This window comes from Dysgonomonas hofstadii (assembly GCF_014196915.1).
Lineage (GTDB): Bacteria > Bacteroidota > Bacteroidia > Bacteroidales > Dysgonomonadaceae > Dysgonomonas > Dysgonomonas hofstadii.
On sequence record NZ_JACIEP010000004.1, the window covers coordinates 230,686 to 288,356 of the forward strand.

Below are 57,671 nucleotides of genomic sequence, written 5' to 3' on the forward strand. Positions count from 1 at the left end.
TTTATCAGGCAGGATATTAGACAAAAACAAATAAAAATGGAATGTTTGATAACCTTTTTCATGATTTACATATAAAGTTTTTACAATACAAAGGAACTATTTTGGGAGGTAACCACCTTTCTTTTGAACAGTAAACAGTGTGAAAAAGTTTGCAAACGATTGCAGGGATAAAAAAGAAAAAGCCATCCCAAAAGGGATAGCTTTTTCAATATCTTAGTCTTAGTACATTATTTTTATTTATTGAGGTAATTTCTCTCTTAAAATAATTACATAATGTCCGGTCAAATCGTTAAGGGCTACCAGATAATTTCCTGCTTTAGTTATTTCAAGATCGCTTCCACCTTGACTACCTTTACCAAATGGCATGTTTACGGATTCTCCTCCCCAGTTGATATCCCAGCCTTTGTCTGCTCTGAATTTAAGTTTTCCAGGAATCAGGTCCGCAGAGGTTGCTACCCATATATGAGGCGAAACTTGAGTCAGTTCGGTATCAGTATCCCATCCTCCGGCTGTTGCATCTCCAACAATTCCTATAAATGTATGAGATGTTGTAGCTCCGGTATAAGCCGCGAAAGAATAAGTTTCAGCATCCAGATCGATAGAAAGAGTGTATACACCTGCTGTTGAAGGTCCTGTTACATTAGCGGAATTATTCTCCAGCACAAGCGAACCAGCGGCAGTACCCTTGCCCCAGCATGGATCCCATTTACCGGCAGCTATTGGCATTTTAAATTCCGCATTGGCTTTAAAACTACCTGTATATGTATATTTTTTATTGTCGATCTTGCTGTCATCAGCAAACAATATTTGCAGACCCTTTCCTATTCCGTTGGCATCGTTGTTCCATTCATCAACGCCTGATATAAGCGATCCTGTCAGATATATAACGTCTTTGAACGGTACTTCTGCAACGTATGGCAATACCATAAAGGAAACTGTATTCGAATAAAGTGTATCGGGTTTATTCACAACAGTACTGCTTTCCAGTCTGGGTGTAGCTAAAATACGCATATTCAGGAACGTTTCAAATACTTCGTTGGTTTCACTGTCGTAACCGCCAAAACCCATAGCCCAGGTATTAAGTTCACTTGTGGAGAGGGCTCTCGAAAATACAGTATTACCCAACGATGTAGATTTGGCTGTTGCAAAAGATTCGGTTGTATCCATTTCTAAGATATATTCCACAACGATATCTTTCCCAAAATTGGCTCTCGACCAATTTAATATGGCCGGGAACGTGTTCATTATTTCTTCCGAAACTACAATATTCGATGCTCCTTCGACATTTACTGTAGGAGCCGTCGCGTTTTCGGCAGTCAACAGGTATACTTTATCTTCATCTTTGCTGCATGCCGAGAACATGAAGAGTGCGGATAAGAAGAAAAGTAATATATTAATCTTTTTCATAATGCTTCTTATTTACAGATTGATTAATAATTTGGATTTTGTCTTAAATTTGGATTTGCCATAATATCCGATGATGGTATAGGATATATATTATAATGACTGCTTACCGAACGTCCATCTGCAATACCACCTTTCCAAGGCCATATATATCTGGCTGTGGTAAACATTCCGAAACGAACCAGGTCGGTACGACGATGACATTCCCAATACAATTCACGTGAACGTTCGTTAAGTATTTCATCCAAAGTAACAGCTCCAAAAGATCCATAATTTTCGGAAGTGTCGCCAAAGGCTCTCTGTCTCAAAAGATTCATGTAAGTAAGGGCATTTGCTTCAGAGCCACCTGTGCCACCTCTTTTGATAGCTTCGGCATATATTAGGTACATCTCAGCCAGACGAAACAAAGGGAAATCGGTATCGGCATATCTAACATGTGAGCCGACAGTTCCGCTTTTTGTGATATTACGATATTTATACGTAGCGAGTCCCTGGCGGAAGTTAGTCAGATCAGCCATCTCAGGTTCATCACCAACAAAAAGGAAACGTTTATCATTGTTATCGAATCTGTCTGTTAAGCCTTTTGTTGCACGGTTTCCTGCCCATCCGGCATTGTCGGTAAGTCCGTAATTCAAACCATAATCGTTTGCCAATACGGTGTTAAAGCTACAATTGATAAGGAAAGTAGTACCTCCATAATTCTGAGTTCTTACGCCATCGTAGTTGATAGACAATATTATTTCATTATTATCCAGATTGTTATCAGCCAGGAACAGATGCTCATAATTATCTTTCAATGAAAATCCGGCATCTATTACTTTTTTACTGTACGTAATCGCCTCAGTATAACGTGCCTGTCCGGTATAAACTTCTGCATTCAGATAAAGACGGGCAAGCAAAGCCCATACAGCAGCCTGGTCTGCACGGCCATATTCATTTTGGCGAGGTTCCGGCAATTGATTTTCTATATCCAACAGCTCTGTTTCAATATATTTGAACAGGTCACTACGACTGATTTGCGGAGGTGCGACATCCAGCTCACTATTTTCGTCTACAAAAGGAGGATTGCCAAATACATCCATCAGTACCCAATACTGAAATGCACGCAGGAAACGAGATTCGGCACGGAAATGTTTCACCTCGGTTATCTCTTCGGCACTAAAACCGTTACTTGCAGCCCGTTCTTCGGTCGCCAGTCTTAAAAAAGCGTTAGCAAACATGACGTGAACAACACAACGGTTATAAAATCCCGAAACAAAAGGATTATCAGAAGAGAAATTGATGGCATTGAGCCCAGGAATACCTGTGTCTTGAAGCCAGATACATTTTGCTTCATCGGTAGGCACTTCCTGTACGTTGAAGAATCCACGTATAAAATCGGCATAAGTACCTTCGTCTAATCCTGAAATATCGGGAGAACCGGCCGGCCCCTGGTTCCCGGTGAGTGTATATCCGGCATAAACTTTAGCCAGAGAACCCTTATACCCGTCGAATGTACTGTAGACTTCCTCATCTGTACTGTCGTTTATCGGGAATCTGTTTAAATCGTCTGTACACGACCCCAGCATCAATACAGCGAGGGATACACAAACAAATTTTATATATAAGTTAATTTTTTTCATAATTACTCAATTTAACTCGATTTAGAAATTAAGATTTAAGCCTAAAACAAATGTACGTGGGCTAGGATAGTAATTGTTATCTATACCTCCTCCGATTTCAGGGTCTACTCCATCGTATTTTGTGATCGTAAATACGTTTTGCACAGTAAAGTTGGCACGAAGACCTATTTTAGGATTATTCAGTATTTTCTTAAAGTCATATCCCAATGTTATATAATCCATTTTCAGGAACGAGGCGTTCTGTACATAATAGTCGGAGAACAGGTTCTGATTATAGAAATTGGTATTGTAGATATCTTTTACCGTATTTTGTATATAATCGTTCGGATTTAAGACTTGTGAATAATTTCCGGCATTGGAATTTATGTTGTTGTACATATAATTACCCAGACTGGTTCTCAAAGATGTACCCAATGACCATTCTTTATATCTGAAATTTGTATTGAATCCCATATATACATCCGGTTCGGCTTTCTTATATCTGTAGAGGTCTTCTTCATTGATGGTACCATCTCCGTTCAGGTCTACATAGGCACCTTCAATAGGTTTGCCTGTTTCTTCATCATATATTTGTTTGTACACATAGAATGCAAATGGAGCGTAGCCTACCGAATGTATCTGTATATTACTACCGGTACCTCCCGAAATGCCACCGACACGTGCACCAATATAAGTGGAATTTGCTCCATCATTCAATGACATTTTTGTAATCTTGGTTTTATTGTATGTTACATTGAATCCCAGATCCCATTGGATATCTTTGGTGTCTATGGCAACAACGTTCACATTCGCTTCCAAACCACGGTTATTTAATTCCCCGATATTTTTAACAATAGCATTTGTATAATTGCTACCAATCGGTAATGGAATGTAATTCAGCAGGTCTTTTGTTTTCTTGTAATAATAATCGATGGCTCCAGATACTCTGTTGTCGAAAAATCCGTAATCTATACCAATATTATATGTCTGAGTTTGTTCCCATTTACGGTCTTTGTCATATCCGTCGGGACGCCATGTGTGATAGAAACTATCGCCAAATTGAATTTGTCCTGTAGTTTGTCCGTAGCTATACTTAGGCAGATATTCATAATTCCCTATTTCCTGCTGGCCTGTGACACCATAGCCTAAACGAAGTTTAAGGTTGCTGAGTTTGCTAAAGCCTTGCATAAAGCTTTCTTCACTTATACGCCATGCTAATGCTACAGAAGGGAATGTTCCCCAACGGTTGTCTTTGTTGAAACGGGATGAACCGTCACGACGAACAGTCGCAGTTACCAGATAGCGGTTCATGAATGTATAATTAAGACGTCCGTAATAAGATATCAATGTGTTTTGATTTTCAGATGTAGGGAAAGTTACTTCTTCCAAAATTACATCACCTGCATAATTTGTCCTTGCAAAATTCTTATCGGTTGTTTTCCAGTCCTGATAGGTATAACCTCCCATAATATCAATACGACTGTTTATCTCTTTCAAATCTTTTGCATAATTGAGATAAAACTCCATCAATAGATTTCTCTTTTTCTGGTCATATTTTGTGCGCTCACCGCCATCACCACCTTCATCAGAAACTGTATTATAAGCTTGTGGCGCCCACGCCTCAACAGCAACGTTACCTTTGCCCTGTGCTACATCATAACCTAAATTCAGATTAGCTCTCAACTCTGGCAAAAAATGCATTTTGTAATCGAACTGAATGTTTCCGATGCTGCGATAAACATCCGACTCATCGTGACGGCTTTCCAGCAGGGCTACCGGATTTTTTGTAGCCAATGGATCTGGTTTTGTTGAACTTCCCCATGTCCAATATCCACCAAAATTTTCAAAACCTTCGGCCTTTACAGGTTTGGTAGGATCCATACGAAGGGCTGCGCCTATCGCATCACCGTTACCGAATCTTTGGCTGGAATATGTTCCTTTTAAGTTCAGGTTCACACTCAGATGATCTTCAAGAAATTTAGGTGATAAACTGATAGAAGCTGTTGTACGCTTCATATTGTCAGTTTTAAGAATACCATCCTGACTAAGGAATGCAACTGAAGCCCTGTATGGCATATTATTAAATGATCCTGATATGCTCACATTATTGTCGGTAGTAAATGCCGTACGGAATATTTCGTCTTGCCAGTCAGTATTGGCATCGCCCAGTAAACTTGTATATCTGTCTGATGAATAAGGATTGTTCAAAACGATTTCACGAAGTTCATCTCCAGTCAATACATCCACTTTTTTAGCTACAGTAGATATCGAGTTTTGGCTCGAGATATTTACATTTAACTTTTGGCCAAGGCTTCCTTTTTTTGTAGTGATAATTATAACCCCATTGGATGCCCTGGAACCATAAATAGCAGTTGCAGATGCATCTTTCAATACGTTCATCGATTCTATGTCATTCGGATTCAGAGTAGATAATACATCTGTAGATCCTGACAAGCCACCTACATCCATAGGCACATTGTCAATAACGATAAGAGGATCGTTTGTTGCACTAAGAGAGGCTCCCCCTCTGATTCGGATGCGTGCTCCCGACCCGGCTCTACCTCCATTAGAAGTGATTTGTACACCAGCGACTTTACCTGTGATTAACTCGCTGGGTGAAGTCACAACTCCTTTTTGGAAGTCTTTTTCACCTATTGGAGTAATTGCACCTGTCAAATCATCTTTCCTAACGCTACCATAACCGATTATCACCACATCCTGAAGCATTTCCACATCTTCTGCCAGTGATACATTAATCGTAGTTTTGCCGGCAACAAGTACTTCCTGGGTTTTGAACCCTACATATGAAAATACCAATGTAGCATCGGCTGGCACATTGTTCAACACATAGTTACCATCCATGTCTGTTACAGTTCCGGTTGTAGTTCCTTTCACGACAACACTACCACTGATAATAGGCTCGTTGAGGTTGTCCTTTACATTACCTCTCACTGTAATTGTTCCGCCTTGGGCGTACATTGCTGATGATAACGTAAATATCCCTAACATAAGTATCAGGAATATTTTTACACATCTGTTCTTAACCTTTCTTTCCATTTGAATAATATTAAGATTAACGTTAATATTGATTTGATTGATTACTTTTTATTCACGGTTTTATGAAAACGTTATGATTGAATATAGAAAAAGACCCCTGCTTTAAATAGAGTTTTAGCTATTTAAAGTAAGGGTCTTTTGTATGTCTGTTATAAATGTTACTCTCTCTCTCTCTCTCTCTCTCTCTCTCTCTCTCTAACAAAATAGAGCTAACTGCCAAATTTTCAAAAGAAAAAATGGTAGAAAGCAATAATATATTTTGTGATTTTATTTGCATATTTTTTAATTATGTCCTATTTTGCCAAATTGTTTAAATATATAAGTACACAATTAAATCTCTGGGTATTTTCTTTCATGGTACTTATGGATTGTAACACAAATATCATAACAACTATTTTCATTTTGAGTATAAGATTTTACAAATATTGAGTTTTTGTTATGCAAACGATTGCGAAGTTTAAAATCAAAATGATGTTATTATCTGCTAATTTTCAATAGTTTACTATAATATTTCATTTTATTTGCATAATCTTATACCACAGATGAATTAGTATTTTATAAATTTGTACATTCTTTCAAAATTGACGTTAAAACAAATTTATATAGACAATTGTTAAATATTTGTCATTTGACTATTGATCCGCTGAATGCCCAATGCTATAGATAAGAAACAATAAATGATGGCAGATAGTTTAAAAAATATATAAAACAATCTATCTTTTATATGAGTAGTAAGAAAATAAAGGTGGTGTTAACAGTATTTTGTTTCATTCTGTTAACCGGATGTAAGAAGACCGAAGTTGATTATCCTATTGTCGAGGTCGAACCTGTAGCTGTAGACAATATTGAGATATATGGAGACTATGTAGGACTTATCAGAGCATCCCGTAGTGTAGAGATACATGCCCGGGTAGAAGGTTTCCTGGAGCGGATGACATTTAACGAAGGTAAAGAAGTCAGAGCTGGGGAAGCGTTATTTTATATAAATAACAAGCCTTATAAGGCCCGGGTAGAAAAAGCAAAAGCACAGCTGAAACGGGATGAAGCTCAAGAACTTAAAGCTGAAAGCGACCTTGCCCGTATCGAACCCCTTTATAATCAGAACGCCGCCAGCCGATTGGATCTTGATAATGCTGTTGCCGCGCTGAATATGTCGAAAGCGGATGTCGCTATGAGCAAAGCCGATCTGGAACAGGCAGAACTCGAACTCAGCTACACAGTGGTCAGGTCCCCGTTGTCGGGATATATAAGTGAGCGCTATGTAGATATCGGTACGCTGGTGGGAAATTCGAAATCTTTATTAGCCACAGTTGTTAAAAGGGATACCGTATTAGTGGATTTCAAGCTCACATCTCTCGATTATCTGCGTAGCCAGCGCAGGAATGTACATCTGGGAGAACAGGATTCTACCCGTTCATGGCAGCCAACGGTAGTAGTTACTTTGGCTGATAATACAATATATAATGAAAAAGGGATTGTGGACTTTGCTTCACCGCAAGTCGATCCCAAAACCGGAACTTTCGGGGTGCGTGCTGTCTTGCCTAATCCAAATCAGGTACTTCTTCCCGGACAATTTACCCGGGTAAAACTCTTATTAGATGTATTAGAGAATGCCGTAGTGGTTCCCCGTAAAGCTATCTCGATAGAAAAAGGAGGTGCATTTATCTTTGTGGTCCGTCCCGATAGTATAGTTGAAAAGAGATATATTGAAACAGGTCCCGAGCAAAACAATAAAATTGTGGTAACCAGAGGTCTGACTACCGATGAAAAAATAGTAGTTGAAGGTTATCAGAAACTGGCACATGGACAAAAGGTAATAGCCCGAAGCGAGGAAGAAGAAAAAAATATAGAAGAACAGGAAATAGCTAACGAACAAAAAGAGGAGGCTAAAAAATGAAGCCTGGATTTTTTATAGAAAGGCCTGTTTTATCTACGGTATTGTCTATACTGATAGTTATTATAGGTATCATTGGCTTATTCCTATTGCCAATAGAGCAATATCCGCAAATAACACCTCCTGTGGTAAAGATTAGCGCCTCATATCCGGGTGCGAATGCCACTACTGTGTCACAGGCCGTAGCCACTCCCATCGAACAGGAACTGAATGGTACACCGGGTATGATTTATATGGAATCGAGCAGTTCCAATTCCGGAGGATTGTCCATTACAGTTACATTCGATGTAAGTACTAACGCCGATCTGGCTGCTGTAGAAATACAGAATAGGGTAAAACTTGCAGAATCCCGCCTGCCTGCCGAGGTTTTGCAGAGTGGTATCTCTGTAGAAAAACAAGCTCCGGGACAGCTGATGACTATTGCCCTGACTTCGGATGATCCAAAATATGATGAAATATACCTAAGTAACTATGCTACTATAAACATACTGGATGTGATTCGCCGTATACCGGGCGTTGGACGGGTATCTAATGTCGGTAGTCGCTACTATGGTATGCAGATATGGGTATATCCCGACAGGCTTGCCAGTTTTGGTCTTACAGTTAAAGACCTGCAAGATGCACTGAAGGATCAAAATCGTGAATCAGCAGCCGGAGAGCTGGGAAAACAACCTATTGTAAATGTAGATGTGGCTATGCCGATCACTGCGCAGGGGCGTTTGTCTACAGTGGGTGAATTTGAAGATATTGTTGTAAAAGCAGACAGCGACGGTTCATTTATTCGTATGCGTGATGTCGCACGGGTTTCACTCGAAGCGTCATCCTATAATACAGAAAGCGGGCTGAATGGCAAATATGCCACTATGCTTAGTATCTATCTGCTCCCGGGAGCAAATGCGATGGAGGTTGCCGGGGAAGTAAAAGCTGCTATGGTGACCATTAAACAGGATTTCCCGGAAGGATTGGATTATTTGATTCCGTTCGATATGACTGAATATATCGGAGAGTCTATTCACGAGGTCTATAAGACACTTTTCGAAGCATTATTTCTCGTAATTGTGGTCGTATTCCTCTCTTTACAGAACTGGAGGGCGTCACTTATCCCGATAGTCGCCGTTCCGATATCACTGATAGGTACATTCGGATTTATGCTGGCGATGGGATTTTCACTGAATATGCTGACATTGCTAGGTCTTGTTCTATCTATCGGTATCGTTGTGGATGACGCCATTGTCGTCGTCGAAAACGTGGAGCGGATAATGGATGAGAAAAAGATCGGTGCACGTGAAGCGACCCATTTGGCGATGAACCAACTGGCGGGAGCATTGATTGCTACATCCCTAGTGTTAGCCGCAGTCTTTGTCCCTGTAAGTTTTCTCGATGGTATCACCGGATCGTTATACAGACAGTTTTCGGTAACGATTGTAGTTTCGGTTTTGATTTCAGCGGTTGTGGCGTTAACACTGAGTCCGGCCATGTGTGCGATAATTCTTCGTCCGTCAAAAGAAGAGAGTCAGAAGAATGCTGTCTTTCGTAAAATAAATGAATGGCTGAGCAAAGGAAATACTAAATATGCAAATATACTGATGAAAGTTATCAACAATCCACGCCGGATAATGGCAGGATTTGGTATGGTGCTCATCTTTATATTTGTTTTGAACAGGGTAGTGCCAAGTAGTTTTCTTCCGCAGGAAGATCAGGGCTATTTTACAGTGGAACTGGAAATGCCCGAGGGAACAACCCTGGAGCGTATGCGTACTGTTACCGGGAGGGCGATTGCCTATCTTGACAGCCATGATGCTGTACAATATGTACAGAATGTAACGGGTTCGAGTCCTCGTGTAGGGACGAATCAGGGACGTACTACCTTAACCGTTATCCTGAAATCATGGAAAGAAAGAAGTGTAGGTGTGGACGAAGTAATGCGCGACGTTCAAAAGGAATATTATAATTACCCTGAAATAAGAGCTTTTGTAAGCCGTCCGCCGGCCATTCCGGGATTAGGTTCGGCCGGAGGTGTGGAAATGAAATTACAGGCTCGTTCAGACGCTACATGGGACGATCTGGTGGTTGCAACTGATACATTTATGTATTATGCCAATAAATCGAAAGTGTTATCGAATGTGTCCTCGTCGCTTCAGCCGGAAATACCTCAGCTTTATTTCGATGTAGACCGTGATCAGGCCATGTTGCTGGGTGTTCCTATGTCTGATATATTCTCTACAATGAAAGCTTATCTGGGATCGGTATATGTCAACGATTTCAATATGTTTAACCGTATATACAAAGTCTATATACAGGCCGACCAGTCGTACAGAGCGACAGCTGACGATATAAACCTGTTTTATGTAAAGGCCGCTAATGGGAGCATGGTTCCACTCTCCGCTTTGGGTAAAACCAGTTATACAACAGGACCTGGTAATATTACCAGGTTCAATATGTACACTTCTGCTTCGATGTCGGTAACTCCATCTTCTGGTTACAGTTCGGGGCAGGCTATGGAGGAAATAGAAAAAATAACAAAAGAACACTTACCCGAAAATATAGGTGTTGCATGGAGTGGCTTGTCGTTTCAGGAACAAAAAGCCAGCGGGCAAACCGGAATTGTACTGGGGCTTGTATTCATGTTCGTATTTCTGTTTCTTGCAGCATTGTATGAGAGTTGGACAGTTCCTATATCTGTTATATTGTCGTTGCCGGTTGCTGCGTTAGGTGCATTTCTGGGAATCTGGATTCTGGGACTTGAGAGTGATGTTTATTTCCAGATTGGTCTGGTCACACTCATTGGGCTTGCGGCGAAGAATGCCATATTGATTGTCGAATTTGCTAAAATACAAGTAGATTCGGGTATGCAGCCCGTATTTGCAGCTATGCAGGCCGCCAAGCTCCGTTTCCGTCCCATCCTGATGACATCTCTGGCTTTTGTGTTGGGTATGTTGCCTATGGTAATCGCCTCAGGGCCAGGTTCAGCAAGCAGGCATTCAATTGGTACAGGTGTATTCTTTGGTATGATTGTTGCCGTTACAATAGGAATCATACTGGTTCCGTTCTTCTTTGTCATGGTTTATAAAGTGAAGAACCGGTTTAGAATACCGGAACTAAGGTTTCCGAAGGCATTAAGATTGAAAAGGATAATAAAAAGACGCTAAAAATGGCTAAGCTTAAATATATACTTGTATTGCTTGTCTTATTTTCTTCTTGTAAAATAGGGCAGAAATACAAACAGCCGGAAATGGATATACCCCGGGCTTTCGATTCTAGAGGTACTCTCGAAGGTGATGCTTCGGATATCGGATGGAGTACGTTATATACCGACACAGTACTGCAAGGTATGATAACAAATGCATTGGAATACAATAAGGATATGCTCGTTGCTGTTGCCCGTATAAAAGAGATGGCCGCTAAAAAACGGATAAGTTTCGCCAACCTGTTTCCCGAAATAGGCGGTGAAGTTGCAGGACAAAGAGAATACCTGAACTATAACGGAGATAAAAAGACATACGATCCGGAAGTAAGAGCAAATTTGAATGTAGGCTGGGAACTCGATATCTGGGGAAAACTGCGGTGGGCAAACGATGCTGCTATAGCAGCATATTTGCAGACTATTGAGGCTCAGCGGGCTTTACACCTGACAATTGTGGCGCAGGTTGCCCAGTCGTATTTTGAACTGAAAGCTCTCGACCGTGAATTGGAAATTGTTAAGCAAACACTGGAAGCCCGGCGTGAGGGGGTACGTTTCGCAAAATTGCGTTACGAAGGAGGTCTGACATCCGAAATACCTTATCGTCAGAGTCTAGTGGAGCTGGCCCGTACCGAGACGCTGATCCCTGCGCTTGAGAATGAAATGAAACTGAAAGAGAATGACTTATTTATTCTTGTCGGTGAATTTCCTATTGGCTCTATCCCCAGAGGGGAAGATATAGATCACCAGGAAGTACCTCAGAGTTTACCTGTAGATCTACCGTCCTCATTACTAAAACGTCGCCCAGATATGATTCAGGCAGAACAGAAGCTGATACAGGCAAACGCAGAAGTCGGTATAGCGCATACCGAAATGTTCCCGTCGTTGAGTTTGACTGGCCGGTTAGGTTTTGAAAATGAAGAGCTGACAGATTTCCTGAAAAGCCCTACATGGTTTATATCGGGGATACTGACAGGCCCGATATTCAATATGGGAAAGAACAAGGCAAAGCATAACGCAGCAAAAGCTGCGTATGAGCAGGAAGTTTATCGTTACGAAAAAGCGGTGCTTGAGGCGTTTAAGGAAGTAAATAATTCAATCAATACTTTTAATAAAATGAAGGAGGTATATCGCTCACAAGAAGCACTTTACAAATCGGCCAAATCGTATCACGAACTGGCAACGATACAATATGTGAATGGGGCGATCCGCTATATCGACCTGCTGGATGCCCAGCGCCAGTTGTTCGACGCAGAAATTGCATTGAATAACGCGACATTGAATGAACTGGTTTCGGTGGTAGCTTTATATAAAGCTCTCGGCGGCGGACTAACGAAATGAAAATATTATTGTTATATGTAATCAAAGGCATTCCGTTATGGATGCCTTTTTTATTGTAATTGTAGAAGTTTATCTATAAGTGGAGTAGTCAGGGGTGTTAAAGGAGTTAAATAGAAAGGAGGAGCGATCTTTGATAAAAATGCCATTTTTGTCATCTTTTAGTTAAAACTGTATGATACTGCCTTCCGAAAATTTATCATTCATTACTCATAACTTATAACTAATATCTATATTTGCATCATTAATTTTTTAAGGAATGAAGATATTGATACTTGGAGCCGGAAAAATGGGTTCCTTTTTTGCAGATGTACTTAGCTTCGAACACGAAGTAGCGGTTTTCGACATCGATCCCAAACGGTTGAGATTTGTTTACAATGTGGTAAGGATGAGCAAACCGGAAGAAATAAAGGATTTCGATCCGGAAATTGTGATCAATGCTGCCACACTGAAATATACAATTCAGGCTTTCGATGCAGTTCTGCCTTATCTGGGCAAGGAATGTATCCTGTCAGACATAGCATCGGTAAAAACAGGATTGAAAGAATATTACGAAAAATCAGGACATCCGTATGCATCCACTCACCCGATGTTTGGCCCTACATTCGCCAGTTTGAATGATTTGAGCAGAGAGAGTGCTATCGTTATCTCTGAATCGAACCACTGGGGAAAGATATTCTTCAAAGATTTGTATAATAGTCTGAAATTAAATGTATTCGAATATACTTTCGAAGAGCATGATGAAACGATTGCTTACTCGCTGTCCATTCCGTTTGCGTCCACGCTTGTTTTTGCATCGGTGATGAAGCATCAGGAAGCTCCGGGAACAACTTTCAAAAGGCATATGAATATCGCACGTGGACTATTATCGGAGGATGATTTCCTTCTGACTGAAATTCTCTTCAATCCATACACCCCGGGACAGGTGGAAAGTATCCGTAAAGAGCTTAAAAATCTGCTGGAAATAATAGAGAAAAAGGATAGTGCCGCAATGAAACAATTCCTTACCAAAGTAAGAGGAAATATAGCCGAAAAAAGCTAGACAGTATTATAATTGATTGATAGAAGAGCTGCATAGTGTCACTGTGTGGCCTTTTTCTTTCTGTACATTATCAGATTTAATACTACCGAGATTAGAATCAGGCTTTCGAAAGGAAAGCTAAAACGGGAGTTTGTTCCATAAGTAACAAAGGCTTGCAATAAGGAGGCAGTTAAAACAACCAGAGAAATAATAAACGGTGGCTCTACCTTCCTCTTTCGTATTCCTCTTATGATATTATATGGAATAAGCAGGACAAAGAGTATTTTTATCAACTGGAACAAAATCCGCTCTGCATAAGTAATATAAAGTACAGGCTGACCGGCTTCCGGTACAGCAAAATTATGAGGCTCCCAATAGAGTGAAGTCTTCCAGAAATCGCACCATGAGATAAAGACCTGTCCCAGGTAGCTCCCAGGATTTTTCTTTATTGTGGCTATGCTATAATCATAGAGCTTCTTTGACAAATCGGGAAATGATAATCCTGTATTTTCAGTCAGTTCAGGATAAGCCTCCCATATTGCCATGGATTCTTCTTTATCGGTCGTCCTGTTATCCCTGTATTTGGCATAAATATCTCCTATCTGCTGAAATTCGGGTGTTGTATTTTCGGCAAACGATACACAATTCTGAGCCAGATTGAATCCATAGAAAGTCGTTGATACAAAATATCCTGTATTTATTTTATTGACATACGACCAACCCAGAAAAGCTAAAAGAGGAAAAATGAAGATCAGAATGTATTTCAGCGATCTCTTTTTGAGCAAGAAAATGGCTAACAAAACAAAAGGTAAGAATATATAGAAAGGCTTTATCAGTACCAGGTAACTACAAAGTATAACCAGCCACACAAGCCGGTTCCTATCTCCTGCTATTTCCTGAAAAAAGAAGTAAAATATCAGGCTTATCACAAACAAAGACAGCGTTTCTGTAAGGACTGCCATTTCGAAAAAGACAGCGGGAATATAGGCGGTAAATATAAGTGTGACAGCTAAAGCCAATCCTTTTTCTTTTCCCAGAAGTAAGCATATCTTATACAATAGTACAAGGGCAACAATTCCCATAATCAGTTGCGGCAGAAGTATTCCCAAAGGAATAATCCCATGGCTCGATATAAAGGGTAAACTGCATAGCGCCAACAGAAAAGGATAACCGGGAGAGCGTTCACCTTCATAGCCTGACAAATCCAAATTGAGAAACCGCAAACCTAAAGACATATAGCCTTCACTGTCGGGATATGGAGTCATCTGTCCATACACCATGACTATTGTTATTCGGATAAAAACAGCCGTTATGACAATCGTTTTTACCGGATTGCCAACCATAGCCTGCCATATTTTATCTAAGGATCTCAATGTAAATTTATTTATTCAAAGGTAATGCTTTATAGTCCTATTTATATATAATTTACTTAATTTTGCCGTTAAATATAGGAACTTTATCTGTCATCAAAGATCACTGACTTTATCTATATTCAAAAAACAGTTTAGTCATTGAACTTTTTGTGATCTGTATGTTTATATGTATTATGATCCTTAACTTAAAACATAAGCACAATGTTTGATAACGAAAAAAGAGCATTTATTGCGATAAACGAAAATACAGAAGTTTGCCTGATATCTAAGATGGCAAACAGACACGGACTTATAACCGGTGCTACGGGTACAGGTAAGACCGTTACTTTACAAACTATGGCTGAAACATTCAGCGAAATGGGTATTCCTGTATTTGCCGCCGATATTAAAGGCGACCTTTCGGGTGTAGCTACCATTGGTGGAAATAAAGAGAGTGTAACTCAAAGGGTAGAATCCTATCATCTGGCAGATAAAGGATTCAAATTTCAGGCATTTCCTGTACAATTCTGGGATGTTTTCGGCGAGCAGGGTGTACCTGTCAGGGCTACTGTAGCCGATATGGGGCCGTTACTGCTAAGCCGCCTCTTATCTCTGAATGACACACAATCGGCCGTATTGACTATCATTTTCAAAATAGCGAAAGATCAGGAATTGGAAATTATAGACTTAAAAGACCTGCAAAAACTTCTGGAATATATTGGCAACAATTCCAACCAGTTCACAACCCAATATGGGAATATATCCACAGCGAGTATCGGGGCTATTCAACGTGGATTGATAACACTGGAACATGACGGAGCCGATCAGTTCTTTGGAGAACCAAACCTGAATATTAATGACCTGATGCAGACCGTAGGAGACAAAGGCGTTATAAATATTCTTGCGGCTGATAAGCTGATGAATTCCCCAAAGGTTTATACCACATTCCTTATGTGGCTGATGACAAAGTTGTTTGACGTAATGCCCGAAATCGGTGATCCCGATAAACCGAAAATGGTGTTTTTCTTTGATGAAGCTCATTTGTTATTTACTGACGCACCAAAAGCCTTATTGGAAAAAATAGAGCAGGTCGTTCGTCTTATACGTTCCAAAGGAATCGGCATTTACTTTATATCTCAAACTCCGGCTGATATACCTGATTCTGTACTCGGTCAGTTGGGTAACCGTGTGCAACATGCCCTACGGGCTTATACACCAAAAGACCAGAAGGCTGTGAAGGTCGCCGCACAGACATTCCGTGCCAATCCGGCATTCGATACGGAAACCGCAATATCTGAACTGGGAACAGGCGAAGCTCTTGTTTCTTTCCTTGATGAGAAGGGTAGGCCAAACCAGGTGGAGAGAGCATATATACTCCCTCCCGAAGGACAAATAGGCCCTTTAGATGCGGAGACAAGGAATAAAATGACTCAAAGTTCACTCCTATACCGTCATTATTCTCAGTTACAGGATCGTGAATCTGCCTATGAAAAGCTAAATGAGCGAATCCAAAACACTCCGAATGAAAAAGATCTGAAAGAACAGGCAAAAGCTGAAGCCCAAGCGAAAAAAGAGCAGGAGCGTATCCAAAAAGAACAAGATAGAGCCAGACGGGAACAGGAAAAACTGGATCAGAAAAAATCAACGGAAAATAAGCGTTTCTGGGGTAAGGTAATGTCTTCGGTTGTCGCTCCTCTTGCCAAACAGCTGATGAATTCATTTTTGAAAAAGAAGTAGAGTAATGAAAAGTGAAAAATGTAAGGTTTGTCAGTTTTTAGTTAAAAAACGAATGGCTATAAACAGGAAGCTAAAAGCTGATAAACTTGTAACATTTGCCTCGCCTTCGCTTCGGCGATCGCTGATTGTAACTTTTTAGTTAAAACTAATAGCTATCGGCTAATGACTAACAGCTAACAGCTAAAAAAAACAGATAAATACAGCATGCAACTATTAGAACCCCAACACTGGACTGATTACGAACTTATTGACTCGGGCGAATACGAAAAACTAGAACGGTTTGGCAGATATATACTCTGTCGTCCCGAACCTCAGGCCGTATGGAAGAAAACCCTGTCGGAAAAAGAGTGGGAAGATAAAGCCGATGCAACGTTTAAACGGGCTAAAGGGAAAAATAAACAGGACGATAATGATAAAGGGGAATGGACGTTAAAGAAAGGCATGCCCGACCAATGGTTTATCTCTTATCAATATAAGAAAATGAACCTAAAATTCCGTCTGGGTCTGACTGCTTTCAAACATGTGGGTATCTTCCCCGAGCAAGCCGAAAACTGGAATTATATATACGATACCATAACTGGATTTATGGTTGAAGATCCTAAGGTTCTGAATCTTTTTGCATACACGGGAGGAGCATCCATCGCTGCCAAAAGTGCAGGAGCAGACGTTACCCATGTGGATTCGGTGAAGCAGGTTATCACTTGGTCGCGCGAAAATATGGAAGCATCGGAGCTTGACAATATCCGCTGGATAGTAGAAGATGCTCTGAAATTCTGCCGCCGTGAAGTGAAAAGAGGTAAGAAATACAACGGGATTATCCTCGATCCTCCTGCTTACGGACGGGGCCCAGACGGGGAAAAATGGATTCTTGAAGAAAATATCGCGGAGATAATGGAGCTTTGTCACGATCTGCTTGAAGTCGAAGATGCTTTTCTTATCCTTAACCTGTATTCTATGGGATTTTCAGCCATTATAGCCGAAAATCTTATCAAAAGCTATTTTCCTGATAACAAAAACTGCGAATATGGAGAATTATTAATATCCGAACAATCCGGGAAACGCTTACCTCTCAGTATCTATGCCAGATTTAAAAGATAAAGATTTGGCGTTAAATTAACATAATAAAAATGAAGAGCTTCCCGAAAAAATACTAACTTTCACCCGAATTTGTAAATAAGTAACAGAAAATATTCAGTGATATATTTCATATTATAATCGACTTTAACTATTATACTACAAATGTAATAAAAGGGTTTACGACCTTAAATCATAACAAAAGCATAAACAACCCGTTATAATTACAATAGACATTTACAAAACAAAATAAACTAATTAAGCACATAATTATTATGAAAAAAGGACTAACCATTGTCGGAGTTATATTGCTGGTTATCATTGTAGCTATGCTGGCAATTCCATTTTTGTTTAAGGATAAGATAAAGACTGCGGTACTTGATGTAGCCAACGAACAACTGAATGCCAAAGTAGACATCGGGGACTTTGGTCTGAGTCTTTTCTCTAATTTTCCAAATGCTACATTATCACTTGAAAATACGACAGTTATAGGTATCGGGGATTTTGAGAATGATACGCTGGTACAGGCAAAATCGGGGAGTGTAACGATCGACCTGTTCAGCCTGTTTGGAGACAATTATAAAATATCGAAGATTAGTCTCGATAAGGCATCAGTATTCGCTCACGCTTTGGCAGACGGCAGGGTGAACTGGGATATTATGAAAGCTGACTCCACCTCAACAGTAACGACAGAAGAAAGTCCTTCGGCGTTTAACCTGAACCTGAAGAAAATATCCATAAATGATTGTAATGTTATCTATCAGGACGATTCGACTAAGATGAAGGTCATTCTGAATAAACTCAACGGAGAAGTATCAGGCGATTTTTCCGCCAGCGGAACAACTCTGAATATTGGTTCTACTATAGACGAGGTGTCATTCATAATGAGCGGTGTACCGTACCTGAATAAGGTAAAAGCTAAAGCTGATGCCAAATTGAACGCTAACTTCGATAATATGAAGTTCACCTTTACTGAAAGCAATTTGCAGATAAACGATCTGAAAGCTTCTATCGACGGTTGGTTTGCAATGATCGGCGAAGACTATGAAGGTATGGATTTCGATCTGAAGCTGAATGCTCCGGATACTCAGTTTAAAGATATATTGTCACTTGTGCCTGCAATGTATACTGCAGACTTCAAAGATGTGAAAACATCAGGAACTGCTTCTCTTGATGCTTATATCAAAGGATTAATGCAAGATGAAACATATCCCGCTTTTGATGTGAAAATAGCAGTGAAAGATGCTATGTTCCAGTATCCGTCATTACCCAAATCGGTGAATGATATAAACGTCGATGTCGCAATCAATAGTAAAGGTGGTGATCTGGATAATATGATCGTTGATATCAGTAAATTCGCGTTCAACCTGGGAGGTAATCCGTTTAGCGGAAATGTGAATATATCCACTCCGATGAGTGATATGAATGTGAAAGCATCTGCAAACGGGACTATCGACCTGGGAATGATAAAAGATGTTTATCCGTTGGAAAAAGGGACTGAGCTAAATGGAAAACTCACAGCTAACATGAGTATTGCCACCCGTATATCGGCTATTGAAAAAGAACAATACGAAAGTATTTCGGCTTCGGGGACGCTCAATCTGAGCAATATGGTATATAAAGCAGAGGATATGCCCGAAGTGTTGATAAATAATGCATCTATGGAATTCACACCGCGTTATGTAAACCTGCCTGCTCTGGATGTGAAGATCGGCAAGAACGATATTTCTGCCAGCGGACGACTGGAAAATTTCATAGCTTATGCGCTGAAAGACCAGACATTGAAGGGGCAGTTGAGCATCAAGTCAAATTATCTGAATGCGAATGACTTCATCAGTGAAGAGACCAGTACCGGATCTGAGGAAACAGCATCGTCTTCTACCGAAGACATTATCATTCCTAAAAACATAGATTTCGCCCTGAATGCAGCATTAAATCAGGTTGTTTACAGCAAGATCAATATAACCAATATGGCCGGGAATATGACTGTAAAAAACGGAATACTTACCCTGAATAATGTAAGCGCAAACGCACTGGGCGGCTCATGTAAAGTGACAGGGTCATACGATACATCAGATCCGGTAAAACCAAAAGTAGATTTCAATCTGGCGTTGTCGAACGTGTCTTTTGCCGAAACATTCAAGTCGGTGGAATCTGTTCAAAAGTTTGCTCCTATCTTCGAAAACTTGGTGGGTACATATTCTATGAATCTGAACTTCAATACATCATTGGGACAAACAATTATGCAAACATTGGCCGGACTGGTTGCTAACGGAAGCCTCCAAACAAGTAATATTAAGATAGAAAATGTAGCTGCATTATCAGCACTGTCTTCTGCATTGAAGACAGATGCCTTGAACTCAATTTCACCGAAAGACATCAATCTGCCGTTCTCTATCAATAACGGACAAATAACCACCAAGCCGTTCAGCCTGAATCTGGGAGATGGTGGTGTTATGAAGCTTGAAGGATCGACGGGACTGGACCAGTCTATCAACTACACAGGGAATGTAACACTTCCTAAATCTCTATCGAACAGTATTATCAACAATGTGCCTATCACTATTACGGGAACATTTACCAGTCCTAAGATCGGTGTAGATACAAAAGCACTTGTATCTGGTGCTGCGTCTTCTGCTATTAGTGATTTACTAGGCGGTGAAAAAGGTACAGATTTATCATCCACTATATCGGCCGAAAAGACCAAACAGATAGAGAAGATAAGGACAGAAGCTGATAATACAGCTAAGAAATTAGTGGAAGAAGCTGAAAAACAATCACAGTCTTTGGTTGAAAAGGCTGGAAGTAATACTTTGAAAAAGGTTGCCGCAGAAGCTGCCGGTAAGAAACTTGTTCAGGAAGCAGAAAAGCAAGCTCAGAATTTGAGGGATAAAGCAGAAGAACAAATAAAGAAGTTAGAGGCTGAATAAGAATTATATAGCAAGTATAGAAAAGTGTTCCAATATCAGATTGGAACACTTTTTTTTGTCCTTTATCTGATTTTCCGGATATACATTTATGGAATCTTCAAGTACAATACATCTATTTAACAAACGTAAGATTATTAACTTAATACAGATGGATCATGAAAACATACAGATTAGGAGTACTCATAACGATTGCAGCGATATTGCTGTCTTGTGGAACAAACAAGCAGCCGAAAGACGAACGTACAGATGGCATCTTGAGCGAAACCAGAATACCAGAGACAGAATCCGTCGCAGAGAATGTGCCTCCTCCACCTCCTCTTAAAATGGAAGATAATAAATCAAGGCAAGAGGAAGTCCGGATAAGCGTTGCCGATATACAAGGGACGGATGATAAACACGGAATAGATATCGCTGAACTGCGGGAATCTAAGATGATAGTGGTAGAGTCCGATGAAATGGTGGCTTATTCTATGGTGGTACCATCACCCCAATACGACAATCAACGAAATGAAGAATACAGTCAGTTTGCTGAGAATAAATTCCGGCTGGCGAAAGACGAACCGCTATCGACCTTCTCGGTAGATGTAGATGCCGCCTCGTACAGCAATATGCGCCGGTTTATCAACCGTGGAGAACTGCCATATAAGGATGCGGTAAGGATAGAAGAACTTATCAATTACTTCTCTTACAATTATCCCGAGCCATCGGGTAATGATCCGGTACGGATTACCACAGAAGTCGGTTCATGCCCATGGAACAACCAGAACCGTTTGGTAAGAATAGGGTTGAAAGCTCGTGACATGGCTTCTGATAATATGCCTGCGTCAAATTTTGTATTTCTTATCGATGTATCGGGCTCCATGTATGGCCCTACACGGCTTGATCTTGTGAAATCATCTTTAAAACTTCTGGTAAACAACCTCCGTGAAAAAGACCGTGTAGCCATAGTTGTATATTCCGGAGCGGCCGGAGAAGTACTGCCATCTACATCAGGAGCCGATAAGCAAAAAATAAAAGAAGCATTGGAAAGCCTTACTTCGGGAGGCTCTACAGCCGGAGGTGCTGGTATAAAATTAGCTTACAAAATTGCTAAACAGCATTTAATCAAAGGAGGAAACAACCGTATTATTCTTTGCACCGATGGTGACTTTAACGTAGGAGTATCTAGTAATGAGGGACTGCAACAAATGGTAGAAGAAGAGCGTAAAAGCGGGGTGTTCCTTTCGATCCTGGGCTATGGAATGGGTAACTACAAAGATAGTAAGATGCAAACGCTGGCTCAGGCCGGAAACGGGAATCATGCCTACATAGATAATTTACAGGAAGCAAATAAAGTATTGGTAAACGAATTCGGAGCCACCATGTATACCGTTGCAAAAGACGTGAAGCTGCAAATTGAGTTTAACCCGGAAAAAGTACAGGCTTACAGGCTGGTTGGTTATGAAACACGTTTGCTGAATAAAGAAGATTTCAATGATGATACCAAAGACGCCGGTGAAATGGGAGCCGGACATACAGTGACGGCTTTCTATGAAGTAGTTCCGGTGGGAGTAAAGAGCAACCAGATAGGCAGTGTCGATGCATTGAAATATCAGGAAGAAGGAGTACGGCCGGACAAGACATTAAAGAAGTTATCAAAATATCCTGATCTGTTAACCGTTAAACTAAGATACAAACAGCCGGACAGTGATACCAGCAAGAAAATAGAAGTACCGCTTATAGATAATAATAAAAATGATGTATCGGACGATTTCCGGTTTGCTTCGGCAGTGGCTATGTTCGGTCAGATATTGAAAAGCTCGCAATTCAAAGGCGAAGGGTCATACGATATAGCAATTGCTTTAGCAAAATCCGGTTATGGAAACGACCAGCAAGGTTACCGCCGCGAATTTGTACGATTGATAGAAACAACTAAGGGCTTGGCTAAAAACTGATAAAGATTTATTTTGCACTTGTTGTTTTTATTAACTACCGTTTACTTAATAGATAAAGAAATATAATTTATATTATCATTACCTCGTATCTTTATGAAATAATTACCTTTGCCAAATATTCGCAATCTAACAATTCTTAAAAAATAATGATATGAAAATGATAGATTTAATATCAGAAAATGAAAATTTCACCGCGGTTAATATTGGCAGACTGGATAACCTGATGGATTATTCTATCATTCATTTGAAAAGCCACAAAGAAGTAAAAGGCAAGGTATTTCTTAAAGATACAACAAAATCAACAGGTACAGAAATCTCTTTTCAAATATTACAGCCTAAAGCAGAATTGGGATATTTTCATACTCACATTCAGAATGAGGAGACATACATTATAATAAAAGGTACAGGTGAATTCCAGGTAGATGACCAGTGCTTTCCTATTGCCGAAGGAAGTGTTGTCAGAATTGCACCTGGAGGAAAGCGTAGTATGCGTAACTCTTCGGGTGAGCCGATGGTCTATATGGTGGTTCAGTCAAAAGCAGGTTCTTTAAGCCAGTATTCGATGGATGATGGCGAAAGAGTGGACTGCGAGCCTATATGGAAGTAATGTATTGTCATAACTTATATTTTTCTTAAATAAAAAAGACAAATTGTTTGTATTATTCAAAAAAGTATTACATTTGTACCCATATTTAGAAAACGACGATAGATTGATATGAATAATTTTTCATTTACATACTTTTTCTTTTTTTATTTTTACTTTAAAAGTAAGACAGGATTTTGTATGTAGAGGTTGTAAGAAAGAAATAAAACAATATGATATATAAAATCCTGTCTGATACGACAGGATTTTTTTTTGATACTAAAATAAGGATGAAGAAAGTAGCTATACAAGGAGGTTTAGGAGCCTATCACGGCATTGCGGCAGAAAACTATTTCGGAGAAGAAGTGGAAATCGTTCCATGTATCACATTCCGTGATATATTTTCCGCCATTCAAAAGGAGCCCAACACAATAGGCATTATGGCTATTGAAAATACTATTGCAGGTAGTTTACTTGGCAATTACGAGTTATTGAAAAACAATAAACTACCTATTGCCGGCGAATTTAAGCAGCGGATATCACATTGTCTGGCTGCACTTCCGGGAACATCTATACATGAGGTAAAGGAGGTAGAATCACATCCTATTGCCTTGATGCAGTGTACCAACTTCCTTGATACACTTCCCGGTGTAAGAATTATAGAGCATGAAGATACAGCTTTGGCTGCGAAAGATGTGGCAGACAAACATTTAACGGCTACAGCAGCGATTTGTAGTACACGGGCAGCTGAAATTTACGGATTGGATATATTAGCGAGAGGAATTGAGACAAATAAGCACAATTTTACTCGCTTTCTTATTTTTGGCAATCGCTGGGTAGTAGATGAACTGCAAAAAGAAGAGGTGATAAACAAGTCGTCTATTGTATTCACATTACCTCATACCGAGGGTAGCCTGTCGAAAGTTCTTTCTGTCTTGTCGTTTTATGGGATAAGTCTTACAAAGATACAATCGTTACCAATAATCGGAAGGGAGTGGGAATACCAGTTTTATGTGGATCTGAAATTCTCAGATCTGGATAGGTATCATCAATCTTTGGATGCTATCCGCCCTTTGATAAGCGAATTGAAAACATTAGGTGAATACCCCGAAGGGAGACAGAGTGAAATTTAGTTATGTGTTTAAATTATAAGTAAATTAATTAAAGGCTAATGGCTACCAGCTAAAAAATATGAAAGCAATACAACCGGCAGACCGCCTAAATACAGTAAGCGAATACTATTTCTCGAAGAAGTTAAGAGAAGTAGCAGAAATGAACGCAGCAGGTAAAAATGTTATCAGTTTAGGGGTGGGAAGCCCCGATCTTCCACCTTCCGAAGAAACAATAAATACGCTGGGAGAAACTGCTAAAAACAGTAATGCACATGGCTACCAGGTTCATGTCGGAATTCCGGAGCTGAGAAAATCTTTTGCCGCATTCTATAAACGATGGTATAATGTCGATCTTGATCCTGCAAAGGAGATACAGCCCTTGATTGGTTCAAAGGAAGGGATTCTGCATATTTCACTGGCGTTTCTCAATCCGGGCGATGGCGTATTGGTTCCTAACCCGGGCTATCCGACTTATACATCTGTCAGCAGGTTGGTAGGAGCTGAAATCTGTTCTTACGATCTGGATGAAAACAACAACTGGCAACCGGATTTCGAAGCTTTAGAAAAGATGGATCTATCCAAAGTGAAATTGATGTGGGTAAATTATCCGAATATGCCAACCGGAGCCAATGGTAGTATTGAGTTATTTGAAAAGCTTGTTGCTTTTGGTAAAAAACATGGAATAATTATCGCTCATGATAATCCCTATAGCCTTATTCTGAACGAGAATCCGATAAGTATTTTGCAGGTGGAAGGGGCAAAGGATATTTGTATAGAACTCAATTCGATGAGCAAATCTCACAATATGCCCGGATGGCGTATAGGACTTGTGGCTTCTAATGCACAATTTATCCAATGGATACTAAAAGTCCTGAGCAATATTGAAAGTGGCATATTAAAGCCTATGCAGCAGGCTGCTGTCACAGCTCTTGATAATTCAGACGAATGGCATAGGAGAAACAATATAGAATTATATGCAAATCGTCGCCGGTATGCTGAAGCTATTATAGACGAATTAGGTTGTACTTACGATAAAAATCAGGTGGGTATGTTTCTCTGGGGAAAAATTTCTGCCAATTATTCAAGTAGTGAAGAATTGGCCGATAAAATATTATACAATGCCAATGTATTCCTGACTCCCGGATTTATTTTCGGCAGCAAAGGGGAAGGATATATCCGCATATCGCTTTGTTGTAACGAAAATATGTTGAGAGAAGCTTTAGAAAGGATAAAAAAGATATCACAATAAATAATATTATAAATATGAAACTGGAATCGATTTTACTACCGGGCATCGACCCGAAACGCCCGCTTGTAATAGCAGGACCATGCAGTGCTGAGACAGAAGAGCAGGTAATGAACACAGCCCGTCAATTGGCTGATAATGGGATAAAAATACTTCGTGCAGGTATCTGGAAACCGCGTACCAAACCCGGAGGATTTGAAGGGGTAGGGAGTGAAGGCCTTGCCTGGCTGAAAAAGGTTAAGCAGGAAACAGGAATGTATGTTTCTACTGAAGTAGCTACTCAAAAACATGTTTATGAAGCATTGAAATATGGTGTGGATCTGTTGTGGATCGGTGCACGTACTACTGCAAACCCTTTTGCCGTACAGGAAATTGCGGAAGCATTGCAAGGTGTGGATATTCCTGTATTAGTGAAAAATCCGGTGAATCCTGATCTTGAATTGTGGATCGGAGCTTTGGAGCGTTTGAGCAATGTCGGATTAACTAAGTTGGGAGCGATACACAGAGGTTTTAGTTCATACGATAAAAAAATATACCGCAATCTCCCTCAATGGCATATCCCTATCGAGCTAAAACGCCGTTACCCTGATTTGCCGATTATTTGCGATCCGAGTCATATAGGCGGGAAACGCGATCTTATTCAGCCACTATCACAGCAGGCAATGGACCTGAACTATGAAGGTCTGATTATAGAAACACATTGTAATCCGGACGAGGCTTGGAGTGATGCATCACAACAGGTAACTCCTGCCCGTCTGAAAGAAATTCTGGCTGCCCTTATAATACGTGATGCTAAGCAGTCTACGGAAGATCTTTCTGATCTTCGCCGTCAGATAGACGAAATAGACGATCAATTACTCGAACTATTGGCTAAGCGTATGCGTGTGTCGTGCGAAATAGGTACATTTAAGAAGGAGCATAATATGACTATTGTTCAGACTGACCGGTATGATGAAATATTAAGTAAGCGTATTTCCCAGGCTGAAGGAATGGATATGAATCCTGAGTTTATGCGTGTTGTTTTGGAAGCTATACACGATGAATCTGTAAGGCAACAGATCGTGATAATGAATAAATAAACAGAAAGTCGTTACAAAAAAGGTTGAAGTATTATCTTCAACCTTTTTTGCTATTTTTTGATCCACAATTCTGTTATTTCAAAATCCAGTCCGTTTAGCGGATTGTATGTGAGTGCTGCGGGATTGGTGTAATAAACGGTTCCGGAAAATGTTATAATTAAACCATCTATCTGGTATTCTTCGGGTAATGTGCACGCATTGTAACAATTATCTTTATCTTCCAGATATACGGATAAAACAGTATTCGTTTCTTTATCCTTATAGAGAACGACCATTCCCAGCCTTTTATCGATCATCTCTTTTGGCTCGTTATCTGTTATGCATTTTAGCGATTCTTTAAGTTCAACCTTTGTAAATCCTTCTACAATGTCATTATCACTGCAAGATGTAAAGTTGAATATCGCTAAAAGACAAAAAATAAAGAATAATGCGTTTCTCATCTCAATAAACAGTTTTGTGTTTTTTAGGCTTTATCTATGTATAATAGATGCATTTAACTTAAAAAATGTTGCATGATAAAAAATAAAATCTGCCCGGAATGGACAGATTTTATGCAAATGTATATTTATTCTTTTCTTACCAGATATCAGCGCGTTTTTCTTTAGGTAGATACAGAGAATCTTTTTCTGTTATGTTGAAAGCTTTATACCATCCGTCGATATGTGGTAATGCTCCATTTACACGCCATTTACCGAGTGAGTGAGGGTCAGTTTTTGTGCGGCGGAGTATTTCCTCGTCACGTATATGTCCGGCCCATACACCAGCGTAAGATAAGAAGAAACGTTGCTCAGGAGTATATCCGTCTATCTTTTTACTTTTTTTGGCCTCTTCTGTTTTTTCGAATGCATTGAAAGATATTTGCAATCCTCCGAAGTCACCAATATTTTCACCCAGTGTAAATACTCCGTTGGCAAATGTTCCCGGAAGCACTTCTATAGCATTGAAATGATTTACCAATACCTGCGCTCTTTCATTGAATTTCTTAGAATCATCGGCTGTCCACCAGTCGGCAAGATTTCCATCCTTATCGTACTTACTGCCCTGATCATCGAATCCGTGAGACATTTCATGTCCGATCACTACCCCAATAGCACCGTAGTTTACAGCATCGTCAGCATCCAGATAGAAGAATGGTGGTTGCAGGATTCCGGCAGGGAAACAGATCTCGTTAGTAGTTGGATTGTAATATGCATTTACCATTTGCGGAGGCATAAACCACTCCGATTTATCTACCGGGTTGTTTACTTTTTTCAGCATTTCATCGTAATGGAACTCATTTGCACGAACAATGTTTGCCCAATAACTGTCTACTCTTTTGATAACAAGAGGAGAATAATCTCTCCATTTGTCAGGATAACCGATCTTTACATTGAACGCATTCAGCTTTTCCTGAGCTTTTAGTTTTGTTTCGTTACTCATCCATGTAAGGTTGGAGATGCGTTCTCCAAGCGTTACTTGTAGATTTTTAACCAGTTTCAGCATCCTTTCCTTGGCTTCGGCAGGGAAATATTTTTCCACATACATTTGCCCGACCGCTTCGCTCAATGACCCATCTACTGTATTTACCGTACGTTTCCAACGAGGTTGTATTACTTTACGGCCACTCAGTTGTTTACCGTAAAAATCGAAGTTTGCATCGACAAAGTCATCGCTTAATTCAGTTGCGGCACTGTTTATCACACACCATGAAAGATATGCTTTCGTATCATCCATACTTAGTGAATGGATAAGTTTTACGGCTGTAACAATAGGTTCTATCTGTGAAACATTCAGTTCTTTCAGGTCGCTTATACCTACGGCTTTGAAGAGTGCATCCCATTCGAATGGTGTAACTGATTTATTCAGGTCTTCAACCTTTATTTTATGATAATTCAATTCTGGTATTCTGGCTTTTTCTTTTGTAAAATGATCTTTAGCCAGAGATGTTTCTATTTTAAGAACGGCATCTGCCGCTTTTGTAGCATCTTCCTGAGAGTAACCCGCATTGGTAAATTGTTTTACGATCAGGTCATAATATCCCTTTCTCAGTTTTACAGAAGTAGAATCTTCTGCCAGATAATAATCACGCTCGCCTAACCCTAAACCACTTTGGTAAAGATGCACAATATTCATTGAGCTGTTTTTATCATCTGCTCCGACATATAATCCAAAGAAAGGATTATTGGCATATCTGCGTATTTTCCCCGTCAGCGTAATTATATCTGCCAGGGTAGATGCTTTTTTAATTTCATCCAGTTGTGGCTGTATTGGTTTTGCCCCGTCGGTATTAAGCTTCACACTATCCATTCCGATGGCATAGAGATCTCCAATTTTTTGACCGATAGAACCGTTTCCATGTTTAGTTTTTCCGAGTTCTTCTATCAGGCCTTTTATCTGTTCCTGGTTGTTTTCGGCTAACTGGTCGAATGATCCGTACCGGGCATATTCATCCTTCATTGGATTGGCTCTTGCCCATCCGCCAGTAGCATACTGATAAAAATCGTTACCCAAGACAGCTGTTGTATCCAGATTGGCAATGTCAAATTTTTTCACTTCCTGCGTTTTTTGATCGTTTGTTTTGTCTTTGCAGCTGATAGAAGCAAAGGCGAGAACTGCGATTGGTAAATAGTAAATTGTTCTCATGTGTTGATATATTTTAAGTGAATTAGTTTTCTATATATGTGCGTATCTGTTCTACCCAAACTTTATATCCTTCCTCATTCAGGTGTAAGCCGTCGGTGTGATATTGTTCATTCATTTTACGTTTTCCTGAGAGGAAGGCCGGATATAGGTTTATAAATGTGATATTCTCTTTTTTGCAGAATTTTTGAATTTCCTTATTCAGTTTCTCTATCTGTTTTTCTTTTCCCAGCATTCTTTTGTATTGGTTATTGTCATTGTTGATTGGCAACAGACTTTGTACGTATATCCGGGTGTCGGGTGATCCTGCCTTTACCTGATAAACAATCGATTTGATACCTGTCAGTATTTTGTCATTATCCCTACCAAGCGATATGTCGTTTGTTCCTGCCATCATAAAAAACTTTTCGGGACGGGCTTCGATTACTTCATATAATCTGTTGAGCATCCCCAGTGTATTATCTCCGGCAATACCTCTGTTAGCCGGATTTTGAGAAGGAAAATATTCATTCCATTTTCCGGCTTGCGTCAGGCTGTTGCCGAAGAATACAATTTGTCCTTTTTTCAAAGGATTAGCTTTAAAATGTGCCATCCTGTCGATGTAAGTCTTATTTTCCAGAATATTCTCAATGATTTCCTGGCTCATTATATTCATTGAAAATATTAACAAAGACATTAATAAAATAGTTCTCATGATTAATTATTTAGGTTATCCAGTTCCATAGTTAATTCCTCCCAACGGGCCATATTGCCTTCTACTTCCTTTATCAATTTGCTGTGTTTCTCGAACAAACCGGCATCGCTAGCTCCTTCGGGAGTTGCCATTTTAGTTTCTATATAGGATTTTTCTTTTTCCTTCTCTTCTATTTCTTTCTCAATATCAGATATTTGCTTTTCCAGACGTTTTATCTGGCGGTTCAGTTCTTTGCGTTCTTCGTAAGATAATTTACTGTCGGAAGAAGTTTCGGTATTTTTTGCAGATTCTGACTTTGATGTAGTATTTGAGGTTGAAACTTCAAGCTCGCGCAGGCTGTCCATCTTCTTATTTTGAAGGAACTCGTAAATGCCACCGAGATGTTCTTTCACCTGCTGATTACCGAATTCATATACTTTATCTACAAGGCCGTTAAGAAAATCACGGTCATGGGATACAATAATCGCCGTGCCATCAAAATCCTTTATCGCTTTTTTCAGTACATCTTTCGACCTCATATCGAGGTGGTTTGTTGGCTCATCGAGAATAAGCAGATTGACAGGTTCCAGCAACAGACGTATCATAGCCAAACGGCTGCGCTCACCTCCAGAAAGCACTTTTACTTTCTTATCTGAAGCCTCTCCTCCAAACATAAATGCCCCGAGTATATCCCGTATTTTAGTACGGATATCACCTACAGCGACATAGTCGATGGTTTCAAATACTGTAAGGTTTTCATTCAGCATCTGTGCCTGGTTCTGGGCGAAGTATCCTATTTTTACATTATGTCCCAATTCCAGTTTCCCTTTGAAGTCGATCTCACCCATGATACATTTCACAAGGGTAGATTTACCTTCACCGTTCTTCCCGACAAAAGCCACTTTGTCACCCCTGTTGATAGTCAGTGTCACATCTTTAAAAATAAGATGATCGCCGTAACTTTTCTCTACGTTTTCAGCTATTACAGGATAAGAACCTGATCGTGGGGCAGGAGGGAACTTCAGATTAAGTGCTGAATTATCTTCATCGTCGACTTCAATCCGTTCGATCCTGTCGAGCTGTTTGATGCGGGATTGTACCTGCACGGCTTTTGTCGCTTTATAGCGGAACCGTTCTATAAATTCCTCGGTCTTTTGTATTTGTTTTTGCTGGTTCTCAAAGGCCCGCATCTGCTGTTCACGGTATTCTTTACGAAGCTCAACATATTTGGAGTAGGGGACTTTATAATCATAGATGCGCCCTAATGAGATTTCGATAGTCCGTTGGGTAACAGCATCGAGAAAAGCCCTGTCGTGTGAAACCAGCAATACCGCATTTGCCCTTGTAGACAGAAATGTTTCGAGCCATTGAATCGATTCTATGTCCAGGTGGTTTGTTGGCTCATCGAGGAGTAAAACATCGGGACGTTGCAATAAGAGCTTTGCCAGTTCGATACGCATGCGCCACCCTCCACTGAATTCGCTTGTCGGACGACTGAAATCCGTTCGCTTGAATCCGAGGCCTATCAATGTTTTTTCTACTTCTGCCTGAAAATTACCGCCTCCCGACATCATAAACTGTTCTTGCAGATAGGTTGATTTTTCAATCAGGTTATGATATTCTTCCGACTCATAATCAGTCCTTTCGGCAAGTTGGGTGTTTAAGTATTCTATCTGCTTTTCCATTTCGCTGATGTGGGCAAATGCAAGCGAAGCTTCTTCCAATACGGTATTCCCGTCATTGAGAGTCATATGTTGGGGCAGATAACCTATGGTAATATCTTTGGGTAAGGATACATTTCCACGGGTAGGTTGTTGCAGTCCTGCAAATATTTTCAACATAGTGGATTTGCCTGCACCGTTTTTCCCGACCAGCGCTATTCTTTCTTTCTTGTTTAATACGAATGATATATCGTCGAAGAGGGTAAATCCTCCAAATTCAACTGTTAGTCCTTCTACAGAGATCACTTTATAATTTTATTAAAATACATGCAAAAGTACTGAATTTTAGGAGAGAATGTTAATCCTGGTCTGATTTTATGTCTATATTTAGAGTTTATCATATTATATACATGAAAAAAGCTTCATTCTATCTCTTCTTTTTTCGAAGTACATTATTGATCAGCATTGCGGCTGCGATTGCTATTACCTTTGTTATAGGATCAACTTTTATGCAGATAGTGGTAGCAGGAAGTGACCCGGTTTTATCCGTTTTATCATCTGTATTAAAGATATGGTGTACAGCGGGGCTTGCCGCAAGCCTGTTGTATAAGGAGACTGTTAGAAAGAATGAATACTATTTTTTCTACAATGTGGGGATTTCGAAGATTGAGCTTATTATTGTATCGCTGATTCTGTATATTCTGTCATCTGTTATAATATATATCCTATGCTCACTGATAATGAAATTCATATAATCGAGGCTGATAGTATATCGAAAGCTTATCCTATTCAGCAGGTTTTATCGGGTGTTTATCTGAAAATGCAGACCGGAGATATTTGTGCTCTTTTCGGTCGTAATGGGACAGGGAAAACCACCTTGCAACGGATTATCTTCGGTTCGTTGCGGGCTGATTATAAATTCATACGGATCGATGAACGGTATGAGAAGAACGCATATACCAAACCTGAGTTAATTTCATATCTTCCTGCTACTCATTTTATCTCTCCAGGAATGAAAACCAGACAAGTCCTGAACTTATATGGAATACCTCCCGATGGAGATAATATTATCCTCAAATTATATAATAAAAGGATTTCTTCCATGTCGAGTGGTGAACGGCGGTACCTGGAAGTATATCTTATCTTGAAGAAAAAAGCACACTTTGCACTATTGGATGAACCTTTTAAATTCCTGTCCCCTTTGATGATAGAACAGACAGAGGAACTGATACAGATGGAAGCGAAGGAAAAAGGGATAATAGTGGCCGACCACAGATACCGTAATGTGCTGAACGTCGCTAACCGTATACTTCTGATGAAAGATCAATCATTGTATGAACTGAAAGATGAAGAGGAGTTGAGAGATAAAGGCTATATTATCTGATCCTTTTCTATTGCTTCTACTTCTTCGGTTTTCTCTATCTTTTTATTCAGTACAGAGAAATTCCAGTTATATTTCTTATAGAAAAAAGCAACCAACAATATTGTAGCAATGGTAATTTCTATCAGCCCTCCTTCGGGATTCACCACTTTAGCCATAAAGATCGCCGGAGTCTGGAATACAGATGAAGAATGTGTAATAAACAGGCTAGCAAAAATGTTATTAGCTGCATGCACACCCATTGCCATTTCTATACCATCATCGAGTATGCTGACCAAACCCAGCATTGCTCCCATCATACAATATTGAGGAATCATTATCCAGAACCCGAATTCTTTTACTTCGGGATTTGCCGCGTGCATCAGTCCGAATAGAATGGACGGGATCAGTAATACCAGCCAGCGGTTCTTTGTTAATGCTCCCACACCTTGCGCCATATAACCACGGAAAGCCAGTTCTTCATATCCTGTCTGGACAGGTAAGAATAGTAGGGAGATAATCAACAGAGGGATAAAGGCCGATAAATTAAACTGAAATTCAAGGTCTTCGGGTGAGATGAAATATTGTATTCCCAACGAAACTAAAGACAAAATAAGCCAGAATGCAGCACCCCAAAAGAAATGCCCCCATCTCAACCTGTTCGTGCCGTTTATAGTTTCTTTCCATGTGCGTTTATGGAATGCTTTTATCATAAATACCAACACGAAGAAAGCAACCACAAAAGGAATGAGCATAAGAAAAAAGAGCAAATTGGGAGACATTCCCGATGCTATAAGCGCAGAAAAATCTGTACCGGATGCCGCTATATTCTCTCCACTTCCGGCGGAATGTACTATAATGGCTATCAATAGGGGAAATGCACCAATAATATTAGCAGCAACAAAAGATACTACCAATACAACGATATATTTCCAGATTTGATTTCCTTTTCCTAAAGCTATTTCTAAATGTTTCATCTTATAATTCTACTTTTTGTTTATAAGTCGAAAAACAGATCAGAAAATCACATTATGGAAGAAATTATTTGACAAAACCATTAATTCAGCTGAATATCAATATTGTGGCTGCCGCTTTCTATATTCACAGCTTTATTGTTTTTGCCAATTGTCTTATTATTGAGCATATAACTTTTTGCGTTTTCAGGTATAATAACCGAAGCAGTACAACCCGGAGGTAATGTTACTTTCATTATCAGGTTCTTGTCCCTTAATTCCCAGTCTACACCGATAGTACCGTAAGGGGATTCTTTAGTTGTCTTTGCCCAAGTAACACCCTCGGGAATTTGCGGTTCTATGAATACATGTTTATATCCCGGATTGTTTTCATCGGTACGCAGTCCACCTATGGCCTGATAAAACCATATTCCGATACCGTTATAGCAATTATGTATACGGCTACGCTCACCACTCCAGTATTCCCATGTTGTAGTCGCATTGTTGTCTATCATATGCAGGTAACCCGGATAGTCGCGTTTTTTTAGCATTTTATACATAAAATCGACTTCCTTATTCTCTATACACCATTTTGTTAAGATAGGTACACCGACTAAGCCGACTGCTATATGATCATTATGATTTTTACTTGTCAGGTTAATTAACTGATTCCTGACTTGCGGATAAATATCGGAAGGAGTAACTCCAACCAGCATCGGATATGTCATATCCAGCTGCGATCCGGTAGAATACATGCTCTCTTCCTGTTTGTAGAATGTTGTATGTAATAGCTTGTTCAGGTTGTCTTTGCGCATCGCATATTCTTTTGCTTCATCGGGTTTGCCTAATATCATAGCTAATTTCTCCATAGTGGCAAAACAGTCGCTCACAAAACAGTTATTTACAAGATTGATTGATAGCTCGTTGCCCGAATCCACACCCATAGGGGCAAGCCAGTCTCCCAGGAACCAGTCCCTGTATTTGGTATCAGGCCAGCGTTTCAGTAATCCGTCTACTGTGTATTTTTCCACATATTTCAGCCATTCTTTCATATATGGATAATATATTTCGATCAGTCGTGTATCACCGTAATTCAGATAGGTTTGCCATGGTGCCATCACCATAAATCCACACCAGTAGGGGCCACCTCCGCCTGCACCCGGATTCGGGCCTACATGCGGCAGGCTGCCGCCTTCACGCATCGAGTCTCCCCAAGTTTCCATCCAGTTGGTATATAATGGAGCCATATCATACATTGTTTGTATGGTTTCGGTTGATGAATTTCCATCACCGCCATAGCCTGCACGTTCAAGGTGCGGACAGTCGACCATATAGCCCCCGAAAGCGAGGCATCGCATAGTATATTGTATCATATCATGTATGGCGTTCAGATCGGGATCGGAGCATTCGAATGAGGAAGTCTCTTTATAATCTGTATGGATAAGATGCGCTTTTATATCTTCTTTGCGAGGTTCTATCGGGAGATTGTATATTTTGATATACCTGAAAGCGTGATGATTAAACTTGTTGCAAAATACTTCATTGTTCCGCCCTGCCGATATATAGGAATCGCTTTGTCCCTGATCGTGAAATGTCCCTTCCTTATCAATATAATCGGTATACTCCATTTTTATTTCATGTCCGGAAGCGAGGATGGGCATACGCATCTCAAACCATCCGTTCAGATTTTTACCCATATCTACCAGCCATGTAGTATTATCCAGTTGGGTGATATTCACAGGTGCATATGTTTTCTGTATTTTATTTGGTTCAGACATCTCAGGAGTGGCCAAATGTTCCGGCACGGCGATTATTTCTACCGGATACCATTTCATATTATCCAGTGTAGCTTTTTTCAGGCTCCCGGGTATTTGTCTCATATCTATACGCTCGCCGGCAAATTGTAGAGCCTGCCATGTACCAGTGTCTGTATAACCTGTAGGAGCGCCTTTCCAGGACGAATCGGTTGTCAGCAATGTATTCCATTTGCCATTTTGAAGAATATCCAGTTGAGTCTTTACCAGAGGACCATCATAGGCTGCACCGAATGTTGTTTTTTTGTACCATCCTTTTCCAAGCCACAAAACCAGATCGTTTTCTCCTTCTTTTATATAAGGAGTTATATCGTAGGTTACTATCAGCGATCTTTTGTTCAACTGTGAAACGGCGGGAGATAAGACATCATCACTTACTTTTTCTCCGTTGATATAAACTTCGTGATACCCCAGGGAGTTTACATGCAGAAAAGATATTGCTTTTTTATCTATAGTGAAACTTTTTCTTAGTATCGGACTGCCGATATTTCCGGCATCGGCTGATAATCCTATATAATGTCCTTGCATTGTATTGTTGAGTATACCAATACCAAAACGGGCTGTCTCGCTCCACCCTGATGCTTTCCCTTTGTCATCCCAAATACGTACACGCCAGTAACATAACGAACGGGAAGAAAGAGGCTTCCCATTATATGGTGTCATGACGGAGGTTGCGGATTTTGTTTTGCCGGAATTCCATAGATCAGCTTTGCCGTTTATTAATGACATGCTGTCGGATGCAACCTGTATTTCATAATACACCTGCCTCGCTCCAGCTCTGTCAATCTTAATTTTCCAACTGAAATGGGGGATTACATTATTGATTGCAACGGGATTTTTAAGGTTTTCGCATTTCAGGTCAGTTACTGATATACATGCCTGTATATTTGATAAATAAAAAAATAGAAACAGGACGAAAAGGTATGTCTTTTTCATGGCATATTCATTAATGATTCGAATCTGATAGTATGACGGTCATATGATATTTTACCACTAAATCAATTTAGAAAATGATTTTAGTTGTTAAAACTTGACAAAGTTGACACATATTTCATTTTTTATTTTCTTCTGTCATCCCGAGGAACGAAGGATCTTCTTTGTCAGATGCTCCGCTTCGCTCCGGCATAACAAGTAACAAAACCTGACAAACAACGTTCGTCAGAGCAAAGCGGAGCCAATTAGCTACTCTACATTCCGATGAACGTTGTTTCTTACATGTTTTATTTCCGATATTCTTCATTAAAAAATCATCTTTACTGACTACCAGTTACTGTCTACTAACTATTATTTCCTCATTGATAAAGTTCCTAAAGAAAAATGCAGATTCAGACTGCAGATTCACATAAATAATAAAAAAAAGCGGTATTTCCTAGAAATACCGCTTTTACCGCTTATTATAGATTTTTATTGTTCCATTTCATTCAGGTTCTCATCGATCGCTTCTATTTTCTTGACGAGCAGTTCCATCTCGTTTTTCAGGTTCTCTATCTTATTGTTGATGTCTTTCAATAATCCGCCGCCGCCTTTCGAGGATATAGACAAGAAGTTCATATTATTCTCGTAGGTCTGCAGGTCAGCTTTCACCTTATTGTATTGATGCATCAGATGGTCTCTCTCGCGATATAATGCACGCTTAGGGTTATCCCCTTTCGATATGCTGTCTTTTATGTTTGACTTGAACGCTTCGAAGCGACGCTCTGTTTTGTCTATTTTCAGACGATCATAATGAGTATCGACAGCTTTATGGAATTCCTTGTAGATCTTGTCTTTTTCCTTGAAAGGAACGAAACCTATTTTGTGCCATTCATCAGCGAGTTCTCTCACTTGTGTGATAATCTCGGACGGTTCCTGTGTCTGGTCTATATCATTGATCTTTTCTATAATCTCTTTTTTTGCAGCCAGATTGTCAAGTTCTTCAGTTTTTTGAGACGATTCAGTCTTTTTCTTCTGCTCGAAGAAATAGTCGCAAGCTGTTACGAATTCTTTCCAGATGGCATCGGAGTATTTACGCGGAACAGGGCCTATGGTCTTCCATTCTTTTTGTATGGCGATCAGTCTGTCCGTTGTTGCTCTCCATTCGATGCTGTCTTTCAGTGATTTAGCTTGTTCTACCAAAGAGCGTTTCTTTTCCAGGTTAATATCCATTTCTTCACGGACACCTTTGAAGAATTCGCTTTTCTTTTCGAAGAATGTATCGCACAAAGCTCTGAATTCTTCAAATATCTGGGTATTAACCTTTTTCGGAACGAAGCCGATTGTCTTCCATTTGGTCTGTAAATCAATGACTTCTTTGCTCTTTTCGTCCCATTCCTTGAACGATGTAAGCTTGTCGTAATCGATGCTTTTTAAGATATCGATTATTGCGGTTTTTTCTGCCAGATTTTCTTCTTCCTGTCCTTTAAGGCCTTCGAAGTGAGACTGGTATTTTTTATTTATCGCAGTCGATGCATCTTTGAAACGCGTCCAGATTTCTTCACGAAGTTCGCGGGCAACCGGACCTATTTCACGCCATTGCTGATGAAAGTTTTGCAATTGATGGAAAGCTGATACGGAATCGGCTTCTTCCAGTAGTTTATCGACTGATTCAATGATCGCGGTTTTTAACTCAAGGTTTTTCTTGAAATCATAATCACGGAATTCATTGTTTATTTTTATAAGATCGTAGAACTTCTCTGTATAGATCTGGTATGATTTCCACAGTTCTTTAACTTTTGACTGAGGAACTGCTGTTATATCATTCCACTTTTGTTGAAGATCTTTAAAATCTTTGTATAGTTTATTGAAGTCTTCAGAACTTTCGGTCAGATTCTTGATAGATTCTATTATCTGAAGTTTCTTTTCATAATTTTCTTCTTTTTTACGTTCATCCTGAGCAGAATGGGCAGCACGTTTTTCCTTAATATCATTAAGGAAAGTTTTCAATACTTCTTCGCTCGGATCAGGAGTGGGAACGAAAGCTTCCGGATCGTTTCCTGCTTCGACAAAATCAGCTTTCTGGGCTTCAACATCAGCTGAGCGTAGTTTATAGAATGCCTGTTTCAGGCTTTCCGTTTCCGATCGTGCAGGTAATTCTTCCTGTAAAGTCAGATTTTTCAGCTTTTCGATAATTTCATCCTTTGACAGAGACTGGTGCTTTGTCACAGGAGACTCTGTAGGTACTTCCGGCTGTTTGGTTTCCTCCTCTATTGGTTCGGCCTCAGCTTTTTCTTCGACTGGTGCAGTTTCTTCAACTTTAGCTTCGGGTTCTGTCACTTCTTCCGCTATCTCTTCCGCTTTTGGTTCTTCTACTACAGTAGTCGGTTCTTCTGTTTCAACTTTTTCTGTATCCGCTTCTTCTTTCACTTCTGTTACTTCTACTGCAGGTTCTTCTCTTTCTTCTTTTTTTGCAGCAGGCGTTTCTTCTGTGACCGTTTCTTCAACGATCGCTTCCACAGGTTTTATTTCTTCAGCTTTGACTTCTTCAGAAGGTTTTTCCACAGGTAATCCGGGTTCTAGGTTCTCATTCATAAAGTTATTTTTTTGATAAAGGTAATACCTCATGTTTTTCACATGGCAAATTAATGATTTTTTTTTGTGATTTAGGGTATTAATATGAAGTTTTTTGGATATTCAGCAAAAATAGCCAGATAATTATGAATATATACTATGAATTACGATTAATGTGAATCAATAGTTAAATTTAATCGTTCAATTATTCTTATTGTTTACGTTTTTCTTTTTCCTTGCGTTCACGTTCCTGGGCTTTTTCTTTCTCGTCCCTTTCTTTTTCCCGTTGGCGCTGGCGTTCTTTTTGCAGGCGTTCTTTTTCTTTTCGCTCTTTTTCCCTGGCTTTTTCTTTCTCTTTACGTTCTTGTTCCTGTTGGTGGAGTCGCTCTTGCTGCTGGCGGATTCTTTCTTTACGTTCGTCCTCTTTGCGCTTACGTTCGTCCTCCCGGGCTTTTATAGTAGCTTTCTCGGCATCTTTTTTGGCTTGTTCTTCAAGTCTGAGTTGTTCTTTCTTTTGCTTTTCGGCAGTTTCGATAGAATCCTGTACTGCTTTTTCCACACGGGCGATAGAGTCAGCCCGGTTTTTTTCTGTCTTTCTGACAGAGTCCTGCGTAGCTTTAGCAAGTGCTTTAAGTTCTTTCTGACGTTGCTTTTCAAGTCTCTCTTCTTCTTTAAGGGCCTCTTTTTCTTCTTTTGTGAGGTTTTGACGGTTCTTGTATTTATTGAACAATCCTCTGATGCCATCTACCGGATTACTTATAATCTCTTCTACCGATTTAATCGCATCGTCCACTTTTCCTAAAGCTTGACGCTGATCGTCAGTCAGCAGATCGTCCGCTGTTATCTGTTTATCGTTTACCGGTTGCTGAGTTTGCTTATCAGGTTGTCTTGTCTCGGTTACAACTTTTGGAACTGTTTTTATTTCAGGTGTTATTTTAGGTTCTTCCTCTTTGATCTCTTCTGTTTCTTTAATAGTTTGTTCTTCCTGTTGCGATTTTGTGACTTCAGCCACAAGATCTTCTATTTCACTGGTATTTAGGTTCCAATGTGTTATAAGTATAGGAAGCTGATCCTGATAATGTTCGGCAAAGAAGGTGGTGTATTGCTCCATGCCTAAGCGTGGGAGAACTTTCACATAATTGTCGGTAGAGATTGGAATGGCGACAATAGATGTGTCTATTTTATTAAACAGGCCGTCTTCTGTAAATGCTTTATTCAGATATGAACGGATATTGGCAAATTTGTTGAAACCCTTGATTTGAAGAATATCATAAGGCGGATTGGTTTCGAAATTCAGATCGTATGTCTGGATCACATAGTTGGAAAAATTATAATCGGCCACTTCATACAGTAACTCATTGCGGTCTATGGTATTTGATCTGAACATCAGCAAGAGCAGGTATTCGGTATCCAGACTATCGGAAAATGCCAACGTGCGGCCATCTCCTCCGGTCATTGTGCTGTCTCCGGGATTAGCCAGGCTCCAATCGAAACCGGTAATAGGAGAACCGTCAGACAAAAGCGGTTGTCCGTCCTTTATTTTTTTCAGTATATCTTCAGCCAGAGGTGCTACTTCCGATTTCGGATATTTGTCTACAAGTTCAGTCAGATTGTCTGTCAGCCCTTTAGCATCTCTTATTTGTGCATACGACAAGGCATTAAGCATGATAAATTGCGGCATTAAGCCGGTTAACGGATAGCGCCTGTTTATTTCATCGTAATTTTTTCTTATCGTTTGCACATCAGCCTGCTGGTATGCATCGAAAGCCTGTGTATAGAGAGAATCCACCATGGCGGGCATATGCCTGAAATTCCATTCATAATCGGGATGGGATAACGTTTTTGCATATACCTTATCCGGAAATTCATTAAGCAGTTTATTGCGATAGGAGGCCATCATGCCACGGTTTTCCGCTTGCATATATATTAGAAAGAGCTGATAGTATATCTCCTCGAGATTAGGAGTATCAGGGAAGCGGCGAATATCGGTATTGAAAGCATCTATAGCGAGATTGTTATCTTCCAGCTTGTTTTTATAGATCAACCCCATATTGAACAGGGCATTCTCTATCAATGTGTTTGATTGATGTACCGCTTCTTCTGTAAAAGGAAGTTGTTGTAAATAATATTCGACAGAGAAAATATCGTTGCTGATGGATGCCGGTTTCAGGCTGTCACTTTCTTGTATTTTGGGTTTTTCTGCAAGGAGTGAATCGTTTTCGTTTATAATATCAGTTTCTGCAAAATCAGAAAATCCGCCTGTCTTATCCTTCCTTCGCCAGTCGTCTTCTAATTTGCGGGTACCCCATTGTTTTTGAAATGCGATCTTGCCTTGCGATACAGCTTGTTCATTATAGAAATAGAATGAATTGGCATCTCCCTGTTTTCCGGTAGTATTCACCAACGGCACATTTACGGCAGGTTTTTGCATTGCCGTTTCCATGTCGGCCCAACTCGAAATCCTCTCCTGTCGGTTTCCCTCTTGTTGCTGACGCTCTTCTTCTTTTTTACGCTCTTCTTCTTTCTTTTTTTCTTCTTCTATTTTGGCATGAATGATTATTAATCGTTCTTCTTCCGGTAACCGGGCGAGGTACTGAAGGCTATCTTGTTCATATACGGTTTTTACATGCACAACAAGTTCATCCAGCACATCGGAACGAAGTGCTACTTTCGGGTATTCGGGATGCGATTTTTTTAGTTGGGGTAATGCTTCGGAATAGTTAGGCTGCGCCAAAACGAATTCCCGTTTATTAAAATACAGGTCACCGAGTGTAACCTGTGCCATGGCCTTGTCGTAGCCGTTACGGGTACTTCCTTTTATGGCTTTGCGATAGTTCTCAATGGCCTTGATTGTATCGGAATTTTGAAGATAAATATTTCCGATGCTCAAATATAGTTGGTCGAGATATTCCTTGTTTTTCGAACTGTGAGCCATTTTCGATAGGTCGGCTATCGCTTTTCTGGTATCGTTCGATGCATTAAGTTGTAGTTGATTCAGCTTTGCATTGAAACTGAATTTGTAAGGTGTGTTCATCCCTTGTACAGACGCGAAAGCTTTGTTTGCATTCGTCTTATCGCCGGTCTCTGCATATATCTGTCCCAGCAGATACTTCATCCGAAGTCTCTGGTGTTTATCTTTTTCTTTTTTTATGGCGAATTCCAGATGTGGTATGGCGGCTTTGTAGTCATTAGTCCTGATCAGGTAGTTTGCTTTTACCGTTTCGTACAATCCTTTGTGCTTATCGGGCGGGCCGCCGGCCAGTTCCATTTTGTGAAGCACGTTTCCTGCTTCATATAGCCATCCCATTTCAGTATATGCACGGGCTATCCACAGATTACATTCGGCTACTATGTCGGGTTGTGAACTGTAAATTTTTGTGATGTACAGAAAGGTCGTGATAGCTTTCAGGTAATTGGTCTCATGGAATTCCGCCTTGGCCAGCAATAGCCATACCTTGTCCATGAAAGGAGTAAATTCTTTCTGCTGTACCCAGGCCTGATAGCCGGCATCGTTGCGCCGCTTGGGGTCACGTCTGGGTTTAACTTTTATGGAATGAAGTTTTATAGCCTTGGTCGTCTTGTCTATAGTCGTAGTGAAACTGCCACCGGGTAATTGCATAGCCGCTGAGTCGGAATTGTCAGGGAATACATAAAGCATTTCCGATAAATTGTCTTCTCTTGATTGTAAGCGGTTTTTCAGCGTTTCTTTATATGCTTCGTTTGCATTAAAATGAATATTGTAGCGAGTGTTGGTGGAATGGTAAAAACGTGTCAAAGCCGTATTCTTTTGGTTAGAACACGACGATATAAAGAAAAATAAGAGAACACTTGTAAGATAGATCAGTGTCCAATCCGCTTTATTTCGTAACACGTATAGACAAACGGCTAAATTAAATATTATTATATATTTAAAAACACAAAAATAGGTATTTTATTGTTTGTCATAGCTTGTTATGCAGAAAATGCATTGGAAACTTTTGACGATCGGCTGATGTTTGTTTTATATGTTTTACGAAAACGAAGCATATATAACAAATTGCTGAAAGATTGTTTGAAATTACTAATCAAAGATAGGGGTGATTTTATATTTTCATTACATTTGTATATTATCAAGTAGAAGAGACATATGGAAAATAATAAATTTTTGACACTTATAAGGGACGGCATTTGCGAGAACTGGGATCGTCCTGCGTTGACCGATTATAATGGGGAAACATATCTATATAAAGATTTTGCAAAAAAAATAGCTCAGTTGCATATCCTGTTTGCAGACATGGAAGTACAAAAAGGAGATAAAATAGCTATCAGTGGACGAAATTCTGCCAACTGGGCTGTAGGCTTTTTTGCTTCGCTTACCTATGGTGCTGTCATAACAACTGTTTTGCATGACTTTAGTGGAGAAAGCATCCATTCATTGGTAAATCACTCTGAGGCTAAAGTCTTACTGGCAGATGAATATGTGTGGTCGAAACTAGATCCTATGCAAATGCCCGATGTGAAGACAATTCTTTTAATAGACGATTTCTCGGTGCGAAAATCAAAACACCCTGAATTGCTGGAGTCTTGTTCCGATCTGGAACTAGCCTTTAATAAGAAATATCCAGACGGGTTTGCAAAAGAGGATGTTGTTTTCCACGACGAATCGCCGGAAGAGCTGGCTGTGCTAAATTATACATCGGGAACGACAAGTAATCCAAAAGGTGTGATGATCCCTTATCGCAGCCTTTGGTCGAATACACGTTTTGCCATCGATATGATTCCGTTTGTGAAAGCCGGAGATGGCATTGTATGTATGTTGCCGATGGCACATATGTATGGTCTGGCATTCGAGGTACTACTTTCTATAGCAAAAGGATGTCATATCCATTATCTGACAAGGGTGCCATCCCCGCAGATTATAATGGATGCGTTTGCAAAAGTAAATCCGACATTGGTACTTGCGGTGCCTTTAATTATTGAAAAGATAGTCCAGACCAGAGTATTCCCTGAGTTCAAGAAACAACCTGTTAAAACCTTACTGAAGATACCTTTCTTTAAGAAAAAAATATACAAAAAGGTGGCTGAAAAATTGATTCCGGTTTTCGGGAACAAACTGGTAGAAGTAGTTGTCGGAGGAGCGGCTTTGAATAAAGAAGTAGGAACTTTCCTCTCGGATATCAGATTTCCGTATACCGTTGGTTATGGAATGACTGAGTGTGGTCCGCTGATTTCTTATGAATATTGGGAAACATACAAGCCAACTTCATGCGGACGACCAGTGGATCGTATGGAAGTGCGTATAGATTCATCCGATCCGGAGAGAGAAGCAGGTGAGATTATAACCAAAGGAGATAATGTGATGTCAGGCTACTATAAAAATCCTGAAGCAACGAAAGCTGCGTTTACGAAAGACGGCTGGCTGAGAACAGGTGATTTGGGCGTGATGGATAAGGATAATTTTATCTTTATAAAAGGCCGTAGCAAGACGATGATACTTAGTGGATCGGGACAGAATATTTACCCTGAGGAAATTGAAGATTTTTATAATAATTCTCAATATGTGGGTGAATCACTTGTAATAGAGGAGAATGGCAAACTGATAGCCCTTATTTATCCGGATAGGGATTATATGAACAAGCAAGGTATCAAAGAAAACGAATATTCTGCTATCTTTGTGTCCGAAATGAAAGCGATAAATAAGCGTTTACCGAAATATAGTCAGGTAGTTAATTTCAGATTGCAGGATCAGGAATTCGAAAAGACGCCGAAGCGAAGTATTAAACGTTTCCTTTATCAGAAATAGTCTTTACTTATAATTTATAACTAGATAACATGTCTGACGATAAGAAAATTATTTTTTCGATGATGGGAGTGGGTAAACTTTACCCGCCACAAAAACAAGTTTTAAAGAATATTTACCTGTCTTTCTTCTATGGAGCAAAAATAGGAATTATCGGTCTCAACGGTTCCGGTAAATCTACATTGTTGAAGATTATAGCGGGTATAGATAAGGAATATCAGGGAGAGATAATTTCTGACAAAGCATTTTCAGTGGGATATCTGGAACAGGACCCGAAACTCGATCCGACTAAAACCGTAAAGGAAATAGTACAGGAAGGGGTACAACCTATAATGGATGTATTGAAAGAGTACGAAGAAATCAATGAAAAATTTGGTTTACCTGAGTATTACGAAGACTCAGATAAAATGGATGCTCTTTTTGCCCGTCAGGCAAAATTACAGGATAAAATAGATGCGACCGATGCATGGAATATTGATAACAAACTGGAACGTGCGATGGATGCCCTTCGCTGTCCGCCCGAAGATCAGCTGGCTGAAAACCTGTCGGGAGGAGAAGCCCGTCGTGTAGCTCTTTGCCGATTGTTGTTGCAGGAACCGGATGTGTTGTTGCTCGATGAGCCTACCAACCACCTCGACGCAGAATCTATCGACTGGCTGGAACAGCATCTCCAACAATATAAAGGAACAGTTATCTGTATTACCCACGACCGTTACTTCCTCGACCATGTCGCAGGATGGATCTTGGAACTCGATCGTGGCGAAGGTATTCCATGGAAAGGTAATTATACTTCATGGTTGGAACAGAAGACCAAACGTATGGAGCAGGAAGAAAAGCAAGCCAGTAAACGCCGGAAAACCCTTGAACGTGAGTTGGAGTGGGTGCGTATGGCGCCTAAAGCCCGCCATGCTAAAGGTAAAGCCCGTTTGAACGATTATGAAAAGCTATTGAACGCAGACGAAAAAGAACGTGAAGAAAAGCTCGAAATATTTATTCCTAACGGTCCTCGTCTGGGTAATAAGGTGATTGAGGCACATGGGGTAAGTAAGGCATTTGGGGATAAGTTACTGTTCGAAAATCTTGAATTTATGTTGCCGCCATCGGGTATTGTCGGTATTATCGGGCCGAATGGTGCCGGTAAAACCACATTATTTCGCCTGATACAGGGAATAGAGAAAGCCGATAAAGGTACTTTTGAAGTCGGTGAAACTGTAAAGATCGGATATGTAGACCAGTCGCATGCCGATATCGATCCTAATAAGTCTGTCTACCAGACTATTTCGGGAGGAAGTGAGTTTGTAAGGGTAGGGGGCAAAGATATCAATGCCCGTGCATACCTTTCACGATTCAACTTCTCGGGAGGTGATCAGGAAAAGCTGACGGGAGTCCTTTCTGGAGGTGAGCGTAACCGTCTTCACCTTGCCCTGACATTGAAATCAGAAGCAAATGTACTCCTTCTCGACGAGCCGACGAATGATATCGATGTGAATACTTTACGTGCCCTAGAGGAAGGTTTGGAAAACTTTGCCGGTTGTGCGGTTGTTATATCTCATGACCGTTGGTTCCTTGACCGTATCTGTACGCATATACTGGCATTCGAAGGCAACTCCGAAGTGTTCTTCTTTGAAGGTAGTTACAGCGAATACGAAGAGAACAAGAAAATGCGCATGGGGAATGTAGAACCTAAACGTATCCGTTATAAGAAATTGATTAACTAAAAAAACATAACAGATGCAGCTATTTAACAGGTTGCACTGTCTTATAAGTATAAAATCAGGAGTAAATAGCCTATATTTACTCTTGATTTTTTAGAGTGAAGATATTATTGTTTAGATAAGAGCAGGAAACGAGGCCGAAATTTCGGGCATGAATGATAACGAATGAGTGGATCGCCACTATTTTATATAAGTACGAAATATAAGGGATTATTTCTTTTTATATTCCTGTATATGCTGTGTAGCTCTGCGCTCGCTCAATCTCCGACGGTTGTTAAGGGGGTTGTGAGGGATGCCGTTACACGGGAAAAATTACCGTTTGTCACAATTTCATTCGATAAAACCAGTGTCGGAACATTTTCTGATGAAGATGGAGAATTCAGGCTAAGCAACCGGGTAAATCGTGTGCGTGTTACAGCCTCATTGTTAGGGTATAAGCCCTATTCATTTATTGTGCATCCCAGAGTAACCACTACCGAGGAGATATATCTGGAGCCGATCGATACACAATTGAAAGAAGTGGTGGTGAGACCAGGGAAAGAGAAGTATTCGAAAAAAAACAATCCCGCAGTAGAACTTATCAAAAAAGTTATAGCCAATAAAGACAGTACCAATATCAAGGCTTTAAACTATTACCAGTACAAAGAGTACGAGCGGATGTTCTTTGCATTCAACGAGTTTAAACCTGACAGGGGAATGTTCAAAAAATTTGAGTTTATTCCCCAATACATGGATTCCTCACTGATAGATCACAAGCCCATATTACCTTTCTCTGTGCGTGAGCGTATTACTGATGTATTCTACCGTAAAGACCCTAAATCGAATAAACGGATAGTAAAAGCCTATCAGATACAGGGTGTCGATCAGGAATTTGAAACAGAAGGGCTTGATGCTATCCTGAAAGAGACATTCAAGGATATATCCATATTCGATAATTCGGTGACGATGTTGTATAACGAATTTGTAAGTCCCTTGAGTTCGCATAGCGCTGTTAATTTCTATCGTTGGTACCTGTCCGATACAGTTACTATAGATAATGACAGGTATGTGAAGCTCGATTTCGCACCGTTTAATTCCCGGGATATCGGTTTTACAGGTAACCTGTATATATCTTTAGATAGTATGTATGCTGTAAAGAGGGCTGTGTTGCGGGCTCCCAAAAAAATGAATATAAATTTTGTGGAAGAACTTATCATTCAACACGATTTCTATAAAAATAAAGAAGGCAAATGGGTTCCTCTGGAAGAAAGAACGGCTATCGATTTATCTATGCTCGATGCCTTGAAGTTATATATAGACAAGACTAAGCGCTATGAAGATTTTGTCTCGAATCGCCCTATGGATCCTGTATTTATACTGAATGCGCCTGAAGTGTTCGAGAGAAATTATGATAAACGTCCGCCCGATTACTGGGCTAAAAATCGTCCTCTGCATTATCAGAAAGATTACAAGATGGACAGAATGATGGAAGACATCAAACAGATGAAAGGCTTCAGACTACTGTTAGGAGCAGGGAAAATAGTAGCGTCCAGCTATATCCCGACATCGGGTGACGAAGAAAAGAATAAACTCGACATCGGTACAGTTCCTACTTTTTACAGTTACAACAAAACAGAAGGTAACCGTTTCCGCCTGACATTAGCTACGACCAAGAACTTTCACCCGAATCTTTATCTTTATGGATATGGGGCGTATGGTACTAAGGATAATAAGTTCAAATATTATGGAGAAGCGACATGGGCATTCAAGAAAGTATTAAATCATAAAGACGAGTTTCCCAAAAACAATCTTATTGTAGCCTATAAATACGATATGAATACGCTGGGACAACGATATACTCAGGCCGAGAGAGATAATATACTAATGTCTATCACACCGCGTAGTAATCAGAAGCTTACTTATAACAGGCAAACGCAGATAGCATATGATAAGGAATTCTACAATGGATTTTCTTTCAAACTCTCCGGTCAGACTTTTGAAGAAAAACCGGCTGACAATCTTGTTTTTGAAAAGATAGATGAAAATGGTAATTTATATACTGTAGATAAGGTAAAAACATCGGAAGTTACGCTTGCTCTGCGTTATGCTCCTAATGAGAAATTCTTTCAGCAGCGCAGGAAAAGGCACTCTATCACTTCGCAGAAGTTTATAATGAATCTGACTCACACCATTGCTCTCGATGATTTTCTGGGAGGTCAGTTTCATTACAATAAAACATCATTCTCGGTAACAAAACACTTTTGGATAGCACCTTACGGTAAAGTAATGCTTATGGCCCAGGCCGAAAAGATATGGGGCGAAACGCCATTCCCGTTTCTGATTACACCGAGTGCAAACAACTCTTATACTATTCAGCGTGGAAGCTATTATCTGATAGAGTCGCTGGAGTTTGTTCACGATGCTCAGGTATCATGGGAAGTATATTACCATATGGGTGGATGGTTGTTCAACCGTATCCCGTTACTTAAACTACTCAAATGGCGCGAAGTATTCGGATTCAGGGGGTTCATTGGCGAACTGAGCGACAGAAATAATCCGAGATATAACCACAATCTGCTAATATTCCCGAATGCGACTTTTACTACAACCAAAGGAAAGCCATATATGGAGTATAATATTGGTATAGAGAATATCTTTAAATTTTTCCGTATCGACTATGTCCGCCGTGTAAACTATCTCAGTCATCCGGATGTAGATAAGGATGGATTTCGCATATCGTTCGAAATGAATTTCTGATAATTGAACCAGTGATACTATATTTTAATCCCGGTCATGAGACCGCTGTACATAATGCTTCTCCATTTTATATGCCTCCCGCTAATGTAGCTGCTATGCAGAAAGAACTGTCATTCCTGCCTGCATGGTATGGGCTCTCAGACGATTTTGTGCTGGCAGACATATATTACAAGTCTGTATATGACCTCTTTCCAGATTTGCCTAAAACAATACAAAAGAATGATATGGGCGAATATGGAAGCATGGAAGTCTCTTTATGGGGTATTTCTCCACAGGCGATACATTATTTTGAAGAACTGGAAAAAGAATATCAGATCGATTTGAATATACCCAAATGGAGGGATGAATATAGATATCTTAATAGCCGAGAGTCAGCCCGGGAAGTTCTTCATACATTAACCAAAGAAATAGGCGGAATATCAGAAAATATTATTCCCCGGTTCTATACAAGATTAGAAGATATCGTGAATCTTGTCGATATTTCTCACGATAAATTTCTGGTAAAAGCTCCATATTCATCATCAGGGAGGGGACTGTTGTGGTTGCCGCCGACAGGGTTGACCCGTACGGAAAAGCAAATACTGCATGGAATGCTGAAGAAACAGGGTAGTGTCTCTATAGAGAAAGTATTGGATAAGCAGGTCGATTTTGCGATGGAGTTCCTTTGTGATGGTACAGGAAGAATTGAGTTTGCCGGATATTCACTGTTTTATACAAACAGCAAAGGGGCATACATCTCTAATTATGTGGGTGCGCAGCAGAATATAATACGACAATTGACAGATACGATTTCTTTACCCTTGTTGGAGCAGGCAAAGGCCGCTTTACTGGAATTATTGCAGGATAAATGTGCAGGTCAGTATAAAGGTTGTGTCGGGGTGGATATGATGATTTATAAAGATGAAAACGGATATAAATTACATCCATGTGTTGAGATCAATATGCGTTACAATATGGGGTATCTTACACTCAGGTTATTCGAAAATTATATCGATCCATCATCAGAAGGGCGGTTCTATATTGACTTCAGTGCTAAGGAAGGATATATTTATAAGACGCACCTGGATATGCAGAAAGAGAATCCGGCAAAGTTTTTTAATGGAAAGTTAAAAAGCGGATACTTGTCTCTTTGCCCTGTTGAAGAACATAGCAGGTACCGGGCATATGTTTTAATTGAGTAGTATTACATACTTTTTCTCCGGAATTCTGCACAAACAATGGCTGTTGCTATGGCTACATTCAGCGATTCGGAAGTAGACCTGCCAATTGGATAGTTTGGTATATATAATTTATTAGATATTAGTTTTTCTATTTCGGGACGAATACCGTTGCCTTCATTTCCCATTACAATAATACCATTCGGGGTTAAGTCTTGTTCATACATATTTTCACCATCAAGCAAGGTGCCATAGACAGGGAAATGTTTGTTCTCTTTCAGAAAATCGGTCAGATCGAGATAATGGATATTTACACGCGCCAAAGCGCCCATTGTTGCCTGTACGACTTTTGGATTGAAAATGTCGGCCGTATCCTGTGAACAAAAGATATCCCTGATACCGTACCAATCTGCTAAACGGACGATTGTCCCCATATTACCCGGATCCTGTATGCCATCGAGAGCTAAAACCAGTTGCTCATTCAGATTGACTTCCGAATTGTTTTCAGGTTGATAAAATACAGCCAGTGCTTGTTGAGGGTTACGTAAAAAACTAGCCTGGGATAATTGATTGTCGTTGACCTCGATAACTTCTTCAACTGTTGATGCATCTATGATACTCAGGTAATTGGCAGTGGCAACCAGTAACTGGCATTTTATATAAGGGAGCAAGTCGTTTACAAGCTTATTACCTTCGGCAACGAATGTCCCGTGTTCGGTACGATACTTTTTCTCTTTAAGAGAGCGTATATATTTTAATTTATTCTTACTTAGGGTCATAATCCATTCATACATTACTTCAAGCCTGCTTCCTTCAGGATAAAGTATTTCAAACCTTATATATTTGCTTTTTACTCTTTTTCACAACAAAACTACAAAAAGAAACAATTAAAACCCTAAATTTGTCATTCATTTCATATTCGTGGTTAGTTTAGATCGGCTTGATGAGATATAGGTTATTGGTATTTGTCTGTATAATAGGTTGCTGCGCATTGTTCATACAGTCGTGTAGCACAACTAAATTTGTGCCTGAAGGAGAGTATCTGTTGACCAGTGCAACAGTAAAAAGCGATAAAAAAGTGATTCCTTCATACGAGATGGAAACATACATCAAGCAAAAGCCTAACTTCAAGACATTTGCTTTATTTAAATTGCCTTTGTTTATCTACAACTTATCGGGACAAGATACTACCAAATGGGTAAACCGCACATTGAAAAATGCCGGAGATCCTCCTGTACTGTACGATAGTACAATGCTTCATCAGTCTGTGATAGATCTGAGGCGTATGATGACAAATAAGGGATACCTGAATGCAGAAGTAATACCTCAGGTAGAACTAAAGGACAAAAAGGCAAAGATTGTTTATGATATAAGGGCCGGAGCTCCTTACCGGATAAGTGACTACAAAATAGATGTAAATGATAGTATAATATCCAATCCCGAACTATTTCTCAGGGCATCTCGGCAAGAAAGAGGGCAACAAGAACGCATTCCTGTCAATATAGATACATTGCTCCAATGGAATACATTGGTAAAAAAGAATGGCATATTCGACCTCGATATGCTTGATCAGGAACGGGACAGGATATCTTCTATTTTCAGACGGACAGGTTACTATGCTTTCAATAAAGAATATATCGGTTTTGAAGCCGATACTACTTTGGGCAACAATAAGGTAGACCTCGATCTTTCCATATATCCGTTTGTATTGCGGTCGCCTGACGGACATGAAATAGAAACGCCCCACAGGCGGTATGTAGTAAAAGAAGTGAACCTTTATGTCGATTATAGTCCCCTCGAAGACGGAGATATCAGCCAATACAGGGAAACAAGCGTATATGAGCAAGGCGGATATAAAATAAAATATGGTCCGAGAGGTGAATATATAAAGCCTAATGTAATATTAAATAACTGCTATATTGCACCCGGTACATATTATAATGAGAATCTGACATCTCTGACATATAGTGCTCTTTCGCAACTTCAGATACTGAAAAACGTGAATATCAGTTATACGGAGTTCTGGGAAAACGATTCGACAAAGCTACGTTGTATAATAACCTGTGTTCCGGACAAAAAACAAGGTATTTCAGCTGAAGTAGAGGGTACCAATTCGGGAGGATATTTTGGAGTAGGTGGCGGTATCGGGTATTTACACCGTAATGCCTTTAAAGGATCGGAGCAATTTAATGTCCGTTTAAGAGGAGCATATGAAGCTATAACCCCGAGTTTTACCAGTTTTACTAAAAATTACTTTGAAATAGGAGGGGAAGCCTCTCTTACTTTTCCCCGGTTTATGTTTCCTTTCCTGAAAAGTGATTTTAAAAGAAGGATACACGCTTCTACACAGTTTAATAGTAGTTATACCTTTCAGCGTAGGCCTGGTTTTTTTACACGCACGGTGTTGTCTACCGGAGTAAAATATATATGGCAGGACAGGAGGTTATCTCTCAACAGGCATATTTTTGACCTCGTAGATGTAAGTTACGTTCATTTGCCTCAAAATTCGCTGGATACAGAATTTCTTAACAGTCTGTCGGCTACAGCACGGCGTTATAGCTTTAGCGATCACTTCATATTAAGTACAGGCTATACCTTCTCCCGTTCTAATGTGACCAGTCCTGCAAGACGGAATCTTAATCAACCTATATATTCGCTGAGAGCATCTGTAGAAACTGCCGGAAATCTTCTGGCTTTGGCCGCGAAGATCGCGAATGCCAGACCCGATTCGCTAGGTTCGAAACAGGTATTCGGAACCAACTTTGCCCAATATATACGGGGTACGCTCGACTATAGTAAGACATATCAGGTGGATGAAAAAAATGCTATAGCCTGGCATGTAGGCTTTGGACTGGCATATCCTTATGGAAATTATAAGCATATTCCGATACCTATACAAAAGAGATTCTTTTCAGGAGGAGCTAATGGAGTCAGAGGATGGGCTGTGCGTGAACTGGGACCGGGCTCATATTATTTTAGAGGAACGGGTATAGAGACCGAAAAAGATAATTTTTACAATCATTCGGGAGATATTCGTTTGGATGCCAGTATTGAATACCGGAGTAAGATATTCTGGATCGTAGAACTGGGTGCGTTTGTTGATGTTGGAAATATCTGGACTATAAAAGAATACGAAGGTCAGGAGGGTGGTGTCTTTAAATTCGACAGATTTTATAAGGAAATAGCTGCAGCCTGGGGATTAGGGCTACGTTTCGATTTTAATTATGTCCTGATTCGTCTCGATTGCGGATGGAAGGCTTATGATCCATCGAATGATCCTGATACACGGAAGTGGCCTATCGGAAAACCGTGGAAAATAAGAAAGAATACTGCCTGGCATATTGCAGTGGGATATCCATTCTGATGTAACGGCTGATTGATATAAAGAAAGCCCTCCAAACTTAATTGGAGGGCTTTTTTGCTCTTTGTAAATCAGAGCTTTCTTATAAATGTGTTTATAGATTGTTTTTTACTCGGTACCACCTCCAAGAGCTTTGTAAAGATTTACAGAAGCTTGTAGTTGTTCGAGCTTATCGCTTACTTGATCTAACCTTGCCTGTAGCAGATTTTGCTGAGCAGTTATAACTTCAAGGTAATTAGCCTCACCTGCATTCAACAATTCTTTTGTATCACTTACAGCCAGAGTGAGAGATTCTACCTGTCTGCTTCTTACATCATTCTTGCTCAAAGATGATTCATAGGTATAGATAATATCGGAAACTTCTGTTGCTGCAGTAAGGATAGTTTTCTCGAATGTAAGCAATGCTGCCTGTTCTTCGGCTTTGGCTACCTTCAATTGTGTGATTAATTGCTTCTTGGCAAATATCGGTTGCATGATACTTCCGACTATGCTTGCGGCAAGATTTTCTGGTTTGAACAATGTACCGGCATAACCAAGAGACGCGCTGGTGATATTGATAGAAGGGTAGAAGCTTGCACGTGCTGCATTCGTTAATTCGAAAGTTGAACGGAATGATAGTTCAGCTTGTACAACATCCGGACGTTTTGCTAACATCTGGATAGGAAGCCCGTACTTTAATTCTGTTGGTACATCTTGTTCCTTGATTGTTGTTCGTAAGACAGAGCCTGGTTTACGGCCTAGCATAAGGCAGATACTGTTCTCTAACTGACGGATATTGCTTTCAAGATCGGGAATAGATACCTGTGCCGAATAAAGAGTCGCTTTCATTTGTTCGACCGCAGCCCTGTTTTGAAATCCGGCTTCTTTCAGGTCTTCCATTGCGTCTACACTTTCCTGCATCAATCCTATCATTTCTCTTGTAACACGTAGTTGTTCGTCGAGGGACAAGATTGTATAATAGGTATTGGCAATATTAGCGATCAGAGAGGTTTGTACGAGATTTCTTCCTGCATAGCTATTAAGCATATCAGCAAATTTTGCTCGCGATTGGCGGTTGAGTTTTCCCCATACGTCTAATTCCCAGCTTGCTGTGATTCCCACCATATACTCTGTGTTACCGTATCCGAGTTCTTTCACCCTGCCATTTGGGCTCACACTATATCTGTTATGTGTAGCGTTAGCTCCTAAAGCCAGGCTTGGAAAATATGCGGCACGGGCCATTCCTAACGCAGCTTCAGCTTGTTTGATGCGTTCGTTAGTTATTGCCATGTCGTAACTATTATTCAATCCTTCGTCAATAAGGGATTGTAGAATAGGATCGGAAAAATACTCACGCCATGGTATATTGGCAATAGACGTAGTGTCGGTAGGGTTCATGTCCCTGAACAATCCTTCGGCATCTACCTCAGGTGCTTTGTATTTGTTTACTACCTGACAGGATGAGAGTCCTATTGAGAGTATTACCCCCAATAGAACGATCCATTTTATATTGATTTTATTCATAATTATTTTCCTTTATTTATTAACTCGTCATTAGAGTTTACCATTCCCGATTTACTGAATTTATCCTGAATAGACTGGAATATGATGTAAAGTGAAGGAATAACCAATACTCCTATCATTGTACCTATAAACATACCTCCGATGGCACTGATACCGATAGAACGGTTACCGATGGCACCTGCTCCCGATGCAACAAACAATGGGAATAGTCCGGCGATAAAGGCAAATGATGTCATCAGGATCGGACGTAGACGGGCAACAGCTCCGTTTACGGCTGCTTCTACAATGCTCATGCCTTGTTGACGTCGCTGAACAGCATATTCCACAATAAGGATGGCATTCTTGGCCAACAACCCGATGAGCATGATCATCGATATCTGTACATAGATATTGTTTACAATACCCTGCGATACTCCGAATATCATCAGGAAGATGAATACGCCGGCCAAACCTACAGGTAATGAGAAGATAACGGCAAGTGGTATGATATAACTTTCGTACAGCGCACATAATAACAGATAAACGAAGATAAGACAGATACCGAATATCAGGACAGTCTGGCTTCCGCTGGTTGCTTCTTCACGGGTCATACCTTCATATTCATAGCTGTAACCATCAGGGAAGATCGTTTTATCCTGGTACATCTCCTGTATCACATTCAGTACATCTCCTGAACTATATCCGCTCAGCATATTAGGAACAATAGTTACGTCCATAGACTGGAACATATTGAAACGGTTAAGGGTAGGAGGAGCAGTTATATCTGTTATATGTATAAATTCTGTAACAGGAGCCATCTCGCCCGATGATGTTTGTACAAATATCCCGTTCAGGTCATCCAATGTCTTTCTGTATTCAGGCGAAGCCTGAACCATTACACGGAATTGCTTTCCGTACAGGTTAAAGTTAGAAATATACGAGCTACCTACATTGATTTGTAGCGTTTGCATTACCTCACTCAACGTAAGTCCGGCAGCTTTTATCTTAGGAATATCTGCTTCCAGAAGCTTTTGAGGGAAATTAGGGTTGAAGTTGGTCATCGCCATCATAATCTCTTTACGCTGATTCAGCTTAGATACGAAATTTGTGGTGATATCGTAGAATTTATTAATATCTCCACCCATCCTGTCTTGTAGCTGTAATGATACGGTAGCACCAAGACCAAACCCTTGCAGTGTAGGGAAGGCGGTAAAGAAGAATGTGGCATCTTTGATATGTTTCGTCCTTTCTGTCAGCATAGCTGTAATCTCGTCGGTAGAGTGTTTCCGGTCACCCCAAGAATCCATTTTTATGATTACAGTACCATATGAACTACCGATACCAGCCATGAAGCTAACTCCGGTAATATTCGTTACTGTTTTTACTCCTTCAATACTATTTGCTATATCTATCACCTGGCTGACAACAGAGTCGGTTCTTTCTAATGATGCTCCGGCAGGCAGTGTTATAATACCGAATGCAGCACCACTATCCTCATTCGGAACGAAACCGGTAGGTAAGAATTTCATTAATCCGAATAAGATAACCGATGATACGAGTATTATTGCTACTGTGATCCATCTGTGTCCGCGTCTGCCAAGGAAATGCAGTGATTTTTTGTATTTCTGCGTAGCACTGTTGAAAGTCATATTGAAGTAATAATAGAACTTCTGTATGAAATTTTTCTTCTTATGTTCCTCATCATGTGCTTTTAGAAACAGGGCGCATAAGGCCGGACTCAATGTCAAAGCATTTACCGCCGAAATAAGAATGGATATTGCCAGCGTAAGTCCAAACTGTTTATAGAAAACACCTGTTGTACCCCCTATAAAGCTGACTGGAATAAACACGGCCGACATTACCAGTGTGATGGATACGATAGCAGGCGCAATTTCTTTCATGGCTGTCATTGTCGCCACTTTCGGATCTTTCTCCCCGGCATCGAGCTGGGCATGGACGGCCTCGACGACGACTATGGCGTCGTCCACCACAATACCAATGGCGAGTACCAAAGCAAACAATGTGAGCAAGTTGATGGAGAATCCGAACACCTGCAGGAAGAAGAACGTACCGATAATAGCAACCGGAACAGCAACTGCCGGAATAATTGTAGAACGTATATCCTGCAGGAATACGAACACAACAATAAATACCAGAACAAAAGCTTCGAGCAATGTGTGAATTACCTTTTCGATAGAAGCGTTAAGGAATTCACTGGAGTCCATCATATAAGAGATCTTCACACCATCGGGGAAAGATTTCTCAGCTTCTTGTAATACCGCTTTCACATTGTTGATAACTTCAGACGCATTTGATCCGGCAGTCTGACTGA

At 40.1% G+C, this 57,671-nt stretch carries 36 protein-coding genes (2 of these 36 only partly in view); 19 read left to right on the plus strand and 17 right to left on the minus strand.

What is annotated here, in order from left to right; translation table 11 throughout:
- The 4 genes from GGR21_RS06935 to GGR21_RS06950 form a co-directional block, all read right to left on the minus strand.
- A protein-coding gene (locus tag GGR21_RS06935; protein ID WP_183306476.1) for a glycoside hydrolase family 97 protein crosses the window boundary here: on the minus strand, window positions 1-62 show its 5' portion. Its footprint begins 2,155 nt before the window's first position; 62 of the gene's 2,217 nt are visible here — the first part of the coding sequence; it begins with the start codon at window positions 60-62; the stop codon falls past the left edge of the window.
- 175 nt (window positions 63-237) lie between these two features.
- Complete coding sequence (locus GGR21_RS06940; protein WP_183306477.1) at window positions 238-1,407, minus strand: SusF/SusE family outer membrane protein; 1,170 nt, start codon at window positions 1,405-1,407, stop codon at window positions 238-240.
- 23 nt (window positions 1,408-1,430) lie between these two features.
- Complete coding sequence (locus GGR21_RS06945; protein WP_183306478.1) at window positions 1,431-3,026, minus strand: RagB/SusD family nutrient uptake outer membrane protein; 1,596 nt, start codon at window positions 3,024-3,026, stop codon at window positions 1,431-1,433.
- 21 nt (window positions 3,027-3,047) lie between these two features.
- Window positions 3,048-6,062 (minus strand): SusC/RagA family TonB-linked outer membrane protein, encoded by a 3,015-nt coding sequence (locus tag GGR21_RS06950; protein WP_183306479.1) that lies wholly within the window; start codon window positions 6,060-6,062, stop codon window positions 3,048-3,050.
- Between the two features lie 724 nt (window positions 6,063-6,786).
- Between GGR21_RS06950 and GGR21_RS06955 the strand changes: the two genes are divergently transcribed.
- The 4 genes from GGR21_RS06955 to GGR21_RS06970 all read left to right on the plus strand — a co-directional run bounded on the left by GGR21_RS06955 (window position 6,787) and on the right by GGR21_RS06970 (window position 13,517).
- Window positions 6,787-7,959, plus strand: coding sequence for an efflux RND transporter periplasmic adaptor subunit (locus tag GGR21_RS06955; RefSeq protein ID WP_183306480.1), 1,173 nt, complete (start codon window positions 6,787-6,789; stop codon window positions 7,957-7,959).
- On the plus strand, window positions 7,956-11,105 hold the full coding sequence (locus GGR21_RS06960; RefSeq protein ID WP_183306481.1) for an efflux RND transporter permease subunit: 3,150 nt from the start codon (window positions 7,956-7,958) through the stop codon (window positions 11,103-11,105). Before GGR21_RS06955 ends, GGR21_RS06960 begins: the two co-directional genes overlap by 4 nt.
- 2 nt (window positions 11,106-11,107) lie before the next feature.
- Window positions 11,108-12,478, plus strand: a complete 1,371-nt coding sequence (locus GGR21_RS06965) for an efflux transporter outer membrane subunit (RefSeq protein WP_183306482.1) — start codon at window positions 11,108-11,110, stop codon at window positions 12,476-12,478.
- 256 nt (window positions 12,479-12,734) lie between these two features.
- The gene (locus GGR21_RS06970) at window positions 12,735-13,517 is read left to right on the plus strand and encodes a prephenate dehydrogenase/arogenate dehydrogenase family protein (RefSeq protein WP_183306483.1); all 783 of its coding nucleotides are present in this window, start codon (window positions 12,735-12,737) and stop codon (window positions 13,515-13,517) included.
- A gap of 38 nt (window positions 13,518-13,555) precedes the next feature.
- On the opposite strand, the gene GGR21_RS06975 is transcribed toward GGR21_RS06970, so the two are convergent.
- Window positions 13,556-14,869: an ArnT family glycosyltransferase gene (locus GGR21_RS06975; RefSeq protein WP_246348013.1), complete on the minus strand. Its 1,314-nt coding sequence runs from the start codon at window positions 14,867-14,869 to the stop codon at window positions 13,556-13,558.
- A 201-nt stretch (window positions 14,870-15,070) separates the two neighbouring features.
- Here GGR21_RS06975 and GGR21_RS06980 point away from each other — a divergent pair, with 201 nt between their 5' ends.
- From GGR21_RS06980 to GGR21_RS07015, 8 genes are all read left to right on the plus strand, one after another.
- The gene (locus GGR21_RS06980; protein WP_183306484.1) at window positions 15,071-16,585 is read left to right on the plus strand and encodes a helicase HerA-like domain-containing protein; all 1,515 of its coding nucleotides are present in this window, start codon (window positions 15,071-15,073) and stop codon (window positions 16,583-16,585) included.
- Window positions 16,586-16,789: 204 nt separating this feature from the next.
- Entirely contained in the window at window positions 16,790-17,683 is an 894-nt protein-coding gene (locus GGR21_RS06985) for a class I SAM-dependent methyltransferase (protein ID WP_183306485.1), read from the plus strand.
- A 251-nt stretch (window positions 17,684-17,934) separates the two neighbouring features.
- Window positions 17,935-20,589: an AsmA family protein gene (locus GGR21_RS06990; protein WP_183306486.1), complete on the plus strand. Its 2,655-nt coding sequence runs from the start codon at window positions 17,935-17,937 to the stop codon at window positions 20,587-20,589.
- A 155-nt stretch (window positions 20,590-20,744) separates the two neighbouring features.
- Entirely contained in the window at window positions 20,745-22,523 is a 1,779-nt protein-coding gene (locus GGR21_RS06995) for a vWA domain-containing protein (protein WP_183306487.1), read from the plus strand.
- Between the two features lie 151 nt (window positions 22,524-22,674).
- Window positions 22,675-23,130, plus strand: coding sequence for a cupin domain-containing protein (locus tag GGR21_RS07000; RefSeq protein WP_183306488.1), 456 nt, complete (start codon window positions 22,675-22,677; stop codon window positions 23,128-23,130).
- Between the two features lie 266 nt (window positions 23,131-23,396).
- Window positions 23,397-24,239, plus strand: a complete 843-nt coding sequence (locus tag GGR21_RS07005) for a prephenate dehydratase (RefSeq protein ID WP_183306581.1) — start codon at window positions 23,397-23,399, stop codon at window positions 24,237-24,239.
- Window positions 24,240-24,297: 58 nt separating this feature from the next.
- Window positions 24,298-25,467, plus strand: a complete 1,170-nt coding sequence (locus tag GGR21_RS07010; RefSeq protein WP_183306489.1) for a pyridoxal phosphate-dependent aminotransferase — start codon at window positions 24,298-24,300, stop codon at window positions 25,465-25,467.
- 14 nt (window positions 25,468-25,481) lie between these two features.
- Window positions 25,482-26,543 (plus strand): bifunctional 3-deoxy-7-phosphoheptulonate synthase/chorismate mutase type II, encoded by a 1,062-nt coding sequence (locus GGR21_RS07015; RefSeq protein ID WP_183306490.1) that lies wholly within the window; start codon window positions 25,482-25,484, stop codon window positions 26,541-26,543.
- 50 nt (window positions 26,544-26,593) lie between these two features.
- Here GGR21_RS07015 and GGR21_RS07020 read toward each other — a convergent pair whose 3' ends face one another.
- From GGR21_RS07020 to GGR21_RS07035, 4 genes are all read right to left on the minus strand, one after another.
- Window positions 26,594-26,983, minus strand: coding sequence for a hypothetical protein (locus tag GGR21_RS07020; RefSeq protein ID WP_183306491.1), 390 nt, complete (start codon window positions 26,981-26,983; stop codon window positions 26,594-26,596).
- Window positions 26,984-27,119: 136 nt separating this feature from the next.
- Window positions 27,120-29,165: a M13 family metallopeptidase gene (locus tag GGR21_RS07025; protein ID WP_183306492.1), complete on the minus strand. Its 2,046-nt coding sequence runs from the start codon at window positions 29,163-29,165 to the stop codon at window positions 27,120-27,122.
- Between the two features lie 22 nt (window positions 29,166-29,187).
- Window positions 29,188-29,856, minus strand: coding sequence for a GDSL-type esterase/lipase family protein (locus GGR21_RS07030; protein WP_183306493.1), 669 nt, complete (start codon window positions 29,854-29,856; stop codon window positions 29,188-29,190).
- A gap of 2 nt (window positions 29,857-29,858) precedes the next feature.
- On the minus strand, window positions 29,859-31,802 hold the full coding sequence (locus tag GGR21_RS07035) for an ABC-F family ATP-binding cassette domain-containing protein (protein WP_183306494.1): 1,944 nt from the start codon (window positions 31,800-31,802) through the stop codon (window positions 29,859-29,861).
- A 104-nt stretch (window positions 31,803-31,906) separates the two neighbouring features.
- Here GGR21_RS07035 and GGR21_RS07040 point away from each other — a divergent pair, with 104 nt between their 5' ends.
- Entirely contained in the window at window positions 31,907-32,251 is a 345-nt protein-coding gene (locus tag GGR21_RS07040) for a hypothetical protein (protein WP_183306495.1), read from the plus strand.
- Window positions 32,224-32,880 (plus strand): ATP-binding cassette domain-containing protein, encoded by a 657-nt coding sequence (locus GGR21_RS07045; RefSeq protein WP_183306496.1) that lies wholly within the window; start codon window positions 32,224-32,226, stop codon window positions 32,878-32,880. Before GGR21_RS07040 ends, GGR21_RS07045 begins: the two co-directional genes overlap by 28 nt.
- Here the strand turns inward: GGR21_RS07045 and GGR21_RS07050 are convergent.
- From GGR21_RS07050 to porW, 5 genes are all read right to left on the minus strand, one after another.
- Window positions 32,868-33,833 (minus strand): CPBP family intramembrane glutamic endopeptidase, encoded by a 966-nt coding sequence (locus GGR21_RS07050; RefSeq protein ID WP_183306497.1) that lies wholly within the window; start codon window positions 33,831-33,833, stop codon window positions 32,868-32,870. The two genes, GGR21_RS07045 and GGR21_RS07050, sit on opposite strands and share 13 nt — an antisense overlap.
- Before the next feature lie 80 nt (window positions 33,834-33,913).
- Window positions 33,914-36,559, minus strand: coding sequence for an alpha-L-rhamnosidase (locus tag GGR21_RS07055; RefSeq protein ID WP_183306498.1), 2,646 nt, complete (start codon window positions 36,557-36,559; stop codon window positions 33,914-33,916).
- A 115-nt stretch (window positions 36,560-36,674) separates the two neighbouring features.
- Complete coding sequence (locus GGR21_RS07060) at window positions 36,675-36,863, minus strand: hypothetical protein (RefSeq protein ID WP_183306499.1); 189 nt, start codon at window positions 36,861-36,863, stop codon at window positions 36,675-36,677.
- 164 nt (window positions 36,864-37,027) lie between these two features.
- Window positions 37,028-39,130 (minus strand): DUF349 domain-containing protein, encoded by a 2,103-nt coding sequence (locus GGR21_RS07065; RefSeq protein ID WP_221232953.1) that lies wholly within the window; start codon window positions 39,128-39,130, stop codon window positions 37,028-37,030.
- 190 nt (window positions 39,131-39,320) lie between these two features.
- Window positions 39,321-42,980 (minus strand): type IX secretion system periplasmic lipoprotein PorW/SprE, encoded by a 3,660-nt coding sequence (porW, locus tag GGR21_RS07070; protein WP_183306500.1) that lies wholly within the window; start codon window positions 42,978-42,980, stop codon window positions 39,321-39,323.
- 255 nt (window positions 42,981-43,235) lie between these two features.
- Between porW and GGR21_RS07075 the strand changes: the two genes are divergently transcribed.
- The 4 genes from GGR21_RS07075 (at window position 43,236) to GGR21_RS07090 (ending at window position 50,520) form a co-directional block, all read left to right on the plus strand.
- Window positions 43,236-44,891, plus strand: coding sequence for an AMP-binding protein (locus tag GGR21_RS07075; RefSeq protein ID WP_183306501.1), 1,656 nt, complete (start codon window positions 43,236-43,238; stop codon window positions 44,889-44,891).
- Between the two features lie 29 nt (window positions 44,892-44,920).
- Complete coding sequence (gene ettA / locus GGR21_RS07080) at window positions 44,921-46,606, plus strand: energy-dependent translational throttle protein EttA (RefSeq protein WP_183306502.1); 1,686 nt, start codon at window positions 44,921-44,923, stop codon at window positions 46,604-46,606.
- A 231-nt stretch (window positions 46,607-46,837) separates the two neighbouring features.
- Window positions 46,838-49,339: a DUF5686 and carboxypeptidase-like regulatory domain-containing protein gene (locus tag GGR21_RS07085; RefSeq protein ID WP_246348015.1), complete on the plus strand. Its 2,502-nt coding sequence runs from the start codon at window positions 46,838-46,840 to the stop codon at window positions 49,337-49,339.
- Between the two features lie 11 nt (window positions 49,340-49,350).
- Window positions 49,351-50,520, plus strand: coding sequence for a hypothetical protein (locus GGR21_RS07090; protein WP_183306504.1), 1,170 nt, complete (start codon window positions 49,351-49,353; stop codon window positions 50,518-50,520).
- A gap of 2 nt (window positions 50,521-50,522) precedes the next feature.
- Here the strand turns inward: GGR21_RS07090 and GGR21_RS07095 are convergent, their stop codons facing one another.
- Entirely contained in the window at window positions 50,523-51,275 is a 753-nt protein-coding gene (locus tag GGR21_RS07095; protein WP_183306505.1) for an RNA methyltransferase, read from the minus strand.
- 164 nt (window positions 51,276-51,439) lie between these two features.
- On the opposite strand from GGR21_RS07095, the gene tamL reads away from it, so the two are divergent.
- Window positions 51,440-53,860, plus strand: coding sequence for a translocation and assembly module lipoprotein TamL (gene tamL, locus GGR21_RS07100; RefSeq protein ID WP_183306506.1), 2,421 nt, complete (start codon window positions 51,440-51,442; stop codon window positions 53,858-53,860).
- 105 nt (window positions 53,861-53,965) lie between these two features.
- Here the strand turns inward: tamL and GGR21_RS07105 are convergent, their stop codons facing one another.
- Window positions 53,966-55,360, minus strand: coding sequence for an efflux transporter outer membrane subunit (locus GGR21_RS07105; RefSeq protein ID WP_183306507.1), 1,395 nt, complete (start codon window positions 55,358-55,360; stop codon window positions 53,966-53,968).
- A gap of 2 nt (window positions 55,361-55,362) precedes the next feature.
- A protein-coding gene (locus GGR21_RS07110; RefSeq protein WP_183306508.1) for an efflux RND transporter permease subunit crosses the window boundary here: on the minus strand, window positions 55,363-57,671 show its 3' portion. 862 nt of this gene lie beyond the right edge of the window; only the last 2,309 of its 3,171 coding nucleotides appear in the window; its start codon lies off the right edge, out of view; the stop codon is at window positions 55,363-55,365.

What these genes read in the sequence shown, in the direction of transcription:
- GGR21_RS06995 (WP_183306487.1), top strand. Translation starts at nt 20,745, where the DNA reads ATGAAAACATACAGATTAGGAGTACTCATAACGATTGCAGCGATATTG.
- GGR21_RS07105 (WP_183306507.1), bottom strand. Translation starts at nt 55,360, where the DNA reads ATGAATAAAATCAATATAAAATGGATCGTTCTATTGGGGGTAATACTC.
- GGR21_RS07020 (WP_183306491.1), bottom strand. Translation starts at nt 26,983, where the DNA reads ATGAGAAACGCATTATTCTTTATTTTTTGTCTTTTAGCGATATTCAAC.
- GGR21_RS07060 (WP_183306499.1), bottom strand. Translation starts at nt 36,863, where the DNA reads ATGAAGAATATCGGAAATAAAACATGTAAGAAACAACGTTCATCGGAA.
- GGR21_RS07085 (WP_246348015.1), top strand. Translation starts at nt 46,838, where the DNA reads ATGCTGTGTAGCTCTGCGCTCGCTCAATCTCCGACGGTTGTTAAGGGG.
- GGR21_RS07000 (WP_183306488.1), top strand. Translation starts at nt 22,675, where the DNA reads ATGAAAATGATAGATTTAATATCAGAAAATGAAAATTTCACCGCGGTT.
- ettA (WP_183306502.1), top strand. Translation starts at nt 44,921, where the DNA reads ATGTCTGACGATAAGAAAATTATTTTTTCGATGATGGGAGTGGGTAAA.
- tamL (WP_183306506.1), top strand. Translation starts at nt 51,440, where the DNA reads ATGAGATATAGGTTATTGGTATTTGTCTGTATAATAGGTTGCTGCGCA.
- GGR21_RS06940 (WP_183306477.1), bottom strand. Translation starts at nt 1,407, where the DNA reads ATGAAAAAGATTAATATATTACTTTTCTTCTTATCCGCACTCTTCATG.
- GGR21_RS06985 (WP_183306485.1), top strand. Translation starts at nt 16,790, where the DNA reads ATGCAACTATTAGAACCCCAACACTGGACTGATTACGAACTTATTGAC.
- GGR21_RS06990 (WP_183306486.1), top strand. Translation starts at nt 17,935, where the DNA reads ATGAAAAAAGGACTAACCATTGTCGGAGTTATATTGCTGGTTATCATT.
- GGR21_RS06955 (WP_183306480.1), top strand. Translation starts at nt 6,787, where the DNA reads ATGAGTAGTAAGAAAATAAAGGTGGTGTTAACAGTATTTTGTTTCATT.
- GGR21_RS07065 (WP_221232953.1), bottom strand. Translation starts at nt 39,130, where the DNA reads ATGAATGAGAACCTAGAACCCGGATTACCTGTGGAAAAACCTTCTGAA.
- GGR21_RS07015 (WP_183306490.1), top strand. Translation starts at nt 25,482, where the DNA reads ATGAAACTGGAATCGATTTTACTACCGGGCATCGACCCGAAACGCCCG.
- GGR21_RS06945 (WP_183306478.1), bottom strand. Translation starts at nt 3,026, where the DNA reads ATGAAAAAAATTAACTTATATATAAAATTTGTTTGTGTATCCCTCGCT.
- GGR21_RS07025 (WP_183306492.1), bottom strand. Translation starts at nt 29,165, where the DNA reads ATGAGAACAATTTACTATTTACCAATCGCAGTTCTCGCCTTTGCTTCT.
- GGR21_RS06965 (WP_183306482.1), top strand. Translation starts at nt 11,108, where the DNA reads ATGGCTAAGCTTAAATATATACTTGTATTGCTTGTCTTATTTTCTTCT.
- GGR21_RS07075 (WP_183306501.1), top strand. Translation starts at nt 43,236, where the DNA reads ATGGAAAATAATAAATTTTTGACACTTATAAGGGACGGCATTTGCGAG.
- GGR21_RS06960 (WP_183306481.1), top strand. Translation starts at nt 7,956, where the DNA reads ATGAAGCCTGGATTTTTTATAGAAAGGCCTGTTTTATCTACGGTATTG.
- GGR21_RS07050 (WP_183306497.1), bottom strand. Translation starts at nt 33,833, where the DNA reads ATGAAACATTTAGAAATAGCTTTAGGAAAAGGAAATCAAATCTGGAAA.
- GGR21_RS07045 (WP_183306496.1), top strand. Translation starts at nt 32,224, where the DNA reads ATGCTCACTGATAATGAAATTCATATAATCGAGGCTGATAGTATATCG.
- GGR21_RS06970 (WP_183306483.1), top strand. Translation starts at nt 12,735, where the DNA reads ATGAAGATATTGATACTTGGAGCCGGAAAAATGGGTTCCTTTTTTGCA.
- GGR21_RS07040 (WP_183306495.1), top strand. Translation starts at nt 31,907, where the DNA reads ATGAAAAAAGCTTCATTCTATCTCTTCTTTTTTCGAAGTACATTATTG.
- GGR21_RS07010 (WP_183306489.1), top strand. Translation starts at nt 24,298, where the DNA reads ATGAAAGCAATACAACCGGCAGACCGCCTAAATACAGTAAGCGAATAC.
- GGR21_RS06950 (WP_183306479.1), bottom strand. Translation starts at nt 6,062, where the DNA reads ATGGAAAGAAAGGTTAAGAACAGATGTGTAAAAATATTCCTGATACTT.
- GGR21_RS07055 (WP_183306498.1), bottom strand. Translation starts at nt 36,559, where the DNA reads ATGAAAAAGACATACCTTTTCGTCCTGTTTCTATTTTTTTATTTATCA.
- GGR21_RS07095 (WP_183306505.1), bottom strand. Translation starts at nt 51,275, where the DNA reads ATGACCCTAAGTAAGAATAAATTAAAATATATACGCTCTCTTAAAGAG.
- GGR21_RS07005 (WP_183306581.1), top strand. Translation starts at nt 23,397, where the DNA reads ATGAAGAAAGTAGCTATACAAGGAGGTTTAGGAGCCTATCACGGCATT.
- GGR21_RS07030 (WP_183306493.1), bottom strand. Translation starts at nt 29,856, where the DNA reads ATGAGAACTATTTTATTAATGTCTTTGTTAATATTTTCAATGAATATA.
- GGR21_RS06980 (WP_183306484.1), top strand. Translation starts at nt 15,071, where the DNA reads ATGTTTGATAACGAAAAAAGAGCATTTATTGCGATAAACGAAAATACA.